Source organism: Pseudoalteromonas sp. T1lg122, from assembly GCF_002964825.1.
Lineage (GTDB): Bacteria > Pseudomonadota > Gammaproteobacteria > Enterobacterales > Alteromonadaceae > Pseudoalteromonas > Pseudoalteromonas gelatinilytica.
In genome coordinates, this window is record NZ_PQCG01000007.1 from 359,986 (window position 1) to 417,656 (window position 57,671).

A 57,671-nucleotide genomic window follows, 5' to 3' on the forward strand; every position below is an offset into this window, starting at 1 on the left:
GCTTTTTTGTAGTTTGCTTTACTGGTTGAGAAAGTCTTTTTAATTGCTTCTGGGTCTGATTTATCACCTAAGTGAAGTACGCCGCCTTCGGCTTTTAATTTAGCTAAGATTTTTTCGCCTAAGTCGTTTACTTTGCCCATACCTGGCTTTTCAAGTAGTACGTCGATTTTGCCGTCCTCACGTACTTTTTGAATAAAGCCTTTTAAGCGCTGACCAACAAATAGCTTTTTAAATACCGTGTTGTAGTAAACAACACCAATGTGGGCTTCGTTCACGAGTACTTTGTAGCCAAGGTCTGTTTTACCGGCAACGATTAAGTCAACTTCTTCCATCGTTGCGTAAGTTGGTTCTTCTTTCGATAAAACTTATTAAAGTTGCTTGATGCGCAAATACGTTGGCTAGCATTATCTAGGTATAAACGTACAAGATACGAAAAGCCGTCTTTCATTTTTGGCTTTTGTTCGTTGTATGGCGCTAGTACGTCTTTTTCGAGGCCCCAATCCAAAAACGCACCAGTGCTATTGATAGCTTTAACACGTAGTAGGGCAAATTCGCCTACCTCAGCCAATGGTTTTTTCGTGGTACCGGTTGGGTGACCTGCGTGATCTAAGTAAATGAATACTTGAACGCTGTCGCCAGCTTCTAGTTCGTAATCAATTTCTTTGCTTGGTAAGAATACTTCGCCTAAATCACGGCCATCTAAATAAGCACCTTCGTTAGACATTTCGTTAACGAAAAGGGTTTGTGTGGTTCCTAAAATACTCATTGTTATTCCTGTTCTGGCTTTTTCTTACGGCGCATTGGAGCAAAACCATCTACATCAATTGGTGCTTGAATAGGGGCTTTAGGCTTTTTAGGGGCTGCTTTGCGTTTTGGTTTAGCAGGTTTTGCAGCCACTTTTTTCTCTGCTTTATTCCAAACAGTGTTTGGTTTTTTCTCACGCAGACCTTTAAATTTACCAACAAGGCCGTCAACGGTGAAAAAGCTTAATTCATCATTTAAAAATGCTTTAATTGCTTTGTAGCTAGGCCAATCTTTCGGGCCCACTAACGAAATAGCAGTACCTTTAAAGCCTGCGCGACCAGTACGACCAATACGGTGCACATATTCTTCAGCATGTTTTGGTAAGTCAAAGTTAATAACGTGAGTCACGCTTAATAAATCAAGACCACGTGATGCAACATCAGTGGTGATTAAAATTTTAAAGTTTTCACGGCTAAAGGCATCCATAATTTCAAGGCGCTTAGCTTGGGTTAAGTCACCCGCAAGTGCTTGTGCTTTTAGGCCTTTATCAGATAATAATTGGCTTAAACGCTGAGTATCGGCACGTGTTGCAGTGAAAATAATACATTGGCCAACATTGTCTTGTTTTACAAAGTGCTCTAGTAGCGCTTCTTTGTGATCTAGATGATCAGCTAAATAAAGCTGCTGGGTAATGTCACTATGTTGCTCGTTAGAGGCACTTAACAGTATTTGTTTTGGTGAACGTAATAAGTTACGTGATAAAGCATCAACTTGTGCATGGTCAAGGGTTGCTGAAAACAATAACGTTTGGCGTAAACGGTGATCAGCAAGCTCGTTGATCATTTTAACTTGATCGGTAAAACCTAAATCTAAAATACGGTCCGCTTCGTCAAAAATTAACAGCTCTAAGCCTGAAAGTTGTAACGAGCGTTGACTTAAGTGATCAGCAATACGGCCCGGTGTGCCCACTACAAAGTGCGGGTCTTTACGAAGTGCTTTAATTTGATCGTTAAAGTTTTCACCACCCAGTATTTTTACTGCACTAATGTTTGTGCCTGCAATTAAAAGTCTTAATTGGCTGTATACTTGGGTTGCTAATTCGCGGGTAGGCGCAACGATCAAAACGCGAGGGTCGCGTTTACTGAGTGCTTTTTGTTTCATTACACGCTGTACAGCAGGTAATAAAAACGCCAGCGTTTTGCCCGATCCTGTTTTTGACTGTGCAAAAATATCATGGCCTGCGATAGCTGTTGGTACCGCGTGAGCTTGAATGTCAGTGGGCTGGGTGATGCCTTGATGCGCAAGTTGTTTTTCGAGGCGTGTATCAATCCCAAGTTCAGTAAAATGCAATGCGTAATCTCCGATGAGCAAAATTTGTAAATCCCGTTCATTATAACGCACTTGCCTCACTAGGAGACAGTAAAAACACAGCTATTTCGCATCAGTTTTTGCAATTATCGCTAATTCGCGTAAAATACGCGCCCTCAATGCGCCGGATTTGCGATTCGGTTAACGCCCCTCATGGGCATTTAAAGCAAAAGGTAAAACCATGACTGCTGTTCATAAAGACAATGTAACTAGCGAGCACTTTGTTGTTTGCGCACTTTACAAATTTGTAGCCCTTCCTGATTTTGAAGCGATCCGCCAACCACTACTAAAAGTAATGGAAGACAATGAAGTACGCGGTACTTTGTTACTTGCGGCTGAAGGTATTAACGGTACTGTTTCTGCTAAACGTGAAGGTATCGATAACCTACTTGCATGGTTAGATGCACAACCAAACCTAGATAACATTGTGACTAAAGAGTCATACGATGACGAATGTCCGTTCTACCGTACTAAGGTAAAACTGAAAAAAGAAATCGTAACTATGGGTGTTGAAGGTATCGACCCACGTGAAGTAGTGGGTACATACGTAAAACCAGCTGATTGGAATGCGTTAATTTCAGACCCTGAAGTGATTCTTATCGATACGCGTAACGATTACGAAATAGAGATCGGTACTTTCCAAAATGCGGTTGATCCAAACACGAAGACATTCCGCGAATTCCCTGCATGGGCGAAAGAAAACCTAGACCCAGCAAAGCACAAAAAAGTAGCGATGTTCTGTACTGGTGGTATTCGCTGTGAAAAATCAACTGCTTACATGAAAGAGCAAGGCTTTGACGAAGTATTCCACCTTGAAGGCGGTATTCTTAAGTACTTAGAAGAAGTACCAAAAGAAGAAACTATGTGGGAAGGTGAGTGTTTTGTATTTGATAACCGTGTTGCGGTAAATCACGACTTACAAAAAGGTTCTTACGACCAATGTCATGCGTGTCGTATGCCTATCACTGAAGAAGAAAAGCAAAAACCAGAATACATGGAAGGTGTTTCGTGTCATCACTGTCACGACAGCCTAACAGAAGAGCAACGTGCACGTTTTGCTGAGCGTCAAAAGCAAATCGAATTAGCACAGGCGCGTGGCGAAGGTCACATCGGTAATGAAGCGCAAGAAGTTCTTCGTAAGCGTAAAGAAGCTAAAAAAGCGCAAAAAGAAGCACAGCGCCAACAGTAATTTTTAGTATTGTTAATAGTTAAAAACCTCAGCATTATCTGGGGTTTTTTTATGCCCGTAAATCGCCTACATACAGTTTATTACAGTTCTTAAACAGTATCTAACTCATGCTAGGAATACTATCTATCTAAGCTTTTATACTGACAGGGTGAGAACAATGAAGAAATTACTGATAGGTTTACTCTTTTTAGGCGGCTGCGCATCACAAGGAGTTGATAGAGCCGACCAAAATGTGATGATCAAACGCTTTTATGCAAAGGTAACATCAGTAAAACCCGTTAAATTATCATCGAATGTTAAAACGGGTATAGCAGCAGGCTCTGCGATAGGTTTTGTTGATGAATTAGATGGCAACCACGAAGAGATGATTGCAGGCGCCCTTGCTGGAGCACTGGTCGGCGGGATTTTTACTGCAATTGCAGAGGGAAGCAACGATGCCTTTGAATATTCATTACGTTCAGAGCAAGAAGGGAGTTTTACGCTAATTCAAAAGGAACAAGTTGATATTAACTCAGGGTGTGTAGAGGTTACCATTGCAAGCGAAGCACACTTAAAAGGGGTCGATTCATCACATTGTCGTTCTTAATTTGAAAACAAAGGCGATGTATGCGTTTATTTCACCTTGGCTAATTGTTTATTAAACGAAGTCATCTTTTTATTGATCACAAAGCTGTTACACTTCGTAACAATTAAAACGATTCTTATTTAGGTGAAATTTTGACAATTGGCAAGTTACATACATGGACTTTAATTGCCTGTATTAGTTGTGTTTCCGTCGCTGAGGCGGCTAATGTAGTTGTAGAATCAGTGTCTGTTGAAAAGTCTAAACAACAGATAAAAGCAGTGGGTAACGCTGAAGCGATCCACTCAGTCACACTTTACCCAGCCGTTGGTGACAGAGTCACCGCTGTTTACTTTAAACCAGGCGATAACGTTGCCAAAGGTGACTTACTATTAGAGCTTGATTCACGTAGACAAAAAGCAGCGTTGATCGAAGCCGAAATTACATTAAAAGATGCTGAGCGCACCATGAAAAGGCTTGAAGAAAGTCACGCCCGTGGTGCGGTGCCACAAAGTGATTTAGATGATGCGAAAACGCTTTATGAGCTTGCAAAAGTCCAGTTAATGCAAGCCCAAACAGAGCGTGAAGACCGCGAAGTTCGTGCTCCTTTTAGTGGTGTTATGGGTTTAACTGACGTCGAAGTAGGCGACAGGATCACAACCCAAACAGCCATTGCCACTATCGATGATATTTCTGAACTTTATATCAATTTTAATGCCCCAGAGGCCGCTATCTCAGTGCTTAAACAAAAATCCTCGGTCGAAGTGGTGCCTTGGTTAGGCGATAAAGGTTATACGGCTAAGGTGGCAGAGCTTGATTCGCGTATCAATGCCCAAACCCGTACACTTAGAACAAAAGCCAAACTTGATAATAATGCTCAGCAATTTATGCCGGGTATGAGTTTTCGTGTGCACATAAATATTCTGGGTGAAGAGTTTGCGGTCGTACCCGAAGCTGCCATGATGTGGGGTGCTGCAGGCCCTTACGTATGGAAGAGTGTCGATAAAAAAGCAACTCGTGTTGATGTAAAAATTGAGCAGCGTTTAGCAGGGCGTTTACTAGTCTCTGGTGGCTTAAACGAAGGTGACTTATTGGTGACAGAAGGCGTTCAGCGCCTAAGACCTAATCAAGAGCTTAATTTCATCAATGAAGTGCAGCTAGCCAAGGAGTAATGATGAAACAGCAACCTATGATGGAAGACTTACCATCAATGGCGATACGTCGCCCTGTTTTAATTGTGGTACTTAACTTACTCATTATTATCGCCGGTATTGCTGCAATAGCAGGGGTTGAAGTACGTGAGCTTCCTGATGTTGATAGACCACGTATTACTGTATCAGCGTCTTTTCCGGGTGGTTCACCGGAGACCGTAGATACCGAAGTGACTAGTAAGCTCGAAGGGGCGGTTGCCAGAGTAAGTGGTGTAAAGTCGATTCGTGCGCAAAGTGAAGAAAACAACGCTCGTATCGTGGTTGAGTTTCGCCCCGGCGTTAATTTAGATGATGCTGCGAACGAAACACGCGAATCAGTGGCCCGTGTACAGCGTGAACTACCCGAAGAAGTTGAACGGGTATCAATTATCAAAGCCGATAACGACGCCGAAGCGGTAGTATCGTTAACGGTATCAAGTGATAGCTTATCCCTTGAGTCACTAACAGAGCGTGTTGATGTTGACTTAGCCCCGCAGTTTTTAACTATTCCTGGAGTTGCCGATGTTCGCTTAAATGGTGACCGTGAACGGGTGCTTAGAGTGCGTATCGACCCACTTAAGCTGAGCAGCTTTAACCTTACCGTACCAGATATTGCCAACGTACTTCGTCAGGCTCCCTTTGATGTGCCTGCAGGTAGTTTAAAATCAAGTGATCAACAAGTCATCGTTCGTGCTGATGCAACGTCAATTTCTGCTGAACAAGTAGCCGATATCATCGTACGCGATGATACCCGTATTGGCGATGTTGCAGCTGTTTACTTTGGCCCAGCTGATCCGCGTTCGTTCGTAAGGCTTAATGGCACACCTGTCATTGGCATGGAAATTATTCGTCAGGCGCAATCGAATACCATCGAAATTTCTGATGAAGTGCTCACTTTAATCGAGCGCATGCGAGTCCGTTTTCCTGAAATGGAATTTACTCTCACCTCTGATGATGCGCAGTTTATCAGAAGTTCAGTTGATGAAGTCATTAATTCCTTGTTACTAACCGTGCTGTTAGTGGTGATCACACTATGGGTGTTTATTGGCTCATGGCGCGCAACCCTGGTTCCTGCATTTGCAATACCTGTTGCATTAATTGGCTCTTTAGCACTTATTTGGGCGCTTGGTTTCTCAATTAATATTCTTACTTTGCTTGCATTAGTGTTAGCAACCGGCCTAATTGTTGATGATGCCATTGTGGTTAGTGAAAATATACAACGTCAGCGGGGCTTAGGTCTTGGCCGCCGTGCAGCTGCAGTGGTTGGTACGCGTGAAGTATTCTTTGCTGTTGTGGCAACAACCGCCGTATTGGCTGCGGTGTTTGTGCCTATTGCTTTTTTACCTTCAACAGCAGGACGCCTATTTAGAGAGTTTGGTGGTGTATTAGCTGGCGCTGTGATCATCTCAAGCTTTGTAGCACTGTCTTTGGTACCTGCGTTGACTTCAAAATTGAAATTAAAGCAGGGTGGTTTTCATCCATTTGCGAAAGTTGGCCATGGTTTAGCCGCCGTTTATAAGCGCACAATACATGGTGTGCTTGAGCATGCATGGCTTACCTTTTTTGCATGTTTGTTGGTTGCAGCAGGCTCTGGGGCACTGTATTTCAACCTAGATAACGAGTTATTACCAACAGAAGATCGCGGTAAAATCCGTATTTTTGCCCGAGGTCCTGATGGTGTTGGCCTGAACTTTATGGACAGGCAAGCGGTGCAAATGGAAGATATCTTACTGCCTTATGTTGAAAGTGGAGATATTGAGTCTATTTACACTGTGGTTGGGCAATGGGATCCAAATATTGTATTTATCACTGTGCCACTAAAACATTGGGACGAACGTCATTTTAGTCAGCAAGAAATTATCAATAAAATACGTGAACCTTTAGGGAATATTCCTGGTGCGGCTGGTTACCCAGGTGGCTCAAATAGTTTGAACTTACGTGGTCAAGGCGGTGGTATTGAGCTTGCTTTATTAGGGCAAGATTACCTCGAGATATTTAAAGCCGCGCAAGAGTTCTCTGCTGAAATTGAAAAAGCAGTGCCAGAAGTGGCGCCTGTGCGTATTTCATATCAGCCGTCACAGCCACAATTACGGGTTAATATTGATAGGCGTCGTGCTGAAGAGCTTGGTGTATCGCTCAGTGATATCTCTGTGACACTACGCGCAGCAATCAATGGTGATGATATCGCCGATTTAAACATTGGTGACCAATCAATCCCAATTATGTTGCAAGCACAAAACCAAACAATCACAAACCCAAGTGATTTAGCTAATTTGTATGTTGGTGGCCGAAATGGTCAATTGGTGCCACTGAGTAGTGTTGCAACGATCACTGAAGAAGGTGTTGCCGCTGAGCTTGAGCGTCATGCGCAGCGCCGTGCTATTGAACTGAGTATGGAAATGCCAGAAGGCGTTACCATTGCTGAGCTTGTAACAAAAATCCGTGATATTTCAGAGCAATCTCTGCCTGCTGGCATCAGCTTAGCGTTTAAAGGTGAGGCATTAACTTTTGAAGAAACCGCTAATGAAGTATTAGTAACCTATGTATTGGCCTTTTTAATCGTACTACTGGTTTTGGCAGCGCAATTTGAAAGTGTAAATAGTGCAATTGTTGTGATGATCACAGTACCGTTTGGTATTACATCAGCGATTTTGGCGCTTTATCTAACGGGTACATCATTAAACATTTACTCGCAAATTGGTTTAGTGATGCTGATTGGTCTCATTGCTAAAAATGCCATATTGCTGGTGGAGTTTGCCGACCAATTACGTGATCAAGGCCGATCGGTTAGAGCTGCGGTAGAAGAGGCAGCATTGGTTCGCCTTCGCCCAATCACGATGACACTGGTTTCAACCTTACTAGGTGCATTACCACTTATTTTATCTACCGGCGCGGGGGCTGAGGCTCGTAACGCGATTGGTTGGGTGGTATTTGGCGGTTTAGCACTTGCGGTGTTATTTACCCTGTATCTAACGCCTGTCATATACCTTGGTTTAGCTCGCTTTACTAAACCAAGAGGTGATGAGTCGAAACTTCTGGCCGAAGAGTTAGAAAAGGCTTAATCCTATTGAATTGGCTATTTTTCTTTGAAAAAATAGCCAATTACCCTCACAATTAATACAAATGCTATAAACTAGGTACGCGTATGCAAGCCGAACATGTCGATATTGCCCAATTTCTTTCTGATCATGCACCGTTTGATGATCTTCCTGAAGAGGCCGTCAATAAACTCGCCTCACAAGTCGAAATCGCTTATTTTCGTGCGGGTACACAAATATTAAATTACGGCGAAGATATCGCTGATTTATACGTTATACGCACCGGTGCTGTTGAAATGTATCGCCGTGATGGTGAGTTATACAACCGCTTAACGGTAGGGGGGATATTTGGGCAAATGGGTTTGCTGATGAACCGCAAAGTGCGTTTCCCAGCAAAGGCGCTTGAAGATACCTTAGTTTATTGCATTAATGTTGAGTTGTTTAACCAATATTGTGATGAATACGACGTGTTTGCTGATTTTTTTGAAGCCGATGGTAATGTTAGGCTTCATCAAGCTGTTGTAGAGCAAGCAGACAGCAACGATTTAACAACCGCTAAGGTCAAGTCACTTCTTCATCGCGATGTTGTTACTGTAGCAAAAGATGCGTCTGTGCAAATGGTTGCACAGTTGATGACGCAAGAGTCAGTTTCATCAGTATTAGTCACTGATGCAGATAAACCGATCAGTGATGATCCTGATGATGATGACGGCCAAGTAGTTGGCATCATTACCGACCGTGATTTACGTACCAGTGTGATTGCAAATGGCTTAAGCTATGAAGCCCCAGCAGCGCAAATTATGCAAACCGATTTAGTTTTGCTTGATAGCAATGCCTATGTGTTTGAAGCAGTACTTGCAATGCTCAGAGACAATATTCACCACCTGCCAGTTGTTGTGAAGAAAAAGCCTATCGGTGTTATTTCGCAATCAGATATCTTACGCTACGAATCACAAAGCAGTTTATTGCTAGTGCGGGGTATTTTAGCGCAGCAGTCGGTTGAAGATTTAGCTCACTATGCAAGGCAGTTACCTAATGTGTTTGTACGCATGGTGAACGAGGATGCTAACTCCCACATGATAGGTACGGCCATGGCCGTTATAGGCCGTACATTTAAACAACGCTTACTTGATTTAGCCGAAGAAAAGTTTGGTCCGCCACCGGTGCCATACTGTTTTATTGCTTTAGGCTCTATGGCTCGTGATGAACAGTTAATTGTTACCGACCAAGATAACGCTATTATCCTCGATAATGGTTTTAACGAAGAATTACACGACGAATACTTTCAAAACTTGGCTGACTTTGTTTGCGATGGTTTAGCTGAGTGTGGCTATAAGTACTGTGAAGGTGAAATTATGGCGTCATTCAAAAAATGGCGTTTAACTCGCGAGCAGTGGCAAGAACAATTTGCAGATTGGATGGCCGAACCTAAACCGCAGGCTTTATTACACAGCTCGATCTTTTTTGATTTAGACGGTGTGTACGGTAAAAACAAATGGGCTGATGAACTTAAGCGTTTTATCGCAACAGAAGGGCGTAAGAATAAACGTTTCTTGGCTAACCTTGCTTCGAATGCGCGCAACAGAACACCGCCTCTAGGTTTCTTTAAAGACTTTGTGTTAGAGCATAATGGGCAACACAAGCGTTCTATGAACTTAAAACGCCGTGGCACAGCGCCTTTGTCTGATGTAATACGTGTGCATGCATTAGCTATCGGTAGCCGTAAACAGAATTCATTTGAGCGACTAGAAGATATTATTGATGCCAAATTACTTCCTGAGGGTAAAGCGCAGGATTTACGTGATGCGCTAGAGTACATTGCGATGGTAAGAATTAGGCACCAAGCATGGCAAATTGAAAAACTTGATGAAGCGCCTGATAACGATCTTGAGCCTCATTTACTATCACCCTTTGAGCAGCGCAATCTTAAAGAGGCATTTGCGATTTTAGATAAAGCACAGAATTTCCTTAAATTCAGATACTCAGCTAACTCAGGGATGAAATAATGGCAAAGCAAGGCGCTAAACTTGATTGGCCAAGCCGCTACCAGCAGCAACTAAAGGTAAGTAAACAGCCATTAATCCAAGAGTTTTATTCTTCAGCCATCAATGATTTAAGCATGCCTATCAGCGACGTTCCTATGGTCGCGCTAGATTTTGAGACGACTGGTCTAAATTTTGATGGTGACGATATTGTCAGTGTGGGATTAGTGCCTTTTAATTCAAAGCGAATTTTTTGCAAATACAGCAAGCATTGGATTGTTCAACCACGGCAAAAGCTCGCTGAAGAGTCGATTGTTATTCATGGTATAACTCACTCAGAAGTGAGTGAAGCACCAGATTTTTCTTCTATCATGGAGCCTTTATTAGCTGCATTAAAAGGCAAAGTGATTGTGGTTCATTTTGCACCTATTGAACGGCACTTCTTATATCAAGCGTTGCAAGCACGGTTAGGGGAAGGGCTTGAGTTTGCCGTTATAGACACGCTAGACCTTGAAACGCGAGCGCTTAAGGCAAAGCAAGGGTTACTAGGACGGTTATTTAATTCTAAGCTCGATTCAGTACGATTAGCTGACTCGCGTATTCGGTATTCATTGCCGGCGTATCAAAATCATAATGCGCTTAATGATGCCATAGCCACCGCAGAGCTATTACAAGCACAGCTTGCCTACCATTATCGCTCTGATACACCATTAGGTGAGTTACTTATATAACGTGAGTAGCACTGACTTTAGTCGGGTATTTAAAAATAGTTGGTAAAGCTTAAATAATAAAAAACGCCGCAATGCGGCGTTTTTTGTTATTTAAAGTTTTGTGATTAGTTACTTGGCTCTGTTCTCAAACCAAGAATTAAACTCACGCACATTAATAACAATACAAAGGTAAACGGTAAGCCCGTAGATACGGCGCCTGCTTGTAATGCTTCGATAGCTTGTGTGCCACCAATCCAAACAAGTGCAGCTGCAATAGCACCCTCGATTGTTGCCCAGAAAATACGTTGTGGCACTGGCGCGTCAACTTTACCACCTGCAGTGATTGAGTCGATTACTAATGAACCTGAGTCAGATGACGTGATAAAGAACACGAGTACTAGCACAATTGCAATGAACGAAAGCACTTGCGACATTGGCAGGGCTTCAAACATTTGGAACATTGCAAGAGGTACATCAGTTAAGCCTTTCTCACCCAGCACACCCACTTTATCAATAACTTGCTCAATGGCGATACCACCGTAAATTGACATCCAAAAGATGGTAACGATAGTAGGAATAAGCAATACGGCAATTAAGAACTCGCGAATTGTTCGGCCCTCAGATACGCGCGCAATGAACATACCAACAAATGGTGACCATGAAATCCACCAAGCCCAGTAGAATACGGTCCAGCCGTGCATCCAAGTTTCATCTTCTCGACCATGCGGGTTACTCAATGGAATGATGTTTTCAACATAACCCATTACTGTATTCGGGATATTGCCAAATGCCGCGGCAAAACCGACAACACCAACAAACACTAATAATACGAAGGCAATGACCATATTAACGTTGCTCAGTAATTTTACACCGCCGTCAATACCGCGAACAACTGAGATCACCGCAAGTAACGTTACCCCAGTGATAACACCAATTTGTAAGCCAATTCCTGCATCAGTACCAAATACATGATTAATACCTGCAGCCGCTTGCTGCGCACCTAAGCCAAGTGATGTTGCAAGGCCAAATAACGTAGCAAGTACCGCTAAAATATCGATGATATGACCCGGCCAACCCCAAGCTCTGTCACCTAAAATAGGGTAAAAAATCGAACGAATAGATAACGGCAAGCCTTTGTTATAGCAAAAGAATGCCAATGACAGTGAAACAACAGCGTAAATTGCCCAAGGGTGAAGACCCCAGTGGAACATGGTTGCACCCATTGCAAGTTTGGCGGCTTCAGGGGTGTTAGCTTCAACGCCGAGTGGTGTTTCGTACCAGCCTGTAAAGTAGGCCACAGGTTCTGCGACGCCCCAAAACATTAAGCCAATACCCATGCCCGCAGCAAAGAGCATGGCTAGCCATGAAATTCGAGAATGAGATGGTCTTGCGTCATTGCCACCTAAGCGAATATTACCGTAGGGTGAAACAATCAACGCAAGGCAAAACAATACGAATAAGTTTGCTGACCACATAAAAAAGCCATCAAAGTTATTAATAATGTCATTCTTAATGCCATTTAGGGTTGTTTTTGCTGTTTCAGCATCTGAAATGAGTGTTGCCACTAAAAATAGGGCGATTAAACCCGCGCTGATGCCAAAGACAGGGTTGTGCACATCAAAACCCCATTTTTGTACATTGTCCTGACCGACAGTGTAGTCGGTATTGTCGATACTGTACTTGTCATGATGTTCGCTCATGAATACCTCTTGTTGTGATTATGTTTAGCAGAGAGCTAAACGGCCGGTTGCTACCTATTTATTTCATTGCAAGTTATACGTATGAACACTAAAAATAGTTCGTAGACGAAATAAATTTGTACCAAATATTAGTCTTTAGTGTAGGAGTTCGAAAATAAATGTAAATGGTTTAAGCACTAAATAGGCGAATAAAAGCCATTTTTATGTATTTTTGACGGATTTGTGAACGATTTTACAGGTGGGAATAATTATTTGATTACAGTATTATTTCAAATCAAATTATTTTAATTCAGAGGAAAGTGCTGCAAACACAAGATTTGCAGCACAAAAACATTACTTCTTATAGGCGTCGTTATGAACACCCGCAGCACGACCTGAAGGGTCAGCATTGTTCTGGAATGACTCATCCCAAGCCAGTGCTTCAGGTGTTGAACAAGCAACCGATTTGCCGTGCGGAACACATTTAGCTGCTGCATCGCCAGGGAAGTGTTCTTCGAAAATACTACGATAGAAATACGCTTCTTTAGAATCTGGCGTATTGATCGGGTATTTGTATTTAGCATTAGCAAGGTCTTGATCGCTTACTTGCTCGCTCACGTACTCTTTCAACGTATCAATCCAGTTATAGCCTACTCCATCAGAGAACTGCTCTTTTTGACGCCATAGCACTTCTTCTGGTAGATAGCCGTCGAATGCTTCACGAATAATGTGCTTTTCGATTTTACCGTCTTTACACATTTTCGCTTCAGGGTTGATACGCATTGCTACGTCTACAAATTCTTTATCTAAGAATGGTACACGTGCTTCCACGCCCCAAGCTGCCATTGATTTATTAGCACGTAAACAGTCAAACATATGTAGTTTAGACACTTTACGGTTAAGCTCTTCATGGAACTCTTGTGCATTTGGCGCTTTATGGAAATAAAGGTAACCACCAAACAATTCATCAGCACCTTCACCCGACAACACCATTTTAATACCCATGGCTTTGATCTGACGTGCCATTAAATACATAGGCGTTGAGGCACGAATGGTTGTTACATCGTAGGTTTCGATGTGGTAAATCACTTCACGAAGGGCATCAATGCCTTCTTGAATAGTAAAGTGAATAGGGTGGTGAACTGTGCCAATCATATCAGCCACTTTTTGTGCAGCTGCTAAATCTGGCGACCCTTCAAGCCCCACAGAGAATGAATGCAGTTTTGGCCACCACGCATCTGACTCGTCATTGTCTTCGATACGTTTTGCAGCAAAACGCTGTGTGATAGCTGAAATAACAGATGAATCTAAACCACCAGATAATAGAACACCGTATGGAACGTCACACATTAATTGACGTTTAACTGCTGCCTCTAGGCCTTCTTTTACATCGCTTGCTTTAGCTTCGTTGTCTTTAACCGCATCAAAGCTTTGCCAATCACGGCTGTAGTACTTACGAAGTTGACCATCTTTGCTCCATAAGAAATGACCCGGCGGGAATTCTTCAATATGTTTACAAATTGGCGATAATGCTTTTAATTCTGAGGCAACATAAAAGTTACCGTGTTCATCGTGACCCGTATAAAGCGGAATAATACCGATATGGTCACGACCAATTAAGTAGGCATCTTGCTCTTCGTCGTATAAACAAAAGGCGAAAATACCATTTAAATCATCTAAAAACTCAGGGCCTTTTTGCTTGTATAAAGCTAAGATAACTTCACAGTCAGACTGAGTTTGAAAAGTAAAATCTGTTTCTAAGTTAGCTGCTAACTCTTTGTGGTTATAAATTTCACCGTTAACCGCAAGAATATTTGTACGCTCTGGGTTGTACAAAGGTTGTGCACCACTTGATACGCCAACAATCGCTAGACGTTCGTGCACTAAAATAGCTTTATCTGATGAATATACCCCTGACCAATCTGGCCCGCGGTGTCTTAAAAGTTTTGACATCTCAATTGCTTGACTTCGCAATTGGACGGGATCAGATTTAATATCTAATACCCCAAAAATTGAACACATAGTGACTCCTCATTCCAAATATGTGCGCAGTTAACAGAATTTATATAACTGCGAATGTTTGTTTTAACAGAAATAATTACCTAAGTCACACAGGTTTTTTAATTAATTAAGAATAAAATATGCACCTTAAGCGGCGGCTTTGCACCAGTATGGGGTAATTGTTTAAAGGATGAGCAGTTTAAATGCTTGATTTACACAAATAGGCTGATATAGAACCCGTAACAAAGGCTATTATTACTATCAACGCTGCACAAGTTTAGTGCAAAGGGTTATGTGAATTTTTTATTATTTAAATGTATAGACAAGTGGTGAAGGCAACGCGAGCAAAGGTTTTCTTTGCTCGCTATTTTTAAAAAGTATTTAGGCTTACTTGTTAATATAGTTTAGTGCTATCGCTAGTTGATTTAAGTGCGCAGTGAGCTTTTCTTGTGCTGCATGGGCCTCTTTAAGTGTGACAAACTTAAAGTGCAAGAAGTCTCCGGGTTTTAATTGTGCAAAATGACGAAGATCTGCTTCGATCACTGTGCCTAGTAATGGGTAACCACCTGTCGTTTGCGCATCATTTAATAACACGATGGGTTCACCATTGGGCGGTAATTGAATACAGCCCGGCGCAACGGCCATAGAGGGTAATGAAACAGTGTGACGAATGTCGCATTCATCACTTAATAGCCTTGTGCCCATGCGGTTACTATTTGGCGATACATGCCATGAATGATTAATAAAGTTAACGATAGTGTCTTTTGGTAACAGTGCTGCATGAGGTCCCGCATGAATACGTATTTGCGTACTCTTTGGCGGTAGCATAGCGCCTAAGCCAACTTTAGTATTGTACTTAGGGGTAACCTCAAAACTATCGCCAGCTTGTAAAGCTTGACCAGTCAAGCCACCAAATCCCGCTGAAATATCAGTTGAGTAAGAATTCAATATTGGGTCTGGTAAATGCCAGTCCCCGCCAATAGCAAGGTAACTTCGAAACCCATGGCGCGCAGCATTGAGTTTTAGTACATCGCCTTTTTTTATGTAGAAGCTCCAACCAGGCTCAACAGCATTGCCATTCACGGTGGCTTTCATATCTGTACCGTGCAGTGCGATGTAGTAATCGTTATCGAACTGAATTTCCGCAAGGCCTAATGTAATTTCAATAACGGGGTTGTTATCATCATTGCCGACTAAACGGTTTGTAATAATCTGCGCGTAAGGGTCAATGCAACCAGATTGACCAATGCCTAGATGGCGAGAGCCTGTGCGCCCTTGATCTTGTATAGACATTTGCATGCCAGGTTTGATGATGGTGATCATTTTAACACCTCCTGAATAACAAACTCCAAAGTATCACCGGGTTCTATCGCACAGGGCGAGGCTGCATTAATATCAAATAGGCGAAAATCTGTATGACCAATAATTTGCCAGCCACCAGGAGAGCTTTCTGGGTAAATGCCGGTTTGTTCGCCGCCAATAGCAACAGACCCTTTTGGAACCGAGAGCCTTGGTTCAGCATGACGAGGGGTAAATAATTGTGGGTTTAGTCCGTCTAAATAAGCAAAGCCGGGTTTGAAACCAAGAAACAACACATGGTATTTGGCACTACTGTGCATTTGAGCAACTTCATCGACAGACAGATTATGATGTTTAGCAACATGTGCGATATCTGGTCCATATTCACCACCATAACGTGTCGCGAGTTTATGATGACGCGAATTGAAGTCACTGGCTTTAAGTTCATGCCATTGATCAAGTAATCGTGGCAGCCAGCCAGCAAGTTGGGCGGGCTCATTAAGGTAAAGCGTTAAGTTATTATTGGCGGGAACTATATCAACAAAGTCATCACTGCTTTGACAGTACTGTGCTAAAGCCCATATTTTCTTTTGGGTTGTTAGTGTGTCGCTGCCTGTTTCATAGGCATCAAAAAAGATGCTATGTGTCGTGAGCGCCATAATCTTGGGTGTTCTATCGGTCGTCATTGCGTATCAATCTTATTATTATCCCTTGATGCTTATTAGCATATAGGCTGGATGTTGATGATGTAAATGCGTCTTTAGCGTTAATTAGAAAAAATCAAGATAGCCAAGCGGTTATAACCGCTTGGCCGATGACTAACTTGGTTAATTTGAGTTATTTAATAACCAATTAGACAATAAACGTACGCCGTAACCTGTACCACCTTCAGCAAGTTCATCTTTCGCTTTTGAGTTTAGCGCGTTACCAGCAATATCAATGTGAACCCAACGCGTGTCACCAGCAAAGTTTTGTAGGAAACTTGCAGCTGTGGTTGCACCTGGACCATGTGAACCGATGTTTTTAAGATCAGCAATATCAGACTTTAATGCATCTTCGTAACCGAGCGGTAAACGCCAAAGGTTTTCGTTTACTTGCTTACCCGCAAAAGTTAGTTGCTCAACAAGCGTATCATCAGCTGAGAATACAGCCGCATAGTCATTACCTACAGCACCAATCTTAGAACCCGTTAGTGTTGCAACATCAACCATAATACTTGGTTTGAATTTATCGCGGGCATACCACATTGCATCACTCAGTACTAAGCGGCCTTCGGCATCCGTATTTACAATCTCAACACTTAAACCTTCGGCTGTTCTTACAACATCACCCGGCGCTACAGCAAATTGCGATACCATGTTGGCAGCCATGCCCATGACAGCAACAACGTTTGTGTCGGCTTTAGCCAGTGCCATTGCTTTAACTGTTCCCAGTACTGCAGCTGCACCTGCCATATCTGATTTCATGCGGGCAATTGAAGCACCAGTTTTAAGGCTGTAGCCACCTGAATCAAACGTAATACCTTTACCTACTAATGCGATAGGGGGGGTTTTATTCCCTTGATAGTGTGCAACTACTAAACGTGAACCTTCTTCGCTACCACGGCCAACCGCTTCAAGTGCACCCATGCCTAGCTTTTTAATTTGCTTAGGTTCTAAAACAGTAATTTTAACACCCAGCTTTTTAAGTTCTTTTGCCGCTTTAGCAAAATCAGAAGGCGTCATTTCTGTTGCAACTTCAGAGGTTAAATCACGTGCTAAAAATACACCTTGTTCAATGTGTTGTAGTAATTTATGGGTTTTGACTGCTTGGTCTAAATTTTCAACGTCGACAGTGTAGTTTACAACATGGCTGTCTTGTTCTTTTTTGTACTGCTCAAAACGGTGGTCACGTAAATTCGCACCATGTGCAAATTCAGCTGCGTATTTAGCATTGATTGCGCTGTCTTTTAGCTCTGAAAAATCGAGGCTTACGGTTGCTTGTTTAGCAGACTGTAATTTAGCGTGAACATTACCACCGAGTTTTGCCATTTTTGCTGCATCTAGTTTTGGCTGTTCTCCTAAGCCAACAAGTAAGATGCGCTGGTGGTCGCTGCCATTAGGAGCGATGACTTCTAATGTTTTGCCATAACCTGCTTTAAAATCGCTGAACTCAATGACCTTATTTAGGTGAGTTTGGGTTTCTGGCTTTAAATAATTAAAGTTAGCAACTTGACTATCAGTGTCTAAAAATAAAACTAAGGTGGTGTCGTTTGGCTTAATTGACTTTGCAAAAGTGAACTCTGCGGCATTCACTTGCGTAGCAAGTGTTAACCCTAATGCAATAGCAGACAAGCTGTGTGCAATTTTCATTTTTTAATATCCCAATGTTAAAAAGCTGTGTTTTACCGTAAATAAGGTTAAGAGTTAAATTGTTAGCGGTGAATAGCTGTTTGCATGCGTTTAAGCTGAAATTATTAATGCTTATGCTCGGTCTACTTTAAATACAGGCTTTTAAGAGGAAATTAGTATGACAATTAAGTCGATGTTACTGACACTATTTACTTGCAGTGCCATTTTTACCACCAGCCAAATTAAAGCTGACACAATGCCAGATAACGCAACAGGGCATATTGAATCGATCGTGCTTGGCTCTGGTTGCTTTTGGGGAGCTGAAAAACGATACGAAGCACTGGATGGCGTGTTAGATGCTGTATCAGGTTATGCCGATGGGCATGGATTTAAAGCGACCTACAAGAATATAACACGTAGCTCACGACGCTTTGATGAAAACAATTATGCAGAAGTTGTTAAAGTCACATACAACAGTAACGAGTTAACAACACAATCACTTTTAAAGCATTATTTTGAAAATCATGATCCAACACAGCTAAATCGCCAAGGTAATGATATTGGTACTCAATACCGCTCAACAATTTTGGTTAGTAATAACGAGCAACTCGAGATTGCTAATAAACTTAAAGGTGAATACCAAAGCAAATTAACGGCAGCAGGGTATGGCAAGATTGTAACTGTGATAAAACCACTTGATGCGTTTTATGCTGCAGAGGATTACCATCAAGATTATTTAAAGAAAAACCCTAATGGTTATTGCCCGGATCATTCAACGGGCGTTGTATTCACGCCAGTAAAAAAACAGCAGGTTGATAACACAGCCTTATTGGCCGGCAAGCAAATTGTGGTGATTGATGCTAAAGGCTATTGTCCTTATTGTGAAAAGTTTAAAAAAGACGTCGCGAATGAGTACATGGGAACAATTCCGATGACGTTTCGACATGCTGATCAGCTCGATGGTTTAACAATTAAAACCCCAACATGGGCGACACCCACACTCTTATTTATTGAAAATGGCGAAGAAGTGTATGGGAGACAAGGTTATGTTAGTAGAGATGAATTTTACAAAGCCTTAGGTGCATTTAAACTGGGGGACAGTGAAGCCTTTAGAGTGGCATTTCATGCCAGAACAGATAGTCCATTTTGTAAACAATACGATATCTTTAAAAATACACCTGATGGGATTTTTATTGATAAGTTAAGTGGAGTGCCACTTTTTGATACCCGAGATCGATTTAATTCAGGCACCGGCTGGCTTTCATTTATTCATCCGATAAAAGACAGTGTAACTATGCATGAAGATAATAGTTATGGCATGCAACGTATTGAGCTTAAATCAAAAAGCTCAGGTATTCACTTAGGGCATTTGTTTCCAGGTGAAGGGCCAAGAGGTAAAGACCGATACTGCATTAATGCTACCGTGCTTGATTTTGTGCCAAGAGATAAATCTTAAAAGGTAATTGATGTAAGAAAACCAGCCGACATGGCTGGTTTTCTTTTAGCCTGATGACTTATTACCACAATTTTAATTCCTGTTTAGCGAGATTTAAGTTAAACGACACCAGCTCGTTATTATTGAGCTGCACAGCCTCATAAAAATCAGCAATGGCCGCCGTATCATTTTTTGCCATTAGTCGAGCAATGCCTCTATTACTTAATGCATAAGACGTCAGTTCATTACGCTTATAATGTGGAGCATTGACCTTTTTTAGCATCGCGATTGCTTGTGAGCAATCTTGATCAGCTTTATCAAACTGTTTTAGTTTCACACTCACAACGCAACGATTAAATGGCACGATATAGTTGTTAGCATCGTTCATCGTCTCTAAAGAATTAGCAAAGTTACCTTGCATAATTGCTTTTGAGCTTGCGTTATCGTCAACAACCATGAGTTTAAAGTCGTTGTTGTTGGCGAATACAAAATTTGAACAAACAAATAATATTAACCATAGGCAGGGTTTAAAATTTAATTTAAACATTGTTTTCTCCTTGTTAGCGTAAGCAATATGCTTACTCTATAAAGTTAGAAAACAGGGTATAAAACTGACAAACGAGATATTCGCACTCGTTAGGTGAAGAAAAGTATTTTATAGATAAGAATATGACAGGCAAAAAAAAGCCCGGTCAGAACACACAAGAACCGGGCTTTCGACAACAATTTGGTTGGGGGAACTTTTACAGCGCTAAGTTTTGTTTTGCGCGGCTTAAGTTGTGATTAACAAGTTCATTTTTTGAAATTTGCACTGCTTCATAAAAGTCAGAAAGTGCAGCTGTATCGTTTTCAGACATGATGCGTGCAACACCACGGTTACTAAGTGCAAACGATGTTAATTCGCGACGTTTGTAACCAGGTACTTTACTTGTACTTAGAAGTGAAATTGCTTGTGTACACAGGCTTTCCGCTTCTGAAAAATTCTTTTCTTTAACGCTTAATGCACAGCGGTTGAAGGCAGTTTCGTATTGGCTTGTTGCATTATCGTTAGTTTGAGCTTGCTCAATAACCATCAGTTTATAATCAGCTTGATCGGCTACTGCCATCGCTGAGCAAGTTAATAAAGAGCTAAGTGCAATAGTGGTTACAAGTGTTTTTAACATGATAGTTTTCCTCTGAATAAGTTGGTGTTTCTTGCCAACGAGTGAACTTTAAAATATTCCTATAAGCTAAACAAACGATTAAATTAAAACTGATAGATGAAGAAATTTAATCTATAGAGTAATTACTCAATTCTCAGAAGTTTACTAGGGTGTAGAGCAAGCAAGTGAATTTGATTATTTATTTAAAGGTGAAATTTACTTAGACGAGTGTTTATAAGTTTAATGCTGTCACTAATGCATAGAAATGTTATTTGGGCCTGTAATTTATGGTTTAAAATTGTAGTTAGGTTAAAGGGGCACAGCCTTAATGTTTGAACAGTAGCAATCGGTTAGTAACTTTGTTAAAACTAAACCTCTTTAATAACAGGTGTTAACATCACAAAGGAATTCTGGTGCAAGGATATAAAATCAGCACAGATAAAACTGACCTCGATTTTGAAGTAATTTACGGTTTTATTTCAAAAAGCTATTGGGCGTCAGGAATACCAAGGCAGACGCTAGAAACAGCCATTTCAAACTCATTTTGTTTTGGTGTCTATGATAGCCATGATTATCAAATAGGTTTTGCCCGCCTCATAACAGACAAAGCAACATTTGCCTATCTTGCTGATGTATTCATAGTAGAGAGTCATCGAGGCAAAGGTTTGAGCAAGTGGCTCGTTGAAAGCATAGTTTCTCACCCCGAGCTTCAAGGCTTAAGGCGTATGGTATTGGCAACAAGAGATGCGCATGGTTTGTACACGCAATATGGTTTTCAACCAATTGAAAATCCAGAGATGTTTATGCAAATTTGGAATCCAAGTGTTTACCATGACCTAGAAAAGTAACAACAATTTCAAAATTATATAAAATCAGGTAGTTATAGTTTGTTGCTAACTTTAAGTGTCAGTGTTCTTGCAGTGTAATAATGAATAGACATTAGAGTAGATAAGGGAAGTCATGGATAAATTTTGTTGGGAAATTACTGTTCAAGATCTTAATGAACATGCTGTTTGGCTTTTTAAGTATTGTAAGGATGATTCAGTTGATGAAACGATTGTAACACCAGCAACTGAAGCTGATACCTTAAACCCAAATAATCATTTACTCGTAAAATCCCTGTTTACTGATGCTATTGGCAATAAATTCTTGGGTTACATTAAGGTTGGCTTAGCTGGAGTTGTGTACACACAACCATGTATGTTTTTTGATGATGAACCTGTTAGCTTTTGGTTTGGCATATCAACACCCAATACAATTGATTTACCAAAGCTAAACTTTCCAATTCAAGCTGTTTCAGAGCCTATCTATGGCCTGCCTTCTCAAATCGAGACAATTAGTGGTTATGGCTATTTAGACATGCACTCAAACAAAACCTATCTCGATTAAGCCTGATTAATCGCTTTATTCTGTTTAGGATGTATTTTACTCGAAATTTTTGAAATATAGATTTGCACATAAACATTTATACAAAGGAATTCATCAATGAAAATCCCAGCAGCCAATTCAGCACCATGGAATATAGCAGAAAGTGATAATGGCGGTATGCCAAGATTAATTCGTTATCGAACTGATCTGGCACCTTTTATCGCCAACAGTGATTATCCTCAAAGATTAGTTATCATATGGGAGTATGATGCAGATAACCTTAATGGAATGCCATCAACTGAGCAAAGTGAAACGATGAAATGTTTTGAGAACGCTTTAGATGCGACTCTTGACTCAGATCGTTTAGCTGTCTTATCCCTTGTATTTACTTGTAATGGAAGCCGTGAATGGCATTACTATATTAATCGTGTTGACGAAGTCGGTCTTAGAATCAATACAGCCTTATCTGAGTTTCCAAAATTACCTATACACCTGCAGGTTGAAAACGATCCTGAGTGGGAGCAAATTAGTCTTGTATACCAAATCTGCGGTGTTTAGCTAAAACAATTAAAATGTTGTTCAAAGGTTTGATCCACGATGAATAAATTAATTATTTCAAGTTTAATGCTTGTTAGTATGATTACATTTTCTGCACCTGGTCAAGTTATGCATTGGGGGGATTTAGCATCAATTAAGAGAGAATTAATCGAAGATAAAGCAAGAACATTTTTATTGCGTGAGAAGCCCGAACTCAAAAATGTTGCGGTTAAATTTGTTCAAATCGATGCTCAAATCCATAAAAACGAAGGCCCAACTTTGAATGTGGTGTTTATACATGCAAACTCCTTTAAACCAATCGAGCAAAGTGAACTTTACGATAAATCAAAGAATTCCAGTGAAATCAAATATTGTATGGAATTTATCTTCATCTTTTTTCAAAAAATGGCGAACCAGACAAATTGGTCGTAAAAGATGTTTTGCTTAGTAAAGATATTGAATCTTCGAAGAAAGGTTTTTGGGATACATACAATTCATTTTAATACAGAAAAAATGAGTTAAGATTTTAATCTTATTTTTACTTCTTGGTATGCTTTAAAGTAAATTTTAACTTGGAGCTTATACTTTTTAAGGACAAAATTATGAAAACAGGACTTTTATCAATCGGGTTATTATTTACATCAAATCTTGCTTTTGCTGATTGTAAAGTAGCGCTTGAGGAAAGGTTAAAAGACGATTTGAACCTCACATACCAACAATTTGATCAGACATACGATGCTGGGTTTAGATTGTTAGAAAAATCAGGTTGCCATGCTGAAGCCGCAATTCTGATAAAACGTTTTATCTCTCATAATAACTCTAAAGAAAGCTCGTTAACGTGGCATTTAGCGCAAATGGAAGGGCTAGCTGGTGATTATCAACAAGCAGTTTTTCACGCAAAAAAAGTATTGGATCCCGATGAAGAGCTAAGTGGTTCAAAAATGTATTGGAATGACTTTGTGTTAGGAAATATTGCTTTTTGGAATAAAGACAAAGAAAAGCTAAAAAAACACATAGCAAATATTGAAAAGGGACAAAGCTTTAAACCTAACCAAATAAACCTAAACTACCTGAATCAGTTACTCAAACATTTTGATTTTAGTTACAAACAAGCATTGTCTGAAGCTTAAGGTAAGCTTCGTTAGCTTAATTCCTAGATTGCTACTCGAATTTGCAAGAAGCATAAAATGATCAGTACATATACGACAAAACCCAGCCGAGGCTGGGTTTTGAGACAACACAATTCTGTGAGAACTTATAACGCTAAGTTCTTTTTCGCACGTGTTAAGTTGTGTTCAACTAACTCGTTACCTGAAATTTGTACTGCTTCGTAAAAGTCAGACAATGCAGCTGTGTCGTTTTCAGACATGATGCGAGCTACACCGCGGTTGCTTAACGCAAATGACGTTAATTCACGACGCTTATAAGCAGGTACTTTGCTTGTGCTAAGTAAACTGATTGCTTTTGAACAAAGCGCTTCAGCTTCTGTAAAATTCTTCGCTTGAACACTTAACGCACATTGGTTAAATGCTAATTCGTATTGACGGTTAGTCTCTACTGATGCTTGTGTAGATTGGTCAATAACCATCAATTTGTAGTCACTTTGATCAGCCACTGCCATAGCTGAACAAGTTAATAAAGAGCTAAGTGCAACGCGTTTCATAAGTGTACTAAACATAATCATTTCCTCTATTTAAATCGGTATCAATCGCCGACAACTGAACTTTAATTGAACAGCGCTGATTCAACAAACGATAAAAAATGACCTAATAGATGAAGAAATTTAACCTATAGACTTTAGTCTAATGTAATGAATTAGTTTTAAGCCGTCAGCCGTCAGCCGTCAGCCGTCAGCCGTCTGATCTGACCCCGATGATCTGACCCCGATAAAGCAGATACGGGGTTTAAATAGGTAATGTTTACGATAAAGAACAATAAAGGAGTAGAGTACGCAAAACAAACAAATTGTTGTTAATTAAAAATAAAATCGGTACTTTATGATGGTATGTGTAGTTGATAACTTAATTTATTCTGAATAAGCGTATAACCATGAAACTGATATTTGCGTTGTTATTTTTAGGGCCTGTTATTGCCAATGCAGCTGAAGATAAAGTGGCTGTTTATCTTAATTTAGAGCAGGCTTATTTGAGCAACGATGTATCTTTGTTTACGCCATTATTAAGTAAAAACTATACCATTAGACAAACATTGCATATTCCAGGCATAGGGTCAGATACTGTGCCTGTTACTAAAGCTCAGTTACTTGAAGGCATGAAGCAAAATCCTAAGCCTAGTTCATTACCGCGTTAAAAGCTGAATCAGTCAAAGTAGAAACAATTTCATCAAATCAATTCTGTGCAAATTCACAAACTCTCGATCAAGTCGTCGTGGCAGGTAAAAACTACGAAGAGAAGGAACTACGCAAAGCCTGTTTTAATCATAAAAATAACCGCTATGAAGCTATATCACATACCATTGATGTGTATTATAGAGAGCTTTGATTGTGATAGTTAACATTCTGAAATTTCTTGTATCAAATAAACCTAGTAACTGATATTGATTACGGATAAACCCTATAATTGAGATAAGGAAATTTATATGAACAAACAGTTAGGTTTAATAGCTGGAGCGTTGCTAGTATCAACGAGCTGTTTCGCAGCTGATAGCTTTCAAGTTGAAACATCTGTTTATAAAGCGAATGAGCTATTAGCATCGCCAGTAATGCTGGTGGAAGAAAAAAAACCTGCGACCATCTCTATAGGTGAGGGGTTTAGCTATGAAATTACAGTGATACCACAACAAAATAATACTGCAGCTGTAGAAACATCAATCACACTCGCTGGCAGCAATTTTACACCTTCTTTTATTGTGGCATATGGTAAACAATCATCTTTTGAAATAGGTGAAAATAAAGTGAGTATCTTAGTCAGCAAATCTAAAAGCTAAATTTTCAATAAACGACCCTCAATGAAATTGAGGGTCTTTACGATTTATCATTTAAGATGTTTAAAGGTATCAAGCATCCATTTAATAAATAACTCTAATTGTGCATTGGTTTCACTAGGGTCGTGTTGCACTAAGTAATATTTATCTTTTGTTTTTAATGGCATATCTGTGAAATTAAATAGCCATTGCTCATCAAACCAAGTTTGACTAATTGGCAAGGGGATTAGGGCAATACCCATACCCTGTTGCGCCGCACGTGCCACACCAAACATACTATCAACCTGAATAATTTGCTTTGGTGCAAAGTCATCAATACCAGCATGCTCTGCCCATTGGTGCCAAGCCCAAGGGCGTGCTTTATGAAGAATGAGTGGAACTTCATTTAAAGCCTGAAACGGGTTTTCTTGCCATGCTTGCCAGTTTTCTTTATTGCAAGCTGGTGTATACGATAGCGAAAATAGCTCATGTACAACGCCTTCGTGCGGTTTAGATGAAGACAATACAATCGACAAATCGCTTTGCTTAGTCAGCTCTTTACGCGTTTTTAAGGTATTAAGCTGTAAGTTTGTATTTGGATGATCGCTTGTCCATTCGCTTAGTTTTGGCATTAAAAGCTCACTAGCGAAAAACTCAGGTAGCGTAATACTAATAGTCACATTTTCTTGTAACTGACTAAACTCGTTGATGGTTTTTTCTAGCGCTTTAATAAGCGGCGATACAGAGTCATAAAAATTCTTGCCTGCAGCTGTCAGACGAATTGAACGGGTTTGACGTTCAAACAGTTCAATACCCAATTGTTCTTCTAATTGTTTGATCTGATGGCTTACGGCAGACGGTGTAAGGTAAAGTTGGTTTGCTGCATCTTTAAAGCTAAGGGTGCGTGCAGCAAAACAAAATGAGCGTAGGCCACGAATAGGTGTTTGCATAGTTAATTTCAGTAAGTCTCAAAAGCGCTTGTTAGTTAATTAACTGCTAAGCAATTATTATCCCAAAATGTAAAAAAATAGATATTAAAGAATGAATATAGCTAACTCTTGCCATATTGTATAAAAAACAGTCGCGAATCGCTCGTTTAATCTATGTTTAGGCAAATGTTTAGCAAAAAAGTGATCTTAGCAGTTTTAGCTATTAGGTCATAGTCTCAGTATTAGATACTGCCAATTCACTAAAGCAGGGCATTTTATACTATTTATGTGACAAAATGGTGCGAACAATGCCCCAATCAACCAGTAATTTATAGATAGTTTTAGTTTGAAAGTTATGTGTTGCGCTAAAAATCAAGGTAACTTAATCACTTTATCTAACTGAGACTGGTTAACTACTTGTTTATTTTTAAACGCAATTAACTCGAATTGTTTCCACATTAAAAGTTTTTTTAATGGAAGAGGCTTATAAAAGTAATAGCCTTGCTGTGTATGAACGCCGCGTTTCAGCAAAGCATTAGTCTGCTCTTTGGTCTCAACACCCTCAGCAACGATGTTTAAGCCAAGTTCTTGATACATCTTAATATAGCAATCGATAACTTTTGAATCACCATGGGCAATCCTACTAGTAAATGATTTATCAATTTTAACTCCTGTGATATCAAACTCTTGTAAATAATAATTATCACCAAAGCCACTTCCAACATCATCTAAATAGATATCGATACCTAACTTACGTAACCTATCAATAACACCCTTTGCAGTAGTGAAATCTGTTACTTTAGTTCTTTCTGTTATTTCTAAACATAGCCATTTACAGTTAGAGAATTTGTTTTCGATAAAATCTACAAAACTGTGTGTCAACATCGAGGGTGGTACATTGAATGACACTTTAAAGGTATCATTTTCTAACAATATACAGTTAAGCTGAACCGCTGTTTTTAAGATATGGTCTTTCATGAGTTCTGCCAGAGCATCACTTGCTTCGAGCTCTTCAATAAAAGCATCTGGCAATATTACTTTTCCGTTAGACACTTTTCTTATCAAAGCTTCTGCGCCAATCATTTTATAGCCTTCAGCAGTAACTTGAACTATTGGCTTGAAATGGAAAATATACTCAGAGCAATCCATTTTCCTAGAGGTGTATTCGAGGCTTGAATTTGTTTCACTGATTTCTATTAGGTTGTGTTGTATTGCACTTTTCATTTTAACTTCACAGCTGATTTAAGTTGTTTGTACTTTATCTGTGACAGCTAAAAAAGTGTCTTTATTAAATTTTATAATTATTAAAATGTTATAAATCAACCTGTTAAATTATATCGAGAGTTCACTTTGAGGCCTCAAGCATTTTATAAAATTATTGTTTAAATCTTTGTAGCAAAAAATTCTGCTATTTATAAACCACGTTTCGTAAATACGTTTTTCTTTAACATTTACGCCAAGCATAGATTTTTGAATCTTCCTTACAATTGGTGACGACGATGCAACGTAGACAAAATATGGTTCTGTATCACTTATCTCTTTGATATTCTCAGTAATAGCTATCAGGCGATCTTTATCTTTGTAGATATCGCCATTAATAAAAAAACCACCATGATTTAACTGATTTTCTAGATCTGATATGTTTGTTATTGATGTGTACTTGTCTGCGGCTTGTAAAAAATTGACCTTAGTCTCAATTTGTAGCGGTTGCTCATTTTTTATAAATACTTTTTCGCTTCTTAAGTAAAACCCTGAAATAGGAAGCTTGCTGTGTTGCTGAAAACAAATGAAAAATACAAGCAGTACGAAAAAAATAATGTTGAATATTTTCATAATTTACAGCCTATAGCTTTTAATTCAGATAAAATTTTATCTACATGATCCCCATAAAGTGAATCTAGTTGATTGCCTCTAATACAATCGATGATTATTTTTTGTCTATATTTACTAACAAACAAAATGCTTTTCCCAGATGTACTTACATCTGTTAGATACTTGCTCATTTCATCGATGTTTAGCGTTGATCTTGAAGTGATAGAGTCAAAAAGGTTTTTAATGTGAGTGCCTTTAGGACTAATGATGACAGCACTTTGTGTGTGGCTTATGTCATAAATTTGGTCTTTCTTTGTGTATAAAGAAGTTTTTGCAATCAATATGTAAGCTAAAAACACTATGTTAATGATTAGCAAAGGGAACTTTAGAGATATATCCAGCGCTTGATTAACTCTATTGATTGGTAGTCGAATTTTTTCTTTTACAGCAACATCAGTTAACAAGCTTGAATTTGCTATTTGAACATCAGAATCAGCACCTATTATGTATCCTAGATTTTGAGTATTTAAGATCACTTTTTGGGCTGTGTGATGTTTAAATATTTTTCGAAGGTTGGTAATAGCAACAGGTACCGAATTTACAGAAACAACACGATCCGGCCAACCAATCAACATCAAATCTTCAATTGTAAAATAATGATTTTTCTCATTAAGTAATTTTTTTAAAATAGCGTATTCAGAATACGGTGATTTGTATTTTTCATTTTCTATTACAATGAAGTAATTACCACCAGACTCGAAAAACTCAACAACAATTTTTAAATTCACTTCACTCACCACACTACGACGCTCATTGAATCAATTTTCGTAGACTCAATGTTTAACTATGAATAAGCAAACTGAAACTGATAGATGTTTTTACCTCAAAGTCCATTTTTAAATTGGTATTTAAATCTCAAAACCTATGTGCGAAGGCCTTTGCATTAACTGTTTAGAATTATCCAAATAAATATGGTCGTATTATATGTTTTAGCTAAGACTAAAATTTGATTTAGATCAAAGTATCTACGAACCATTAGCTAGTCACTTAAAAGCTTGTTAAATCTAGTGATTAAGCATTATTTTGGATTGGTAATAGATAAAAAAAATCCCTCTTGCGAGGGATTTTGGGTAACTCAGCGCCATTGGCACTGGGAATGAGGTCGGTACATGGGATGTGAGTGGTTTAAAAAACCATCTCTGGAACATCACCTTCAACAAGCAATTTGCCTGCCGTTTTGCTAATTATTTCATCTACTGACACGCCCGGAGCGCGTTCGATTAGATGAAATGCGCCGTCTTTAACTTCTAGTACGGCTAAATCAGTTACGATTTTCTTTACACAGTTAACCCCAGTTAGCGGTAAAGTGCAACTTTCTAATAACTTAGAGTCGCCATGCTTGCTTGCATGAGTCATCGTAACAATAATATTCTTCGCGCCAGCAACGAGGTCCATCGCGCCACCCATGCCTTTAATTAGCTTCTTTGGGATCATCCACGATGCGATGTTACCGTTCTGGTCAACTTCAAATGCACCTAAGACCGTTAAGTCTACATGACCACCCCGTATCATGGCAAAACTATCTGCACTATTAAATATTGCTGCACCTGTGGCTGCTGTCACGGTTTCTTTACCCGCGTTGATCATATCTGCATCAACTTGGTCTTTTGATGGGTACGCACCCATGCCTAATAAACCATTTTCAGACTGCAGCATAACTTCGATACCCTCAGGTACATAGTTAGCAACGAGAGTAGGGATACCAATACCTAGGTTTACGTAATAGCCATCTTGTAGCTCTTGTGCAACACGCATTGCAACTTGTTCACGTGATAATGCCATTTTATTGCTCCTTAATCGCGAGTTGTTACACGTTCAATGCGTTTTTCAAAGTCACCTTTGATCACGCGATTAACATAAATACCTGGGGTATGAATTTGGCTTGGCTCAAGTTCACCTGGCTCAACAATTTCTTCAACTTCAGCAACAGTAATTTTACCTGCTGTCGCGGCCATCGGGTTGAAATTCATAGCTGTGTGGCGAAATACAAGATTACCGTAGCGGTCGGCTTTCCATGCTTTAACAATGGCAAACTCACCCGTAATTGACTCTTCTAAGATATACGGGCGACCATCAAATTCTTTAACTTCTTTACCTTCTGCAACCGGAGTGCCGTATCCTGTTGCAGTATAAAACGCAGGAATACCCGCACCACCGGCACGCATCTTCTCAGCGAGTGTACCTTGTGGTGTTAAAACCACATCAATTTCGCCATCGAGTAGTTGTTTTTCGAAAAGCGCATTTTCACCTACATAAGACGCGATGATTTTTTTAATTTGCTTATCGTGAAGTAAAATACCTAAGCCGAAATCATCAACACCGCAGTTGTTTGAAACAACGGTTAGATTTTTAGTCTGTTTACGCTTAATTTCACTGATAAGTCCCTCAGGAATACCACACAAGCCAAAGCCACCAGCGATAATAGTATCGCCATCTTTTAAACCTTCCATTGCAGCTTCATAACTTGAAACCACTTTATCGAAACCGGCCATGAGCCTACTCCTTAATTATTCTGAGTGTTCTTTAGAGCAAGTGATACCTTGCTGACAGGTTGTTTATTTAATGCACTGCAAATAGCCCAACCAGCTTTCGCCAGTCTTTCTAAATCAATTCCATGCTCTATGCCAAGCCCTTGCAGTAAGTAAACTACATCTTCAGTGGCAACATTTCCTGACGCGCCTTTGGCATAAGGGCAACCACCAAGGCCTGCAACAGCACTGTCAACCGTTGCTATACCGCGGCTTAGGGCGGTGTAAATATTTGTGAGCGCTTGCCCGTAGGTGTCGTGAAAATGTACAGCGAGTTTAGATTTATCAATATGTTGCAAGAGTAAATCTAATAACTCATCGACTTTTCTCGCCGTACCCACACCAATGGTGTCACCTAGGCTAATTTCGTAACAGCCAAGCTCAAGTAATCTTTGTGATACTTTTAATACATCATTGTAGTCGACATCACCTTGATATGGGCAACCCATAACGCAGCTCACATAACCTCTAACACGAATGTTATTCGCTTTGGCAAAAGCCATCACATCTTTAAAGCGATCAATACTTTCATCAATAGAGCAGTTAATGTTCTTTTGACAAAACGCTTCACTTGCTGCTGTAAAGATAGCAAATTCTTGAATGTCGACTTGTTTTGCTGCTTCTGCACCCCGTAAATTTGGGGTGAGGGCACTTAAGTTAACACTAGGCAAATTTAACGCGCTAATTACATCGCTAGAGTCAGCCATTTGTGGCACCCATTTAGGTGACACAAATGCGCCTGCTTCAATATCTTTAAGCCCTGCATCAGCAAGAGCGTTGATAAGAGCGACTTTATCTTGAGTACTAACGGCTGCTTCATTTTGCAAACCGTCTCTGGCGCCAACTTCTACAATGCGAACAAAATCAGGAAACTGTGCCATTACGCCTCCGGCTCTTCAACGATCGCGAGCATATCACCGTGACTCACCAGTTCACCTTCAGCAAAGCAATAGCTCGTTAATACACCATCATGCGGGGCATTGAGTGTGTATTCCATTTTCATAGCTTCAATAATGACGACCGCATCACCTTTAGCAACCGTACTACCCACCTCAACCAAATGCTTAACAACAGTACCATTGAGTGGCGCAGCGAGTGGTAGTGCATCACTTTCGTGTTCACTAATATAGTGTTTATCAATCAGTTCTAGCACCGTTTGCTGTGCTTTGTACATCACTGTGATGTGAGAGTCTGCTTGATTAATATGAGCCACAACTTTTTCGCCATTAACGACTAAGTCCGCAAGGCCATTTTCCATGCTACCTGAAGTTGTATAGTCAACTCCATCTAGGTTGATTTTAAAGCCTTCTGAGGCCTTAACAGCATGAACATTTAAATCAACAAACGGAATTGTTGTTTTAGCGTCACTGTTTAGCATAAAGCCTGTTAATTGTTGCCATGGGCTGCTGCTTTCACCCTTGAGTTGATGTGCATACGCATAGGCTGCCACAACAGTTGCAATAACAGATTGTTGCTCGCTTTTAGCAACAAGGCGTTCACCTTGGTCTTCAATAAAGTGCGTATCGGGTGCACCTGCTTGAAAAGTAGGGTGGTTAGCAAGATTATGTAAGAAATTAACGTTACAGCTAAAACCTGCTAGGTGGAATTGCTCTAGTGCTTTTGATAAACGCCCAAGCGCAGCCTCACGGTTATCATCATGAACAATTAACTTAGCAATCATAGGGTCGTAGAACGGGCTAATTTCATCACCCGCTGCAATCCCTGTATCTATACGTACAAATTCAGATTCGTTCGGTGTAAATAGAGCATCAATGTGACCAGAACACGGAATAAAGTCATTACTTGGATCTTCTGCATAAATACGCGCTTCAAAGCTGTGACCTTGCAGTTGAATATCTGCTTGGCTAAGTGGTAATGCTTCACCTGCCGCAATGTTGATTTGCCAATTCACCAAATCAACACCAGTAACCATTTCTGTTACTGGGTGCTCTACTTGTAAACGGGTGTTCATTTCCATGAAGAAGAATTCATCACCGCAAAGTAAAAACTCAATCGTACCTGCACCGCGATAGTTAATCGCTTGGGCACAACGTACCGCAGCTTCACCCATTTCTTTACGAAGTGCATCAGATAAACCCGGAGCAGGGGCTTCTTCAATAACTTTTTGGTGACGACGCTGTAAAGAGCAGTCACGGTCGCCTAAGTACACACAGTTACCATGGCTATCTGCAAAAACTTGTACTTCAACATGGCGAGGTTTAGTGACATAGCGCTCTAACAGCACTAAATCGTTACCAAAGCCGGCTTTTGCTTCACGTTTTGCGCCTTCAAGAGCACGATAAAGTCTTTTGCGTGTTCTACAACTCGCATACCTTTACCACCGCCACCAAAGGCCGCTTTAATCAGTACCGGGTAACCAATTTTTTCAGCTTCGGCTTGTAAGAACTCAGTATTTTGATTATCACCATAGTAACCAGGCACTAAAGGTACATTCGCTTGGTGCATAATTTCTTTAGCGCGGGTTTTTGAGCCCATGGCTTCAATGCTAGATGCTGGTGGGCCAATAAAGGCAATATCATTTTTCTCACACGCAAGCGCAAAGTCAGAGTTCTCTGATAAAAAACCATAGCCCGGGTGAATACAATCAACACCTGCTTGTTTTGCCACATCGATGATTTTGTCTGCCACTAAGTATGAGTCTTTACTTGGCGCAGGACCAATATGGTACGCCTCATCAGCAAGCTTTACGTGCTGAGCATGTTTATCTGCATCTGAGTAAACAGCAACCGTTGTTAAGCCCATTTGCTTTGCTGTACGCATAACTCGGCAGGCAATTTCACCACGGTTGGCAACGAGAATTTTTTTCAATGATTTTGTTGTCATAATGGTTCCTATTTCTGCCAGTTAGGGGCACGTTTTTCAAAAAATGCAGTTAGGCCTTCTTGGCCTTCTTCAGATACACGAATCCGCGCAATGCGCTCAGCGGTTAACTCAATCAGCGCATCATCTATTACGTTGCCAGCGACATCATTGATTAGCTGCTTCGCTGCTTTAACAGCAATAGGGCCATTGTTCACAAGGTTTTGTAAGTGTTTATCGAGCGCTGTTTGTAAATCGCCGGTGATCTGGTGAATTAAACCCAGTTGCTTAGCTGTATGCGCGTCAAAAATCTCTGCCGTTAAAAAATAACGACGTGCAGCGCGCTCACCAATAGCTTTAATGACATAAGGGCTGATAACTGCAGGAATAAGACCAAGCTTTACTTCACTTAGGCAAAACTGTGCATCGTCTTGGCAAATCGCGATATCACAACACGCAATCAAGCCTAACGCACCGCCAAATGCAGCACCTTGTACGGCACAAATTGTAGGGTGAGGGCTTGTAGCAAGGACTTTCATAAGCTTTGCTAGCTGCATAGAGTCCGCTAAGTTTTCTGCAAAGTCATTGCCAGCCATTGACTTCATCCAGTTTAAATCAGCGCCAGCAGAGAAGTGCTTACCTTCGGTTTTTAAAACCAGTGCGCGCACATCACAGCTATTTGCGTGTTCAATTAAACGGATCAGCTCACTGATGACTTCTTCGTTAAATGCATTGTGTTTTTCTGGGCGACTTAGTACCAGTACAGCCACATTTGATTTTGTTATTTCGAGTGTTACTGACATAAGGCCTCCATTACATTCTAAATACGCCGAACTGCGAATCGCGCTCTGGTGCATTTTTAGCTGCACTTAAGGCAAGCCCCAATACATTGCGGGTATCAGCAGGATCGATAATGCCATCATCCCAAAGGCGGGCACTGGCGTAATATGGATGACCTTGTTTTTCGTATTGCTCGATAATTGGCTTTTTAAACTCACTGACTTGCTCATCAGTCATGCTTTCGCCTTTACGGGCTAAACCGTCTTGTTTAACTTGTGCAAGAACGCCAGCTGCTTGTTCACCACCCATTACAGATATACGGGCATTTGGCCACATCCACATCATGGTTGGTTCGAATGCACGGCCACACATACCGTAGTTACCTGCACCATACGAGCCACCAATTAATACGGTGAATTTTGGTACATCAGCACATGACACAGCGGTTACCATTTTCGCACCATGCTTGGCGATGCCTTCGGCTTCGTATTTTTTACCAACCATAAAGCCCGTAATATTTTGTAAAAACACCAAAGGAATTTTGCGTTGCGCACATAGTTGAATAAAGTGCGCGCCTTTTTGCGCCGATTCACTAAATAAAATGCCGTTGTTGGCAACAATACCTACAGGGTGACCAAATATTTTTGCAAAGCCGGTTACTAATGTTTCGCCAAAGTAGCGTTTAAATTCATCAAATGATGAATCATCAACAACACGAGCAATTACTTCGCGTACATCAAATGGCTTTTTAAGGTCGGTACCCACAATGCCGTAAATTTCGTTAATGTCGTAACGCGGCGGTTTAACATCATCAAGTAACGGTGCTGTTGGGCGCTGATAGTTGATTCGTTCAATACATTGGCGCGCGATAGAAAGTGCATGGGCATCGTTTTCAGCATAGTGATCGGCAACACCTGATGTTTTACAGTGAACATCAGCACCACCTAGCTCTTCAGCACTTACTTCTTCACCCGTAGCCGCTTTAACTAGTGGCGGACCAGCTAAGAAAATTGTACCTTGCTCTTTTACGATAATACTTTCATCAGCCATTGCAGGTACATAAGCACCACCTGCAGTACATAAACCCATAACAACCGCAATTTGTGGGATGCCTTTACCAGACATACGTGCCTGATTATAGAAAATACGGCCAAAGTGTAATTTATCTGGGAATACATCATCTTGTTCAGGCAGGTTTGCACCGCCTGAATCAACTAAATAAATACACGGTAAATGACAACGCTCTGCGATATCTTGGGCACGTAGATGTTTTTTCACTGTTAGTGGAAAGTATGTACCGCCTTTTACGGTTGCATCATTGGCGATGATCATACATTCAACGCCTTTCACACGACCAATACCGGCAACAACACCGGCACAAGGAATGGCTTGTTCATACACGCCAAAGGCTGCAAATTGTGAAATCTCTAAAAATGGCGAGCCTTCATCAAGTAGCGTTTCAATACGGTCACGAACAAACAACTTACCACGGCCTTGGTGGCGCTCAATCAGGGCAGGGCCACCACCTAAACGGATATCAGCGACTTTTTCACGTAAATCACTTACGAGCGCTGCCATGTTGTCGTGATTTTGCAAAAATTGCGGATCGTGTGGATTTACACTCGATTTTAAAATCGTCATAACAAGGTCCTATCTGCTTTCAGTGAATAATTCGCGACCAATTAACATGCGGCGGATTTCAGAAGTACCTGCGCCAATTTCATACAGTTTTGCATCACGTAATAAACGACCTGTTGCGTACTCGTTGATATAACCATTACCACCTAAGATTTGAATAGCATCAAGGGCCATTTTAGTCGCAAGCTCTGCGGCATATAAAATTGCGCCAGCCGCATCTTTACGCGTTGTTTCGCCGCGGTCACATGCACGAGCTACCGTGTAAACGTATGAACGAGCAGCATTCATTTGCGTGTACATATCAGCAATTTTGCCTTGAATAAGCTGGAATTGACCAATTGGACTATCAAATTGTTTACGTTCATGAATATAAGGAACCACAATGTCCATACATGCTTGCATAATGCCAAGCGGGCCAGCGGCTAAAACAACACGCTCATAATCAAGGCCACTCATAAGTACTTTTACACCTTCGTTTAAGTTACCTAGAATGTTTTCTGCTGGTACTTCGCAGTTCTCGAACACTAATTCACATGTGTTAGAACCACGCATACCAAGTTTGTCTAGTTTCTGCGCAGTAGAAAATCCTGGTGTGTTACGTTCAACGATGAACGCTGTAATGCCCTTAGGGCCAGCATTTAAATCTGTTTTTGCATAGATAACAAAGGTATCGGCATCTGGACCATTAGTGATCCACATCTTGTTACCGTTAAGTACAAACACATCGCCTTTTTTCTCGGCTTTTAATTTCATTGATACAACATCAGAACCCGCATTTGGCTCACTCATCGCAAGGGCACCAATGTGCTCACCGCTGATAAGCTTAGGCAGGTATTTTTCTTTTTGAGCCTGTGACCCATTACGGTTGATTTGGTTAACACATAGGTTTGAATGAGCACCATAACTTAAACCAATCGATGCGCTTGCACGGCTAATTTCTTCCATTGCGATTACATGCTCAAGGTAACCAAGGCCCGCACCGCCAAATTCTTCAGGTACTGTCATACCTAATAATCCCATTTCGCCAAGCTGTGGCCAAAGTTGATTAGGGAAGGCATTGTCTATATCGGTTTGTTCTGCAAGTGGGGCAATTTCTTGGCTCGCAAAGCTATTAACGTGATCGCGGATCATGTCTGCTGTTTCGCCAAGTCCGAAGTTCATTTCTTTGTATAGTGAAATAGTGCTCATAATGTGTGTTCCTGTGAGAGTCTGTTGACGAGATTGTTGTCAGGTTATTCGTCTAAATTATTAAGGGTTTCACGACAGCGGCGTTCTGCTGTAACCAATTCCATCAGTACAACTTTAATGTCGTCCATTTGTTGGCTCAGGTCCGCTTTTTTCTCTGCGATAAGGTCAAGCATAGTCACTAGCTGTTTAGCACTTGATTTATCTGCATCGTAAAGTTCAAACAAACGGCCCGTTTCAGCCAAGGTAAAACCTAAGCGTTTACCACGTAGAATAAGTTTTAGTCTTACTTTGTCGCGTTTTGAATAAATACGGGTTTGACCATTGCGATCAGGTGAGATCAGGCCTTGGTCTTCATAAAAGCGGATAGAGCGGGTTGTAATATCAAATTCTTTTGCTAGTTCGCTGATACTAAACGTTTGCTCATTGCTTGCAGGTTCAACTGCTGCGCTTTCAAAGTTTGTTTGATTGTCTTGTTTCATGATTTATTTACCTCATTCGAATAACACCAATATAAGTGAAGTTTACGTAAAGGTAAAGGGTGATTTAGGAGTTATACTTTAGACTTATAAAGATAACTGGTTGGATTTGTTGAAAAGCTTTATTTATCTAGCCTTGTAAGCAGATGTTCGATTTTTCATACAACAAAATACAGATAAGTTTACAGTTTTGCCGGCCGCAAAAATGTTGATTTTAGATTTACGTTGGCGTAAACGTAAATATTATGTATGCTGAATTAAATCGAAATTAAACTATAACAAATTAACTGTTTGGTTACACATGATTTGAACACATGATGATAACCACTTACATGGAGCCAATTATGACTACTGAAGCCGTTGTTATTGTTGCCGCAAAACGTACCCCTATGGGTGGTTTTATGGGCGCACTAAGTGGTGCACACGCAACTGATTTAGGTGCTACAGCTATTAAAAGTAGCTTAGAGCAAGCCGGTTTATCTGCCGATAAGATTGACGAAGTGATCATGGGCTGTGTATTACCAGCTGGTCTTGGTCAAGCACCTGCTCGCCAAGCAATGTTAAAAGCGGGCCTTAATCAAGGTACTGGCGCAACAACAATCAACAAAGTTTGTGGCTCAGGCTTAAAAGCTGCAATGTTTGCTCATGACTTAATTAAATCAGGCTCTATAAACACCGCTGTTGCGGGTGGTATGGAAAGCATGAGTAATGCGCCTTATATGTTACCGAATGCACGTTCAGGTATGCGTATGGGTCATGGCGAAGTAAAAGATCACATGATGTGTGATGGCCTTGAAGATGCTTACGACAACAAAGCAATGGGTTGTTTTGCACAAGACACTGCCGATCAATATTCAATTGGTCGTGAACAAATGGATAACTTTGCACTTAGCTCACTGACTAAAGCAAACAGCGCGATTGAGACAGGCGCATTTGATAATGAAATTGCAGCGCACACTATTTCTACACGTAAAGGTGATGTGACCGTTGAGATTGATGAGCAACCAGGCAATGCACGCCCTGATAAAATCCCAGGTTTACGTCCTGCATTCAAAAAAGATGGCACGATTACAGCTGCAAACTCGTCATCAATTTCTGATGGTGCAGCAGCGCTAGTGTTAATGCGTGAATCAGATGCTAAAGCACAAGGTTTAACGCCACTTTGCCGTATCGTTGCTCACAGCACACATTCTCAGGCTCCAAGCGAATTTACTTTAGCACCGGTTGGCGCGATGCAATCGCTTTTAGAAAAAGCAGGTTGGTCTGTGAATGATGTTGATTTATGGGAAATCAACGAAGCGTTTGCCATGGTGACTATGCTTGCAATTAACGAGTTAAAACTTGATGAAAGCAAAGTAAACGTAAACGGCGGTGCTTGTGCACTTGGTCACCCAATTGGTGCAAGCGGCGCGCGTATCTTAGTTACCTTAATTCATGCATTAAAGAATCGTGGTCTTAGCAAAGGTGTTGCCTCACTGTGTATCGGTGGTGGTGAAGCTGTTGCTATGGCAATCGAAGCTATTTAATCGCTTTAGAATTTTAATCTCTCACAGCCGCAACGTATTTTAAAAACTATCATGTTGCGGCCTCTTTATACCCACTGGGGAGGAGTGCCTCATGCACCAAGTACCTTTATTTATCAACGGCGAATTTACCCAATCAAGTTCAACGCAGTTGATTGATGTTATCAATCCTGCAAACCAAGAAGTGTTAGCGCAAGTTCCGTGTGCAACGGATGCTGAAATGGATGCAGCCATTGCCTCTGCAAAAGAAACATTTAAAACATGGAAAGAAGTGCCAATTTCTGAGCGTGCGCGCATTATGATGAAATACGCTGCACTACTAAAAGAAAACCATGACGAGCTTGCGACGATTATTTGTCATGAGCTGGGTAAAACTTTTGAAGACGCCAAAGGCGATGTTTGGCGTGGTATTGAAGTTGTTGAGCAAGCAGCCAATGCACCATCACTAATGATGGGCGAAACAATGGAAAACGTAGCGCGTAAAATCGATACTTACTCTTACATGCAGCCACTAGGTGTATGTGCGGGTATTACGCCATTTAATTTCCCTGCGATGATCCCATTATGGATGTTCCCACTGGCTATTGTGTGTGGTAACACCTTTATTCTTAAACCATCAGAGCAAGATCCACTAACACCAATGCGTTTAGCTGAACTATTTGTTGAAGCGGGCGCGCCAAAAGGGGTGTTACAAGTTGTTCACGGCACAAAACCACAAGTTGACCGTTTATTAGAAGACCCAGCAGTACGTGCTATTTCATTTGTTGGTTCGTGTGGTGTGGGTGAATACATCTATTCAAAAGGCACAGCAAACCTTAAACGCGTACAAGCTTGTGTTGGTGCAAAAAACCACATGGTTATTATGCCAGATGCAAGTAAATCGCATGTTGTAAATAACCTAGTCGGTGCGTCTGTAGGTGCTGCGGGTCAGCGCTGTATGGGTATTTCCGTTGCTGTATTTGTTGGTCAAGCTAAAGACTGGGTTGATGAAATTAAAGCAGGCTTTGAAAACGTACGCCCAGGTGTATGGGATGATGCCAACGCGGCTTACGGCCCACAAACATCAAAAGCAGCTAAAGACCGTATTTTATCACTGATCGCAAGTGGTAAATCACAAGGTGCAACGTGCTTAATTGATGGCTCTGACTTTACTGTTGAAGGTTACGAGCAAGGTAACTGGGTTGGTCCAACGTTATTTACTGATGTAACAACAGAGATGGATTTATACAAAGAAGAGATCTTTGGTCCTGTATTGGCTTGTATGTTTGTAGATACTCTTGAAGAGGCGATTGAGCTTATCAATAACTCGCCTTACGGTAACGGTACATCGTTATTCACATCAAGCGGCGCTGCTGCACGTAAATTCCAACATGAAATCGAAGTAGGTCAAGTTGGTATCAACGTGCCAATTCCTGTGCCACTCCCGTTTTTCTCTTTCACAGGTTGGAAAGGTTCATTCTACGGTGACCAACACACCTACGGTAAGCAAGGTATTCGTTTTTACACAGAAACGAAAACAATTACTTCACGTTGGTTCGAGGATGATATCGCCTCAGGTCCTAACATGAGTATCAACCTTAAATAAGCCGTAATTAATTTACTGCTGAGCGAGCACACGCTCGCTCAAAGAGCACACATTTAAACGACAACAATCGTTATTCACACAAGAATAAGACAACAAAATAGAGGTCTACTATGGACTTTAATTTAACCGAAGATCAGCAAGCGTTTGCTGAAACAGCCCGTCAGTTTGCAGAGTCAGAACTTGCTCCAAATGCAGCTAAATGGGACCAAGAACACATTTTCCCGAAAGACACCATTAAAGCAGCCGGTGAGCTAGGCTTTTGTGGTTTATATACCCCTGAAGAAGCGGGTGGCTTAGGTTTATCTCGCCTAGATTCAAGCATTATTTTCGAACAGCTTGCAATGGGTTGTACCGCAACAACCGCTATGTTGACCATTCATAATATGGCAACCTGGATGATTGCAAGCTTTGGTACTGAGGACGTTAAAGCTCAGTACTGTGAGCAATTAGTAATGGGTGAGTTACTTGCTTCTTACTGTTTAACAGAGCCTGGCTCTGGCTCTGATGCCGCATCACTAAAAACCAAAGCGGTAAAAGAGGGCGATGAGTATGTGATCTCAGGTTCTAAGATGTTTATCTCAGGTGCTGGTGAAACTGATTTACTTGTAGTTATGGCTCGCACAGGTGGTGAAGGCGCAGCCGGTATTTCGGCATTTGTTGTGCCAGCTGACGCAGCAGGTATCGAATACGGTAAAGCAGAAGAAAAAATGGGCTGGAATGCACAGCCGACACGTTTAATTAGTTTTGAAGGCGTCAGAATTCCTGCGGCTAACTTACTAGGCCAAGAAGGCGAAGGCTTTAAGTTTGCAATGCAAGGCTTAGATGGCGGTCGTATTAATATTGCAACCTGTTCATTAGGTACAGCACAAGCAGCTCTTAATACTGCGCGCGAATACCTAAAAGAACGAGAGCAATTTGGTAAGCCTTTAGCTGCTTTCCAAGCACTGCAATTTAAGATTGCTGATATGAACACCGAGCTTGTTGCTGCTCGTCAAATGGTGCGCTTAGCCGCATTTAAACTAGATACCGGTGACAGCGAAAAAACCACTTACTGTGCGATGGCTAAACGTTTTGCTACAGATGTTGGTTTTAAAGTCTGTGACGACGCACTACAAATTCACGGTGGTTACGGTTACATCAAAGAATATCCATTAGAGCGTCATTTTAGAGACGTCCGTGTGCATCAAATTCTCGAAGGCACAAACGAAATTATGCGTGTGATTATCGCACGTCGTATCTTAGCTGAGTCAGCTGGCGACATTCTATAAGGAGCAACCTATGTCTAATCCATCGATTGATTTAAATATTGAAGGTAACGTAGCGGTTTTAACCATGAATAACCCGCCAGCGAATACCTGGACACAAGATACATTAACCGCGCTTAAAGACACTGTAACTGAGCTAAATGCCAACAAAAATGTGTATGCATTAGTGATTACAGGCCAAGGTGAAAAGTTCTTTAGCGCAGGTGCTGATTTAAACGTGTTTGCCAGCGGCGACAAAGGCGTTGCTGCCACTATGTCAAAAGTGTTTGGTGATGCATTTGAAGCGTTAACCAATTTCCGTGGTGTATCAATCGCAGCTATTAATGGTTATGCCATGGGCGGTGGTCTTGAAGTGGCTCTTGCGTGTGATATTCGTATTGCTGAAGAGCAAGCTCAAATGGCACTACCTGAAGCGAAAGTTGGCTTACTGCCTTGTGCTGGCGGTACGCAAAACCTTGCATGGCTTGTTGGTGAAGGCTGGGCAAAACGCATGATTTTATGTGGTGAGCGCTTAAAAGCAGACAAAGCACGTGAAATTGGCCTTGTTGAAGAAGTGGTTGGCACTGGCGAAAGTTTAGCTGCGGCAATGAAACTTGCTAACAAAGTTGGCGAACAAAGCCCGGTTGCTGTGACTGCATGTAAAGAGCTTATTCAAAAAGGTCGCACACAACCTATGGCTCATGCATTGCCATTAGAGCGTGAGTTATTTGTACAATTATTTGATACGCAAGACCAAAAAGAAGGCGTGAATGCGTTCTTAGAAAAGCGTAAAGCTAATTGGGTAAATGGCTAATGACTAACGTAACACTACTAAATCATCAAGATGCGCCTGTGGTGTTTGAAACTGCAGAGGCCGAAAGCGGCCTCATTGCAATTGCGACACTCAATGCGCCTAAGTCGTTAAATGCCTTAAATTACGACATGATCCAATTGCTTGAGCCGCAGCTTAGAAAATGGGCTGACGATGACGCAGTTGCCATGGTTATTCTAAAAGGGGCTGGCGAAAAAGCATTTTGTGCTGGTGGCGATGTAGTAAGCCTACATAAAGCAATGAGCACAGGTGAGCCTGCTAACTACATTGAAGACTTTTTTACCCATGAGTACAAATTAGACTACCTAATTCACTGCTATGAAAAGCCAATATTACTTTGGGGAAATGGCATAGTCATGGGTGGCGGCCTTGGCTTAATGGCTGGGGCAAGTCACCGTGTGGTAACCGAAACATCGCGTATCGCAATGCCTGAGCTAACCATTGGTTTATACCCAGATGTTGGCGGTAGTTATTTCTTACATAAAATGCCTGAGCAAGTGGGCCTATTCTTAGGTTTAACTGCTGCGTCTATCAATGCTGAAGATGCATTGTTTGTTAATCTTGCTGATCACTATGCAACAGCAGATAAATATGACGCTATTTTAACGGCTATCACAGCTGAAAAGTGGGGAAAAACAGCCTCATTAAATCACGAAAAGCTGACTAACATTCTAATCTCTATTGATAATATTTCAGGTCGTGTCCCTAAAGGTAATGTAAAAGATAACTTAGCGGTTATTCAAAAGCTGGCTGAATTTGACTCACTGCAGGGCAAAGTTGACTACATCCAAGCTTTAGAAACAGAAGATAAATGGCTTACCCGTGCGCAAAAGTCATTAGCGCATGGTTGTCCGCTTAGTTGTGCGCTGGTTGAACGTCAATTAGCTAATTCAAAAGAGATGACATTAGCACAGTGCTTTAAAATGGAGCTGGGTATGTCAGTACGCTGTGGCGAACTAGGTGAGTTCCAAGAGGGCGTTCGTGCGCTACTAATCGACAAAGACGGTGCACCTAACTGGCAGTTTAAATCGCTTAGCGATATCGACGAAGCAGTTGTAGATAGCTTCTTTACAGCACGCTGGGATGAGCAATCTCACCCACTTAACTCATTAACGTCATCTTAAGTCCAAGGGGTAAACAAATGGCTAAATTAACAATAGGATTTATTGGTTTAGGCAACATGGGTGGCCCAATGGCGGCAAACCTTGTCAATGCAGGTCATACAGTTCGCGTGTTTGACTTAAATAAAGCAGCGGTTAATGAGCTTGCCGATAAAGGTGCAATTGCTGCAAACGATGCGGCTGAATGTGCCATTGGTGCTGATATTTTTATCAGTATGCTACCGGCAAGCAAACACGTTAAATCGCTTTACTTAGGTGAAACGGGTCTTATTAACTTACTTGATAGCAAAACCTTAGTGATTGACTGCTCAACCATTGATGCAGAATCAGCACGTCAAGTGGGTAGCGAGCTTGCTCAAAAAGGTATTGATTTTGTTGATGCGCCGGTATCAGGTGGTGTTGCAGGTGCAACAGCGGGCACTTTAACCTTTATCGTCGGTGGTGAGCAAAGCCACTTTGAAAAAGCTAAGCTTGCTTTAGTTGATATGGGTAAAAACATCTTCCATGCTGGTGATATTGGTGCAGGCCAAGTCGCAAAAATCTGTAACAACATGCTGCTCAGCATTTTAATGGCTGGTACCAGCGAAGCGCTACAAATGGGCATCAACAACGGGCTCGATCCAAAAGTGTTAAGTGACATCATGACAGCAAGCTCTGGTCGTAACTGGACACTTGAGCTTTACAACCCATGCCCTGGTGTAATGGAAACAGCACCAGCAAGTAATGATTATAAACCGGGCTTTATGGTTGATTTAATGGCTAAAGACTTAGGTCTTGCTATGGAAGCGGCTCAGCAAAGTAATTCATCTACCCCAATGGGGTCAATGGCGAAGAATCTATACACTATGCTTCAGCATCAAGGTGCGGGTAGTGATGATTTTAGCGCTATTTTTAAATTATTCTCGAAGTAGGAGATTGTTGTGGAAATTAAAAACAACAACATCGTAATTACCGGTGGTGCGCAAGGTTTAGGCTTTGCGATGGCCGAGAAATTTGCATCGCTTGGCGCGAACATCGCCCTTATCGATATGCAACAAGACGTACTTGATACTGCAGTATCAGCGCTTGCCAAGCATGGCACAAAAGTGATGGCGTATGCTGCTAATGTGACCGACGAAAACGCAGTGGTAGCAACGTTTAACACGATTAACAAAGACTTTGGCCATATCGGCGTGTTAATTAACAACGCGGGTATCTTACGCGATGGTATGTTTATCAAAGCAAAAGAAGGCAAAGTGGTAGATAAAATGTCGTTGGCTCAATTTCAATCTGTGATTGATGTGAACCTAACCGGTGTATTCTTAGCTGGGCGTGAAGCTGCGAGCCACATGATTGAGTCTGGCAAAGGTGGGGTTATCATTAATATGTCGAGTGTTGCTCGTGCTGGTAACATTGGCCAAACAAACTATGCAGCGTCTAAAGCTGGTGTTGTTGCGATGACAACGGGTTGGGCGAAAGAATTAGGTCGCTTTGGTATCCGTGTTGGTGCAATTGCACCGGGTGTTATTCGCACAGCAATGACAGATGCAATGAAACCAGAAGCAAAACAACGCATGATGGCGGTAACGCCAGTGGGTCGTTTTGGTGAAGCAGAAGAAATTGCCCAAACAGCACAATACATTGTAGAGAATGACTTCTTTACAGGTCGTGTTGTTGAAATTGATGGCGGTATTCGCCTTTAGTTTGAAATGGTAACCCTTTACCCATTGAAAGTACCAAAACGGTAAGCCTAGCTTGCCGTTTTTTTATTTTTAAAGTATTTTAAATTCATAATGATAAGGAGATTTTTTATGAACACTGATGGCATTACAGTATCAATGAGCAAAGGAATTAAAGCCAACTTCAAACTGGGTGAACATTTAATTGAATACTGGGGTTCTGCTTACTCAGGTAAAGAAGTACTGAAAGTAGACGGTGAATTAATAGCAGAATCACGTAACTTTAAAACGAAATCTGTTCATGAGTTTAATGTTGATGGTAAAGCCTGCCAATTAACAATTTCAGTGACTTTATTCAGGAAGTTTTCTTCTACCATCACATTAGAGTGTGAGGGTGAACTAGTTCACAGTTATCAACTCACATATGGTAAAACCCGACAAATTGCTTGGTATTTAAAAGCAATCCCCTTTTTATTTGCAGGGGTTTTAGGCTGGTGTTTTGCCGCTGATATTCTTACCTTATTAGAGTTAGCCATCTTTGGCTGCTTAACCTTTGCAGTATCAGAGCTTCTTATGAAAGATCAAGGCTGGATCATCGAAGAGCAAAAGCCTTGTAATTAAATGCCTAGCATTCAATAATTAAGCGGTTAAATGCCGCTTAACTTTGAGAGATGCAGTGAATCCCAAACAAATCCGCAATTTTTATATCAATGAAGAACAGTCTGTTTATTTGCTGTCTCACCATGATGCTAAAAAGCACCGCCAGTGGCTTAACATTTGTATTAAACAGCTTACTTTGCTTGGTTACAGTGACGTTGAATTAATTGGTTCTGGTGCGTTTGGATTTGTTTTTGCCGGTGTTGATGATGAAGACTTACCTTGGGTATTTAAGTTTTCACGTATAACCCTTGCACAAAGTGTACGTGACCGTTTAGAAGACGAAGCGTACATGCTCTCGCAAGTTAAAAACCCACTCGTACCAAAATTTTATGCCTTTGAGCGCATTAAAAAGCAAGGCATTTTAATGATGGAGCGCGCTCTAGGTGAAGACTTAGAAAAAATCTCTATCAAACAGGGGCGTTTTAGCGCAGCAAAAGTTATGGCGCTGGCTCTTAGGCTACGTAATGTGCTTGTAGATTTACGTGAACATAAAAATGGCTTAAGCCCGCAACCAATTGTGCATGGCGATATTAAGCCCTCTAACATTGTTTATGATGAACAAACCAATAAGTTGTCATTGGTGGATTGGGGCAGCTCTGTTTATGCACAAATAGATGCTGATGGTAATCAGGTTGCCAGCAACTTTATGGATCTAATGTCTGCTGATATCAGTAGTACCAATGCACGTATGGGGGATGTGTATTTTATTGGTGATGAACAAATGTCGGGCGGGCAGTCATCGCCACGATTCGATGAGCAAGGTGTTGCTTCAACTCTTTATGCACTGGCCTCTGCACAATCTTGCCGATTTGGTGCTGCGGTTATTCCGGCTACAAGTCTTAATTTACCTATGGAGCTTGCCCGAGTTATTGACGGTATGCTTTCTAAAGATAAAGCCACTCGCGATGGGGCGGGTGATTATTTTATGCGAAATATGCCTACAATGGCTAAAGCTTACTTACCTGAGCTGCCCCGTAAAGTTATTCGCCCTTATATTCCTTATTGGTTTAGTGAGTTTGATGAGCACCCAGACACGGTTGTTTATAGCTCACGTAAGCAATTTTTAAGACAAGCCGACCATAATCAACAATTACTTGATGTAAACGATGCCCAACTAGACAGATACTACAAAGAGTTTTTATTTGATACCGGCGACACCGAAAAAGCATTTTTGGCCTCAATAAGTCGATTAGCAAAATACCCAGTAGTTGGTGGCCTTAGTTTTCATTGGAAAGAAAACTCACTGTTTGTTGAATCTTCCCTTATTTTGCATGATGAAACGCTTGGCACTGCGTTTACCGATGCGATTAACAACACGGTGATGTTAGCACAGGGGATTGAACAAAAAGGTCTCTTTAAATGTTGCTTGTTTGATGCGCGTAAAACCATTCAGCTCGAACGGGATGGCACAGGTGCGTTTAAATTTGAACATTTACCTGAGCTTGATTATGAAGTGATGGATGTACAAGCCTCAGACGTAACCAGACCGCATTCTTACTTTGAAGATGGTAAAGACCCAGATGAGCAATTACAGCTCCCGAAAAAGGTTATAAAGTGCGTATTTGAACTTAACCAAATACATCATACGGGCTGTATTATTTTCGAAGCCTTACCTGATAGGATGAAAATACATCATTACTATCGACTGCTTGATGCCAGTAAAGAGCCTGAATTTAAACGCTTATTAAGTAAGCTTATGCAATACGCGGTTAGTATCACAGATGTAGGTGTGGCAGGCTTTATGAAGCTACCTTACAAAAATACCCGTGAATTTGATTTGTGCACTAAACAGCCCGATGAGTTTTATCCGCGAGATCCAAAAAGAGTGGAATGCTAAAAGCTGACCTGATTCAAACAGTTAAGGAGAATAATAAACATGGACTACAGCCCAAATTATAAAAATTATTCATTGGATGAGCTTTTAGATGCTCAAAAGTATATTGATAAAGAAAGCTTCCCAGAAAGAGCACAAGAGTTAGAATTAGAGATTGCAAATAAATTAAAAGACCCAGAAATAAAAGCAGAGTTTGAAGAGCTAGAAACGAGTAAAAGGTATGCTACTTTTTGGCCTCGTTTTTGGGCTGCTATTATTGATGGTTTAATTTTTACAGCATTACTTTATATCGAATGCTTACTCTTTGACGTTGAATATTCTTACGAAAACTCGATTTTACAAGCTGTTAATGGCTTTCAGTACATTGGCTATGTTGTTTTCATGCATGGGTTTTATGGTCAAACACTTGGCAAGATGGTGATGGATGTTAAAGTTCTCGATCATGACACCGAAACGAGCATTACGCTTAAGCAATCGGTTCGCAGAGAATCTGTTAATATTGCTATTAACTCGTCTTGGATACTCCTAGTTTTTTCTATTTCAATATCGTTACAACAACTTGGTAGCGTACCTGCGGTTTTAACTTATTTAATTATGGGTCTGAATTCATTAGCTACAGTTTGGGCATTGTCAGAATTTATAACCATGCTGTTTAATGAAAAGCGTCGTGCAGTACATGACTTCATCGGTAGAACGGTTGTTGTTAGGTTGTAATAAGGCGTTCTACTATGACAACCGTAAAAAACACCTTAATTACCTAATGATGTAGTCGTTAGTTCTTTTTGTAGTGGCTAATAATAGGTATTGTTTATTCATCCTTTCAATTTATCTAAAGGCTTTCAGTGAATGCTAATGTCTAAAGTCCTTGTCGAAAATTTATATTATGATGGGCCAAGAGAGGGTATCACATCTATTGAGGGGAGACATTACAGGTTTGTTTCAGACTTCAATGATGACAGTGGTTTTACTGATGAGTTTTCTCTTTATTTAATATCAGAATCTGAACTTCAATTAGAGATTGAGCAATGGCAAATTTTTGTTAAATGGAATAAAAAATATCAGTCAGGTGAATTAAAAGCCGATAGTCATCCTGGGCATGGTGGTATATCTCAAAGATGGGATGAAATAGAGCAAGCTTTGGCAATTAACAGAAAAGATACGTCAAACTTTAAATTTAAAGCTACAGCGACCTTTACCCAGAATGATCAAGAACTGCAATATGATTTAAATGGCCCTTGTTATGATGTTTCTTGGCACTTTCTTTAATTATAAGAGTATTTAAAAAACGATGGCTATTTGGCAAACAACAATAGTTCTAATACCTGCACAATGGGTAGAAGATAAAAATAATTCAGTTGAGGAACTCTACAATGCCGATGGTTATTTCGATACTGCCTGCGTGTGGAAACACCACCAACCAAATGTGCAAATAGACAAGCTGTTGGATAATGTTTTAGTAAGAACTGAAAGTAATATTTCCGATTTTAAAATGTGGGGTAATAGTCAATCAAATGAAATTACTATTTCTGTTAGTGATGAATCGATTGATGAAATTGTAATTAGAGTTGATTTAAGGAAAGACATAAGTAATTTTTGCTTTTCAATTTGCCAACTCGCTAAAAAATTACAGTGTTTTTTATTTATTCCAAATAAAAAGCTTCTTATTGAGCCTGACATTCACTTACTAATGCAAAACATACAAACACTGACTACTACAAATCAAAAGCGTAAATTAAAATAACCTGCTAAATAGCAGGTTATTAGATGGTGAAATCTTACTTATGCTCTTCAATTATTTCAGTGATCCCTTCAGCTGAGAGTATCTCTATCCAATAGCCATCTGGGTCTTTTATAAAGGCTAGGCCTTTCATCGAGCCATCGTCTGGTTTTTTTACAAACTCAACATCGTATTTTGCAAAACGCTCGCATGCTGCGTACACGTCTGGCACACTAATACCGATATGACCAAAGCCTTTTGGTTCATCATTACCACTATGGTAACCAGCAAAACTGTCGTCGTGTTCTGTACCCCAATTATGTGTAAGCTCAATAAGAGCAGGGCGGCGAAATACCCACTGTGCTTTTTCTTTATCGCTGCCTTTTGGCATTTCTTGCTCATAACCTAAAAAGTACAGCGTAAACTCCATTTTTGGGAAGTCATATTTACCAAGTAACTTCATACCTAAAACATTTTGATAGAAATCTAAAGAAGGCTTTGGATCTTTAATGCGCAACATTGTTTGTTGCATTACATAACCTTGCGTTGCATTTGCGATTTGTTCAGGTGATTCGTTGTAGTTAGACATACACATCCTTTTTTAATGACATTAATGATGATGAAAGCAGTCTAACATAATCACGTTACCCTTAAATTAATAACAAAAATATTGACGTCTTTAAATAGCCCTTCAAGTCTTAACTCGCTAACTCGCTAACTCGCTAACTCGCTAACTCGCTAACTCGCTAACTCGCTAACTCGCTAACTCGCTAACTCGCTAACTCGCTAACTCACATAAAAAAGCCGCCCTAACAGGCGGCTCATTTCAACTTACAGCTAAAAACTTAAAGATCAATTACCCCAAGGGTTACTAGCACTTGAACGTTGTTTACGAGCTCGAGCAAGTTGTTTTGCTTCTTTTTTAGCGTGGATGCGTTTAGCGTCAGTAAAACTTAACTCACATGGTTCACCTGGTTTTTGATCTGCAGGGATCACACGATCGCGCGGAGGTAATTCGTAGTTTACATTGTCTGGGCGTGGTAAGTTTTTAAGACGATACAAATAAAAGTTCTCGACTTTTTCTTGTGCCCATTGGGTTTTACGTAAAAACTTAACCGCAGATTTTACATCTGGGTTATTCTTAAAGCAGTTCAAACGCATATAGGCGTGGAGTAATTCCCAGCCATATTGCTCGACAAGTTCTGTCACGACTTGCTCGATACCAACACCTTGCAGTGGGTTATTGCTGAAAATTTCTTTATTACTCATTAGACTTTCCGGGATTACAAAACTAGGGTAAGTATAATTGCCTTTACCCTAGTTTTATAGCTAACTTGCTAAGAATGTTTATATTCGAGCTTATTCTTTACAATTAACTACTACACGGCCGCGAATTTCACCTTTTAATAGGGCTTCTGCATTTGCAACGGCTTCAGAAAGTGGAATTTCTTGCGAAATAGCATCTAGGTACTGCGCCTCAACTAACTCACTTAAACGTTGCCATGCTTCAATTCGGTCAGCTTTAGGGCGCATTACACTATCTATACCCATTAGACTAATGCCACGAAGGATAAACGGCGCTACCGTTGCCGGAAAGTCCATACCTTGTGCTAAACCACAGGCAGTTACAACACCACCGTATTTAATCGATGCGCACACATTTGCAAGGGTGTGGCTACCCACAGAATCAATTGCGCCAGCGAATTGCTCTTTAGCGAGTGGTTTCCCAGGTGCTGAGAATTCTTCGCGAGATAAAACACGTTTCGCACCTAATTTTTCAAGGTGCGCTTCTTCGTTCATGCGGCCTGTTGTGGCAACAACATCAAAGCCAAGTTTATTTAGTAAATAGATAGCAAAACTACCCACGCCACCATTGGCTCCGGTGACGAGAATTTCGCCGCTTTGTGGTGTGATACCTTGCTTTTCTAAGGCAATAATACTGAGCATTGCCGTATACCCAGCAGTACCAATTTGCATTGCCTGTTTTGGTGTTAAATTAGCGGGGAGGGGAATAAGCCAATCAGCGTTCATAGATGCTTTTTCACTTAGACCACCTAAGTATTTCTCCCCAACACCAAAGCCATTTAGCAGAACTTTATCACCTACTTTAAATTCATCGCTTTTAGAGTCTGTTACTGTGCCTGCAAGGTCAATTCCGGGGATCATAGGAAATGTTCTTACCACAGGGCCTTTACCTGTAATGGCTAGGGCATCTTTGTAATTCAATGAACTGTAGTCAACATCAATATTTACCTCGTGCTGGTGGATGTTCTCTACAGGGAAATCTGTGTATTCGGCACGATAACCTTGATCATCTTTGTTGATAACTACCGATTTTACTGATGTTGTCATGGTGACTCCTTTTAGACCGATCGTCTTTTAATGGTTAAAATAAAACCGCATCTAAACGGCTTTATAAAATTAAACGTAAAAATTGCGCTGTATAGAGTGTGAGTGGTTCACTTGATTTATCAAGTTTTGAACGCATCACCGCACCTTCCCAGCCAATCCAAAAAAATTCAGCAAGCATTTTACAATCTGATGCCTGAGGAATTTGCTTTTGCTGCTTAGCATCAAATAAGCACTGCTCAATTAAAGTTTGCCAGCTGGCGTAAGCCTGCTTAATACGATCAATCATCGGCTCATCAAGGTGACTGAGTTCTTGATTTAAATTCCCTATTAAGCAACCACGCGAAAATTCAAACTTTGCCATACCTTGTTTAGCATCATTGGCAAACAACACAATTCTTTCAAGGGGACTTATCTCATCGCTAAGTAAATGGCGCTTTAACTTGGCCTGAAAATAACTGTCATACGCATCAATGAGTGCTAAGCCAAAGTCATTTTTACTTTTGAAGTAATGATAAAAAGAACCTTTAGGTACTTGAGCAGATTTTAAGATTAAATCAATGCCGGTCGCACTAAAGCCTTTTTCGGTTAACACAGCTAAACCTGTATTAATTAACAGGGCGCGCGTATCGGCATTTGATCGTGCTATTTTTGGTGGCCTGCCGCGACGGCTTGGCGTGGTCTTATTTGTTTCCATACATCATATTAGACCGATTGGTTTTTAATATGCAAGAACTAAATTGCTTAAATTGTAATCATCATAAATTTGTCATGATTACAATTTAATTGGGAACTTTGCTCAATTGATGTTGGTCACAAATTATGACGCTAAAAAGAGCTGTAAGCTTTTTAGCTGAATTTAAGTGTATTAATAGATGGTTTTAGTTGAAGAGGTACGACCACTTAGTCATTTAAAATGTTAATTCATTTGATCATCAGCACGTTAGTTTTTGTCAATTTATTTAATTGCTTTTTGTTATTTGAATTTAACAGTTTTATTAACTATTCATTAAATGTAGATGTCAATTTCGCTACATATCTATAAATATAAAAGGTGAGGATATTACCTATGAAGAGACAGAAAAGAGATCGTTTAGAAAGAGCTCATTCTCAAGGTTATAAAGCAGGCTTGGCAGGCCGTTCTAAAGAACAATGCCCTTATCAACAAATCGACCCTAAATCAGAATGGTTAGGCGGATGGCGAGAAGCTATTGAAAACCGCAATATGTTCAAAACTTAAAATAGGCACCTTATTTACGCAAAAAAGCCCCAGTTAGGGGCTTTTTTGTATCTGCACATCAATATTAGAATGCAGTTGTATCTTGGAAAAGACCTACTTTAAGATCTTTTGCTTCATAGATAACGCGGCCATCAACTTCTACAGTGCCATCAGCCATACCCATGAATAATTTACGTTTAATAACACGCTTCATGTCTAAACGATAAGTTACTTTTTTAGCTGTTGGTAAGATTTGACCTGTGAATTTAACTTCACCTACACCTAGTGCACGGCCAAGACCTGGGCCGCCAGACCAGCCAAGGAAGAAACCAACTAATTGCCACATTGCATCAAGGCCAAGACAACCAGGCATTACCGGGTCACCTTTAAAGTGACAATCAAAGAACCAAAGATCAGGGTTGATATCTAGTTCAGCAACAATTTGACCTTTACCGTGCTCACCGCCGTCAGCAGTGATAGAGATAATGCGGTCCATCATTAACATGTTGTCACTTGGTAAACGACAGTTGCCTTCACCAAACATTTCACCTTGACCACAAAGGACCAATTCTTCTTTTGTATAGCTGTTTTTAGGTTCCATAACTCTTATTCATCGCTTAGAAATTGCCCCGTACTTTAGCGTACACTTGTACGCTAAACAACTCGGAGCAGTTAATTAATTGCTATTTTTCGCTTGTTTTATGACCATTTAATTAAACTGTCGCCGATAAAGGGAGATAAAACCGCGCATTGTGAAGTAAAAATCATTATAATTGCTGTGATTCTTTAACCAGTCTAAAGGAAATTTATGATCCTTTTTGTAAACTCACTGACAGTGATTGATTTTTCTTACTTGTGTAATAAACGCGGCGCAGTTGGCGAGAGCTGGATTGTGGATTTAACTCTGCATGGCCAATTAAATGATGAGTCGATGGTGCTTGATTTTGGCTTAGTTAAAAAGCAAATCAAGGGCATTATTGATAACTGTATCGACCATAAACTTGCAGTGCCTGCCAAATTAAATGGTTCACTTAAACAGCATGCTGAGCACAGCGTGCTAGATTGCCATTTTGGTGATAATTACCACCTAGCTATGAGCGCTCCAAACCAAGCATTTTGTTTAATAGATGCAGATGTTGTTGATGAAAAGTCGGTAACCGAGTTTTTAATCAAAACCATTATGCCAGAGCTGCCTAGTAACATCGAAAAGATCGAAATTAAATTATACCCAGAGCATAGCCAAAGTTTTTATTATCACTATAGCCATGGTCTTAAAAAGCACGACGGTAATTGTCAGCGTATTATTCATGGCCATCGCTCTCAAATAGGTATCAGTCTTGATGGAATGGCAATGCCGCGCTTACAAAAAGAGTGGGCAGATAAATGGGAAGACATTTATCTAGCAACAGCTGAAGATGAAATCAATAAATCAGATCTTAAGCATGTAACTGCACAAGATAACGATGTGTGCTTTGCTTACACATCACAGCAGGGTTATTTTGAAATGGCGATAGACAAATCACGCTGCGACATTTTACCTTGCGATACCACGGTTGAGTGCATTGCAGACTACTTAAGCTCTCAAGTAAAAATCCAATACCCAGAATCAGAAGTAAAAATTACGGCTTATGAAGGTGTTGGCAAAGGGTCTATCAGTTATGCGTAAAGGACTACTGTTAGCAGTATTAGCTGGGGTGTTTTCACTTTCAGCTACTGCTGTCGAATTAAAAGGACATTTAACTCAAGGTGGCTTAGTAACTGGGCAAATCGAAGGTGCTAAAAGTGTCAGTTTCAATGGCGAGCCACTTAAACTATCTTCTCAAGGTGAGTTTGTATTTGGTTTTGGCCGTGATGCAGATACAAATCACAGCTTAAGTTGGACTGACAGCAAAGGTGTTAGCCACGAACAAGCAATTGTCATCACTAAGCGTGATTATAAAATTGACAAAATTACTGGTGTTGCACAAAAGTATGTTTCGCCACCAAAAGAAGTGTCTGAGCGTATTAGCCGTGAAGCTGTTGCTGTACGTAAAGCCCGCGAAGTTAATTCGGATTTACGATACTTTTTAGACCCTGTTTATAAGCCGGCAACTGGGCGTATCTCAGGTGTTTATGGTAGCCAGCGTTACTTTAATGGTGAGCCTCGCCGCCCGCACTTTGGTTTAGACATTGCCAATAAAACGGGTAGCCCAGTGTATGCACCAGTAAGCGGTACTGTGGTGTTTGCTGATTCAGACTTATATTACTCTGGTGGTACCTTAATTCTTGATCATGGCCATGGCGTTACTTCAACTTATATTCATTTAAGCAAATTAGATGTCAAAGTAGGGGATGAAATTAAGCGTGGCGATAAAATTGCGGAGATCGGCGCGACCGGACGCGTAACCGGCCCTCATTTAGACTGGCGTTTTAATTGGAAGAATGAACGCCTTGACCCTGCGCTAATGATGCAAGACACATTAGCTAATGAAAAGTAGAGACTATGACACAACAAATCGATCGTGACGCTATTATTGCAAAGCGTATTGCTGATTCAACAACATCAGTTACAAAAACAGTTTTTCCTGGCCGTACTAATCACCACAATACTTTATTTGGTGGTGACGCATTAGCTTGGATGGATGAAGTAGCATTTATTGCAGCTACACGTTTTTGTCGTAAGCCACTTGTAACGATTTCGTCTGACCGTGTAGATTTTAAAGAAGCCATTCCAGCCGGTACATTTGCAGAACTTATCTCGAAAGTTGTGCATGTAGGTAATACCAGCCTTAAAGTTGATGTTGAAATCTTTTTAGAAAGAATGCACAAAGATGACAAACACTTAGCTATTTCTGGCAGCTTTACGTTTGTAGCGGTTGATGATAATCACAGACCAACGCCAGTTGTATGCGATAAAATGATCAACGGTTTTGAATAAAACTGTCTGAAAGTGTTAACTTAATTAAGTACCTTAGGGTACTTAATTTTATATCTATAAAGAACACATCATACTATAATTTGTTATATGAATCTCTCAGCAAGAAACAATATATGAAGCTATAAATAATCAAAGGGGGAGAGTGATGCGTTTACTATTTTTATTCAGTTATATAGTTATATTAGTGTTAGCCTTTAATCAATTCGATAATTACCTGTTTGATTTAGCGGCTGCTTTACGGGGCGTGCTGATTGTATGTAGTTTTGTCCCCGCCGTTTTTTTATTGTGGTGGAGTAAAAAGCTCTCTTTGAGTTTACTTGCTTTAAGTATTGGCTTAGTTCTATTTCATTTTAAACCTTACTCAGCTGATACAGAGGCTAACAATACTGATATCAAAATCGCGCAAATAAATTTGCAATATAGTAATCCGAATTTATCACAGATCATCAAAACCCATTTTGTAGAAGAACGAAACGATATCTTAGTGCTGTTTGAGTTTAATGATACTCAGCGCCATGTTCTTGATACGCTAAACACTCAATATCATGTGTTTGGTTATGCCGAAGTAGAAGGGGCGCCATTTGGTATTATTGTTATTTCTAAACTGCCTATTGTGCAAAAGCAAATTAAACGCTTTGACAACCCAAAGCTTGGCTACGTAAAACTCAGCTTTTTAAACAATAACGTTATGTTAAATAGTGTGTTTTTGCATCCTCCATCACCTAGGACTCACACTTTGTGGACTCAGCGTAATAGGGTTTTGGCAGAAGTTAATGCAGAAATTAAAAATTTGAAAGGCAGTTGGCTAGTTGCTGGCGATTTTAATACAGTTCCATGGTCTCGCTACTTCATTAACACAAACAACACCTGCTTTAATAGCATGGGTTACTATGGCAGTTGGTCAGCCACTTCGGTATTAGCGAGTTTACCTTTTACAGATTTGCCAATTGATCATTGCCTTGCAAGTGACGACATAAGCTTATCGCGTGTGCAAACTTTACAAGTAAAGGGTAGTGACCATAAATTACTTCAATACGAATTAACGTTTGATAATCCCTGAGTAATTTTAAGGTGGCTATTTTCAATTAATATTTCAACTAGCATGGTTAGTTCAAAATTATCCCATGGTTTAGCTGTGATCATGTTAGCAATATTATTCGTTAATGCATTTTTCGAAGATTCAAGTTCTGCGTAACCGGTTATTAATAGTCGAGAACAGTGTGGTTGTAGCAGTTTAATATCTTCTAAAACAGCAAAACCACTAATTGCAGGCATCAGCAGGTCA

57 protein-coding genes and 2 pseudogenes (1 of these 59 running past the window's edge) are annotated in these 57,671 nt (G+C 40.5%); 31 read left to right on the forward strand and 28 right to left on the reverse strand.

Annotation, left to right across the window (positions count from 1 at the left end; genetic code table 11):
- Together C2M33_RS07025 and C2M33_RS07030 are read right to left on the reverse strand one after the other, a co-directional pair.
- A pseudogene (locus C2M33_RS07025) lies at positions 1–766 on the reverse strand (CvfB family protein); the annotation flags it as partial.
- Between the two features lie 2 nt (positions 767–768).
- Complete coding sequence (locus C2M33_RS07030) at positions 769–2,094, reverse strand: DEAD/DEAH box helicase (protein ID WP_063706172.1); 1,326 nt, start codon at positions 2,092–2,094, stop codon at positions 769–771.
- Positions 2,095–2,293: 199 nt separating this feature from the next.
- On the opposite strand from C2M33_RS07030, the gene trhO reads away from it, so the two are divergent.
- The 6 genes from trhO to C2M33_RS07060 all read left to right on the forward strand — a co-directional run bounded on the left by trhO (position 2,294) and on the right by C2M33_RS07060 (position 10,804).
- Entirely contained in the window at positions 2,294–3,301 is a 1,008-nt protein-coding gene (gene trhO, locus C2M33_RS07035; protein ID WP_105174083.1) for an oxygen-dependent tRNA uridine(34) hydroxylase TrhO, read from the forward strand.
- 157 nt (positions 3,302–3,458) lie between these two features.
- Positions 3,459–3,887 carry a hypothetical protein gene (locus tag C2M33_RS07040; protein ID WP_105174084.1) on the forward strand — a complete coding sequence of 143 codons (429 nt, stop codon included), beginning with the start codon at positions 3,459–3,461 and terminating at the stop codon, positions 3,885–3,887.
- 131 nt (positions 3,888–4,018) lie between these two features.
- Positions 4,019–5,035, forward strand: a complete 1,017-nt coding sequence (locus C2M33_RS07045) for an efflux RND transporter periplasmic adaptor subunit (RefSeq protein WP_105174085.1) — start codon at positions 4,019–4,021, stop codon at positions 5,033–5,035.
- A 2-nt stretch (positions 5,036–5,037) separates the two neighbouring features.
- Positions 5,038–8,115, forward strand: coding sequence for an efflux RND transporter permease subunit (locus C2M33_RS07050; protein WP_105174086.1), 3,078 nt, complete (start codon positions 5,038–5,040; stop codon positions 8,113–8,115).
- Positions 8,116–8,198: 83 nt separating this feature from the next.
- Positions 8,199–10,097, forward strand: a complete 1,899-nt coding sequence (locus tag C2M33_RS07055; RefSeq protein WP_105174087.1) for a DUF294 nucleotidyltransferase-like domain-containing protein — start codon at positions 8,199–8,201, stop codon at positions 10,095–10,097.
- Entirely contained in the window at positions 10,097–10,804 is a 708-nt protein-coding gene (locus C2M33_RS07060) for a 3'-5' exonuclease (protein ID WP_105174088.1), read from the forward strand. Before C2M33_RS07055 ends, C2M33_RS07060 begins: the two co-directional genes overlap by 1 nt.
- 104 nt (positions 10,805–10,908) lie before the next feature.
- On the opposite strand, the gene C2M33_RS07065 is transcribed toward C2M33_RS07060, so the two are convergent.
- The 5 genes from C2M33_RS07065 to C2M33_RS07085 all read right to left on the reverse strand — a co-directional run bounded on the left by C2M33_RS07065 (position 10,909) and on the right by C2M33_RS07085 (position 18,113).
- Positions 10,909–12,483, reverse strand: a complete 1,575-nt coding sequence (locus tag C2M33_RS07065) for a BCCT family transporter (RefSeq protein ID WP_105174089.1) — start codon at positions 12,481–12,483, stop codon at positions 10,909–10,911.
- Positions 12,484–12,816: 333 nt separating this feature from the next.
- Positions 12,817–14,484 carry an asparagine synthase B gene (gene asnB / locus C2M33_RS07070; RefSeq protein ID WP_063705432.1) on the reverse strand — a complete coding sequence of 556 codons (1,668 nt, stop codon included), beginning with the start codon at positions 14,482–14,484 and terminating at the stop codon, positions 12,817–12,819.
- Between the two features lie 366 nt (positions 14,485–14,850).
- Positions 14,851–15,786 carry a biotin-dependent carboxyltransferase family protein gene (locus C2M33_RS07075; RefSeq protein ID WP_105174090.1) on the reverse strand — a complete coding sequence of 312 codons (936 nt, stop codon included), beginning with the start codon at positions 15,784–15,786 and terminating at the stop codon, positions 14,851–14,853.
- The gene (gene pxpB / locus C2M33_RS07080) at positions 15,783–16,448 is read right to left on the reverse strand and encodes a 5-oxoprolinase subunit PxpB (protein WP_105174091.1); all 666 of its coding nucleotides are present in this window, start codon (positions 16,446–16,448) and stop codon (positions 15,783–15,785) included. Before pxpB ends, C2M33_RS07075 begins: the two co-directional genes overlap by 4 nt.
- 141 nt (positions 16,449–16,589) lie before the next feature.
- Complete coding sequence (locus C2M33_RS07085) at positions 16,590–18,113, reverse strand: leucyl aminopeptidase (RefSeq protein ID WP_105174092.1); 1,524 nt, start codon at positions 18,111–18,113, stop codon at positions 16,590–16,592.
- Positions 18,114–18,270: 157 nt separating this feature from the next.
- Here C2M33_RS07085 and msrA point away from each other — a divergent pair, with 157 nt between their 5' ends.
- Positions 18,271–19,548 (forward strand): peptide-methionine (S)-S-oxide reductase MsrA, encoded by a 1,278-nt coding sequence (gene msrA / locus C2M33_RS07090; protein WP_105174093.1) that lies wholly within the window; start codon positions 18,271–18,273, stop codon positions 19,546–19,548.
- 61 nt (positions 19,549–19,609) lie between these two features.
- Here msrA and C2M33_RS07095 read toward each other — a convergent pair whose 3' ends face one another.
- Positions 19,610–20,074, reverse strand: a complete 465-nt coding sequence (locus C2M33_RS07095; RefSeq protein ID WP_063705416.1) for a hypothetical protein — start codon at positions 20,072–20,074, stop codon at positions 19,610–19,612.
- Between the two features lie 196 nt (positions 20,075–20,270).
- Positions 20,271–20,690, reverse strand: a complete 420-nt coding sequence (locus C2M33_RS07100) for a hypothetical protein (protein ID WP_063705413.1) — start codon at positions 20,688–20,690, stop codon at positions 20,271–20,273.
- Between the two features lie 392 nt (positions 20,691–21,082).
- Between C2M33_RS07100 and C2M33_RS07105 the strand changes: the two genes are divergently transcribed.
- The 5 genes from C2M33_RS07105 to C2M33_RS07125 all read left to right on the forward strand — a co-directional run bounded on the left by C2M33_RS07105 (position 21,083) and on the right by C2M33_RS07125 (position 23,704).
- Complete coding sequence (locus tag C2M33_RS07105) at positions 21,083–21,517, forward strand: GNAT family N-acetyltransferase (RefSeq protein ID WP_063705410.1); 435 nt, start codon at positions 21,083–21,085, stop codon at positions 21,515–21,517.
- 112 nt (positions 21,518–21,629) lie between these two features.
- Positions 21,630–22,058, forward strand: a complete 429-nt coding sequence (locus C2M33_RS07110; RefSeq protein ID WP_063705407.1) for a hypothetical protein — start codon at positions 21,630–21,632, stop codon at positions 22,056–22,058.
- Positions 22,059–22,154: 96 nt separating this feature from the next.
- Positions 22,155–22,595 carry a DUF695 domain-containing protein gene (locus C2M33_RS07115; RefSeq protein ID WP_063705404.1) on the forward strand — a complete coding sequence of 147 codons (441 nt, stop codon included), beginning with the start codon at positions 22,155–22,157 and terminating at the stop codon, positions 22,593–22,595.
- 39 nt (positions 22,596–22,634) lie between these two features.
- On the forward strand, positions 22,635–23,006 hold the full coding sequence (locus tag C2M33_RS07120; RefSeq protein ID WP_063705401.1) for a hypothetical protein: 372 nt from the start codon (positions 22,635–22,637) through the stop codon (positions 23,004–23,006).
- 140 nt (positions 23,007–23,146) lie between these two features.
- The gene (locus C2M33_RS07125; RefSeq protein ID WP_158685569.1) at positions 23,147–23,704 is read left to right on the forward strand and encodes a hypothetical protein; all 558 of its coding nucleotides are present in this window, start codon (positions 23,147–23,149) and stop codon (positions 23,702–23,704) included.
- Positions 23,705–23,829: 125 nt separating this feature from the next.
- On the opposite strand, the gene C2M33_RS07130 is transcribed toward C2M33_RS07125, so the two are convergent.
- Positions 23,830–24,252, reverse strand: a complete 423-nt coding sequence (locus C2M33_RS07130) for a hypothetical protein (RefSeq protein ID WP_063705394.1) — start codon at positions 24,250–24,252, stop codon at positions 23,830–23,832.
- 371 nt (positions 24,253–24,623) lie between these two features.
- Between C2M33_RS07130 and C2M33_RS07135 the strand changes: the two genes are divergently transcribed.
- Positions 24,624–24,884 carry a hypothetical protein gene (locus C2M33_RS07135; protein ID WP_105174095.1) on the forward strand — a complete coding sequence of 87 codons (261 nt, stop codon included), beginning with the start codon at positions 24,624–24,626 and terminating at the stop codon, positions 24,882–24,884.
- Between the two features lie 288 nt (positions 24,885–25,172).
- Positions 25,173–25,520: a hypothetical protein gene (locus tag C2M33_RS07140; RefSeq protein WP_105174096.1), complete on the forward strand. Its 348-nt coding sequence runs from the start codon at positions 25,173–25,175 to the stop codon at positions 25,518–25,520.
- A gap of 47 nt (positions 25,521–25,567) precedes the next feature.
- On the opposite strand, the gene C2M33_RS07145 is transcribed toward C2M33_RS07140, so the two are convergent.
- The 12 genes and pseudogenes from C2M33_RS07145 to C2M33_RS07200 form a co-directional block, all read right to left on the reverse strand.
- Positions 25,568–26,446: a LysR family transcriptional regulator gene (locus C2M33_RS07145; protein ID WP_105174097.1), complete on the reverse strand. Its 879-nt coding sequence runs from the start codon at positions 26,444–26,446 to the stop codon at positions 25,568–25,570.
- A gap of 351 nt (positions 26,447–26,797) precedes the next feature.
- On the reverse strand, positions 26,798–27,649 hold the full coding sequence (locus C2M33_RS07150; RefSeq protein ID WP_105174098.1) for an EAL domain-containing protein: 852 nt from the start codon (positions 27,647–27,649) through the stop codon (positions 26,798–26,800).
- 108 nt (positions 27,650–27,757) lie between these two features.
- Positions 27,758–28,258, reverse strand: a complete 501-nt coding sequence (locus tag C2M33_RS07155; RefSeq protein WP_105174099.1) for a hypothetical protein — start codon at positions 28,256–28,258, stop codon at positions 27,758–27,760.
- Positions 28,255–29,025, reverse strand: coding sequence for a helix-turn-helix domain-containing protein (locus C2M33_RS07160; protein WP_158685570.1), 771 nt, complete (start codon positions 29,023–29,025; stop codon positions 28,255–28,257). The genes C2M33_RS07155 and C2M33_RS07160 overlap by 4 nt, the downstream gene beginning before the upstream one ends.
- A gap of 397 nt (positions 29,026–29,422) precedes the next feature.
- Positions 29,423–30,079, reverse strand: a complete 657-nt coding sequence (locus tag C2M33_RS07165; protein ID WP_063705387.1) for a 3-oxoacid CoA-transferase subunit B — start codon at positions 30,077–30,079, stop codon at positions 29,423–29,425.
- 11 nt (positions 30,080–30,090) lie between these two features.
- On the reverse strand, positions 30,091–30,789 hold the full coding sequence (locus tag C2M33_RS07170) for a CoA transferase subunit A (RefSeq protein WP_055197201.1): 699 nt from the start codon (positions 30,787–30,789) through the stop codon (positions 30,091–30,093).
- 11 nt (positions 30,790–30,800) lie between these two features.
- A complete protein-coding gene (locus C2M33_RS07175; RefSeq protein WP_105174101.1) occupies positions 30,801–31,706 on the reverse strand; it encodes a hydroxymethylglutaryl-CoA lyase in 906 nt (301 codons plus the stop codon).
- A pseudogene (locus tag C2M33_RS07180) lies at positions 31,706–33,669 on the reverse strand (acetyl/propionyl/methylcrotonyl-CoA carboxylase subunit alpha). The gene C2M33_RS07175 and the pseudogene C2M33_RS07180 overlap by 1 nt, the downstream one beginning before the upstream one ends.
- A gap of 8 nt (positions 33,670–33,677) precedes the next feature.
- Complete coding sequence (locus tag C2M33_RS07185; protein WP_054553800.1) at positions 33,678–34,448, reverse strand: enoyl-CoA hydratase/isomerase family protein; 771 nt, start codon at positions 34,446–34,448, stop codon at positions 33,678–33,680.
- 10 nt (positions 34,449–34,458) lie between these two features.
- Entirely contained in the window at positions 34,459–36,066 is a 1,608-nt protein-coding gene (locus C2M33_RS07190) for a carboxyl transferase domain-containing protein (RefSeq protein WP_054561520.1), read from the reverse strand.
- Positions 36,067–36,075: 9 nt separating this feature from the next.
- On the reverse strand, positions 36,076–37,251 hold the full coding sequence (locus tag C2M33_RS07195) for an isovaleryl-CoA dehydrogenase (protein ID WP_063705375.1): 1,176 nt from the start codon (positions 37,249–37,251) through the stop codon (positions 36,076–36,078).
- A 44-nt stretch (positions 37,252–37,295) separates the two neighbouring features.
- On the reverse strand, positions 37,296–37,730 hold the full coding sequence (locus C2M33_RS07200) for a MerR family transcriptional regulator (RefSeq protein ID WP_054553803.1): 435 nt from the start codon (positions 37,728–37,730) through the stop codon (positions 37,296–37,298).
- A gap of 341 nt (positions 37,731–38,071) precedes the next feature.
- Here C2M33_RS07200 and C2M33_RS07205 point away from each other — a divergent pair, with 341 nt between their 5' ends.
- The 12 genes from C2M33_RS07205 (at position 38,072) to C2M33_RS07260 (ending at position 49,925) form a co-directional block, all read left to right on the forward strand.
- Complete coding sequence (locus tag C2M33_RS07205) at positions 38,072–39,253, forward strand: thiolase family protein (protein ID WP_105174102.1); 1,182 nt, start codon at positions 38,072–38,074, stop codon at positions 39,251–39,253.
- 91 nt (positions 39,254–39,344) lie between these two features.
- Positions 39,345–40,835 carry a CoA-acylating methylmalonate-semialdehyde dehydrogenase gene (locus C2M33_RS07210; protein WP_063705367.1) on the forward strand — a complete coding sequence of 497 codons (1,491 nt, stop codon included), beginning with the start codon at positions 39,345–39,347 and terminating at the stop codon, positions 40,833–40,835.
- 110 nt (positions 40,836–40,945) lie between these two features.
- Positions 40,946–42,103: an acyl-CoA dehydrogenase family protein gene (locus tag C2M33_RS07215; protein ID WP_105174103.1), complete on the forward strand. Its 1,158-nt coding sequence runs from the start codon at positions 40,946–40,948 to the stop codon at positions 42,101–42,103.
- Positions 42,104–42,113: 10 nt separating this feature from the next.
- Positions 42,114–42,893, forward strand: coding sequence for an enoyl-CoA hydratase (locus tag C2M33_RS07220; protein ID WP_105174104.1), 780 nt, complete (start codon positions 42,114–42,116; stop codon positions 42,891–42,893).
- Complete coding sequence (locus tag C2M33_RS07225; RefSeq protein WP_105174105.1) at positions 42,893–44,035, forward strand: enoyl-CoA hydratase/isomerase family protein; 1,143 nt, start codon at positions 42,893–42,895, stop codon at positions 44,033–44,035. The genes C2M33_RS07220 and C2M33_RS07225 overlap by 1 nt, the downstream gene beginning before the upstream one ends.
- A 17-nt stretch (positions 44,036–44,052) precedes the next feature.
- The gene (gene mmsB, locus C2M33_RS07230; RefSeq protein WP_063705355.1) at positions 44,053–44,943 is read left to right on the forward strand and encodes a 3-hydroxyisobutyrate dehydrogenase; all 891 of its coding nucleotides are present in this window, start codon (positions 44,053–44,055) and stop codon (positions 44,941–44,943) included.
- Positions 44,944–44,952: 9 nt separating this feature from the next.
- On the forward strand, positions 44,953–45,714 hold the full coding sequence (locus C2M33_RS07235) for an SDR family oxidoreductase (RefSeq protein ID WP_105174106.1): 762 nt from the start codon (positions 44,953–44,955) through the stop codon (positions 45,712–45,714).
- Between the two features lie 108 nt (positions 45,715–45,822).
- Entirely contained in the window at positions 45,823–46,311 is a 489-nt protein-coding gene (locus C2M33_RS07240) for a hypothetical protein (RefSeq protein ID WP_063705347.1), read from the forward strand.
- Positions 46,312–46,366: 55 nt separating this feature from the next.
- Positions 46,367–48,187, forward strand: a complete 1,821-nt coding sequence (locus tag C2M33_RS07245; protein WP_105174107.1) for a protein kinase domain-containing protein — start codon at positions 46,367–46,369, stop codon at positions 48,185–48,187.
- 39 nt (positions 48,188–48,226) lie between these two features.
- Positions 48,227–48,898 (forward strand): RDD family protein, encoded by a 672-nt coding sequence (locus C2M33_RS07250; RefSeq protein ID WP_063705340.1) that lies wholly within the window; start codon positions 48,227–48,229, stop codon positions 48,896–48,898.
- Positions 48,899–49,036: 138 nt separating this feature from the next.
- Positions 49,037–49,450, forward strand: coding sequence for a hypothetical protein (locus tag C2M33_RS07255; protein WP_158685571.1), 414 nt, complete (start codon positions 49,037–49,039; stop codon positions 49,448–49,450).
- Between the two features lie 22 nt (positions 49,451–49,472).
- Positions 49,473–49,925 carry a hypothetical protein gene (locus C2M33_RS07260; RefSeq protein WP_063705334.1) on the forward strand — a complete coding sequence of 151 codons (453 nt, stop codon included), beginning with the start codon at positions 49,473–49,475 and terminating at the stop codon, positions 49,923–49,925.
- A 34-nt stretch (positions 49,926–49,959) separates the two neighbouring features.
- Here the strand turns inward: C2M33_RS07260 and gloA are convergent, their stop codons facing one another.
- The 4 genes from gloA to acuR all read right to left on the reverse strand — a co-directional run bounded on the left by gloA (position 49,960) and on the right by acuR (position 52,947).
- Positions 49,960–50,490: a lactoylglutathione lyase gene (gene gloA, locus C2M33_RS07265; protein WP_063705331.1), complete on the reverse strand. Its 531-nt coding sequence runs from the start codon at positions 50,488–50,490 to the stop codon at positions 49,960–49,962.
- 263 nt (positions 50,491–50,753) lie between these two features.
- On the reverse strand, positions 50,754–51,170 hold the full coding sequence (locus C2M33_RS07270; RefSeq protein ID WP_063705328.1) for a VF530 family DNA-binding protein: 417 nt from the start codon (positions 51,168–51,170) through the stop codon (positions 50,754–50,756).
- A gap of 90 nt (positions 51,171–51,260) precedes the next feature.
- Positions 51,261–52,253, reverse strand: a complete 993-nt coding sequence (gene acuI / locus C2M33_RS07275) for an acrylyl-CoA reductase (NADPH) (RefSeq protein WP_105174109.1) — start codon at positions 52,251–52,253, stop codon at positions 51,261–51,263.
- Positions 52,254–52,314: 61 nt separating this feature from the next.
- Entirely contained in the window at positions 52,315–52,947 is a 633-nt protein-coding gene (acuR, locus tag C2M33_RS07280; RefSeq protein WP_063705322.1) for an acrylate utilization transcriptional regulator AcuR, read from the reverse strand.
- 372 nt (positions 52,948–53,319) lie between these two features.
- Between acuR and rmf the strand changes: the two genes are divergently transcribed.
- Entirely contained in the window at positions 53,320–53,490 is a 171-nt protein-coding gene (gene rmf, locus C2M33_RS07285; RefSeq protein WP_036968408.1) for a ribosome modulation factor, read from the forward strand.
- Positions 53,491–53,554: 64 nt separating this feature from the next.
- Here the strand turns inward: rmf and fabA are convergent, their stop codons facing one another.
- A complete protein-coding gene (gene fabA, locus C2M33_RS07290) occupies positions 53,555–54,070 on the reverse strand; it encodes a bifunctional 3-hydroxydecanoyl-ACP dehydratase/trans-2-decenoyl-ACP isomerase (RefSeq protein ID WP_063705319.1) in 516 nt (171 codons plus the stop codon).
- 207 nt (positions 54,071–54,277) lie between these two features.
- Between fabA and C2M33_RS07295 the strand changes: the two genes are divergently transcribed.
- The 4 genes from C2M33_RS07295 (at position 54,278) to C2M33_RS07310 (ending at position 57,446) form a co-directional block, all read left to right on the forward strand.
- On the forward strand, positions 54,278–55,135 hold the full coding sequence (locus C2M33_RS07295; RefSeq protein WP_105174110.1) for a 6-carboxytetrahydropterin synthase: 858 nt from the start codon (positions 54,278–54,280) through the stop codon (positions 55,133–55,135).
- On the forward strand, positions 55,128–55,946 hold the full coding sequence (locus tag C2M33_RS07300) for a M23 family metallopeptidase (protein WP_105174111.1): 819 nt from the start codon (positions 55,128–55,130) through the stop codon (positions 55,944–55,946). Before C2M33_RS07295 ends, C2M33_RS07300 begins: the two co-directional genes overlap by 8 nt.
- Positions 55,947–55,951: 5 nt before the next feature.
- Entirely contained in the window at positions 55,952–56,386 is a 435-nt protein-coding gene (locus C2M33_RS07305) for an acyl-CoA thioesterase (protein WP_063705312.1), read from the forward strand.
- A gap of 145 nt (positions 56,387–56,531) precedes the next feature.
- Positions 56,532–57,446 (forward strand): endonuclease/exonuclease/phosphatase family protein, encoded by a 915-nt coding sequence (locus C2M33_RS07310; protein WP_105174112.1) that lies wholly within the window; start codon positions 56,532–56,534, stop codon positions 57,444–57,446.
- Here the strand turns inward: C2M33_RS07310 and C2M33_RS07315 are convergent.
- A protein-coding gene (locus C2M33_RS07315; RefSeq protein ID WP_105174113.1) for a response regulator crosses the window boundary here: on the reverse strand, positions 57,416–57,671 show its 3' portion. Its footprint extends 152 nt past the window's final position; 256 of the gene's 408 nt are visible here — the last part of the coding sequence; the start codon falls outside the window, past its right edge; its stop codon occupies positions 57,416–57,418. The two genes, C2M33_RS07310 and C2M33_RS07315, sit on opposite strands and share 31 nt — an antisense overlap.

Excerpts from the sequence above, each read along its gene's own strand:
- C2M33_RS07185 (WP_054553800.1), bottom strand. The coding sequence starts at position 34,448 with ATGTCAGTAACACTCGAAATAACAAAATCAAATGTGGCTGTACTGGTA.
- C2M33_RS07115 (WP_063705404.1), top strand. The coding sequence starts at position 22,155 with ATGAAAATCCCAGCAGCCAATTCAGCACCATGGAATATAGCAGAAAGT.
- C2M33_RS07120 (WP_063705401.1), top strand. The coding sequence starts at position 22,635 with ATGAATAAATTAATTATTTCAAGTTTAATGCTTGTTAGTATGATTACA.
- C2M33_RS07100 (WP_063705413.1), bottom strand. The coding sequence starts at position 20,690 with ATGTTAAAAACACTTGTAACCACTATTGCACTTAGCTCTTTATTAACT.
- acuR (WP_063705322.1), bottom strand. The coding sequence starts at position 52,947 with ATGGAAACAAATAAGACCACGCCAAGCCGTCGCGGCAGGCCACCAAAA.
- C2M33_RS07050 (WP_105174086.1), top strand. The coding sequence starts at position 5,038 with ATGAAACAGCAACCTATGATGGAAGACTTACCATCAATGGCGATACGT.
- C2M33_RS07075 (WP_105174090.1), bottom strand. The coding sequence starts at position 15,786 with ATGATCACCATCATCAAACCTGGCATGCAAATGTCTATACAAGATCAA.
- C2M33_RS07140 (WP_105174096.1), top strand. The coding sequence starts at position 25,173 with ATGAACAAACAGTTAGGTTTAATAGCTGGAGCGTTGCTAGTATCAACG.
- fabA (WP_063705319.1), bottom strand. The coding sequence starts at position 54,070 with ATGGAACCTAAAAACAGCTATACAAAAGAAGAATTGGTCCTTTGTGGT.
- C2M33_RS07040 (WP_105174084.1), top strand. The coding sequence starts at position 3,459 with ATGAAGAAATTACTGATAGGTTTACTCTTTTTAGGCGGCTGCGCATCA.
- gloA (WP_063705331.1), bottom strand. The coding sequence starts at position 50,490 with ATGTCTAACTACAACGAATCACCTGAACAAATCGCAAATGCAACGCAA.
- C2M33_RS07295 (WP_105174110.1), top strand. The coding sequence starts at position 54,278 with ATGATCCTTTTTGTAAACTCACTGACAGTGATTGATTTTTCTTACTTG.
- C2M33_RS07135 (WP_105174095.1), top strand. The coding sequence starts at position 24,624 with ATGAAACTGATATTTGCGTTGTTATTTTTAGGGCCTGTTATTGCCAAT.
- C2M33_RS07200 (WP_054553803.1), bottom strand. The coding sequence starts at position 37,730 with ATGAAACAAGACAATCAAACAAACTTTGAAAGCGCAGCAGTTGAACCT.
- C2M33_RS07195 (WP_063705375.1), bottom strand. The coding sequence starts at position 37,251 with ATGAGCACTATTTCACTATACAAAGAAATGAACTTCGGACTTGGCGAA.
- C2M33_RS07060 (WP_105174088.1), top strand. The coding sequence starts at position 10,097 with ATGGCAAAGCAAGGCGCTAAACTTGATTGGCCAAGCCGCTACCAGCAG.
- C2M33_RS07260 (WP_063705334.1), top strand. The coding sequence starts at position 49,473 with ATGGCTATTTGGCAAACAACAATAGTTCTAATACCTGCACAATGGGTA.
- C2M33_RS07145 (WP_105174097.1), bottom strand. The coding sequence starts at position 26,446 with ATGCAAACACCTATTCGTGGCCTACGCTCATTTTGTTTTGCTGCACGC.
- C2M33_RS07255 (WP_158685571.1), top strand. The coding sequence starts at position 49,037 with ATGTCTAAAGTCCTTGTCGAAAATTTATATTATGATGGGCCAAGAGAG.
- C2M33_RS07065 (WP_105174089.1), bottom strand. The coding sequence starts at position 12,483 with ATGAGCGAACATCATGACAAGTACAGTATCGACAATACCGACTACACT.
- C2M33_RS07300 (WP_105174111.1), top strand. The coding sequence starts at position 55,128 with ATGCGTAAAGGACTACTGTTAGCAGTATTAGCTGGGGTGTTTTCACTT.
- asnB (WP_063705432.1), bottom strand. The coding sequence starts at position 14,484 with ATGTGTTCAATTTTTGGGGTATTAGATATTAAATCTGATCCCGTCCAA.
- rmf (WP_036968408.1), top strand. The coding sequence starts at position 53,320 with ATGAAGAGACAGAAAAGAGATCGTTTAGAAAGAGCTCATTCTCAAGGT.
- mmsB (WP_063705355.1), top strand. The coding sequence starts at position 44,053 with ATGGCTAAATTAACAATAGGATTTATTGGTTTAGGCAACATGGGTGGC.
- C2M33_RS07150 (WP_105174098.1), bottom strand. The coding sequence starts at position 27,649 with ATGAAAAGTGCAATACAACACAACCTAATAGAAATCAGTGAAACAAAT.
- C2M33_RS07170 (WP_055197201.1), bottom strand. The coding sequence starts at position 30,789 with ATGGCCGGTTTCGATAAAGTGGTTTCAAGTTATGAAGCTGCAATGGAA.
- C2M33_RS07240 (WP_063705347.1), top strand. The coding sequence starts at position 45,823 with ATGAACACTGATGGCATTACAGTATCAATGAGCAAAGGAATTAAAGCC.
- C2M33_RS07310 (WP_105174112.1), top strand. The coding sequence starts at position 56,532 with ATGCGTTTACTATTTTTATTCAGTTATATAGTTATATTAGTGTTAGCC.
- msrA (WP_105174093.1), top strand. The coding sequence starts at position 18,271 with ATGACAATTAAGTCGATGTTACTGACACTATTTACTTGCAGTGCCATT.
- C2M33_RS07130 (WP_063705394.1), bottom strand. The coding sequence starts at position 24,252 with ATGTTTAGTACACTTATGAAACGCGTTGCACTTAGCTCTTTATTAACT.
- pxpB (WP_105174091.1), bottom strand. The coding sequence starts at position 16,448 with ATGACGACCGATAGAACACCCAAGATTATGGCGCTCACGACACATAGC.
- C2M33_RS07055 (WP_105174087.1), top strand. The coding sequence starts at position 8,199 with ATGCAAGCCGAACATGTCGATATTGCCCAATTTCTTTCTGATCATGCA.
- C2M33_RS07225 (WP_105174105.1), top strand. The coding sequence starts at position 42,893 with ATGACTAACGTAACACTACTAAATCATCAAGATGCGCCTGTGGTGTTT.
- C2M33_RS07155 (WP_105174099.1), bottom strand. The coding sequence starts at position 28,258 with ATGAAAATATTCAACATTATTTTTTTCGTACTGCTTGTATTTTTCATT.
- C2M33_RS07250 (WP_063705340.1), top strand. The coding sequence starts at position 48,227 with ATGGACTACAGCCCAAATTATAAAAATTATTCATTGGATGAGCTTTTA.
- trhO (WP_105174083.1), top strand. The coding sequence starts at position 2,294 with ATGACTGCTGTTCATAAAGACAATGTAACTAGCGAGCACTTTGTTGTT.
- C2M33_RS07210 (WP_063705367.1), top strand. The coding sequence starts at position 39,345 with ATGCACCAAGTACCTTTATTTATCAACGGCGAATTTACCCAATCAAGT.
- C2M33_RS07190 (WP_054561520.1), bottom strand. The coding sequence starts at position 36,066 with ATGACGATTTTAAAATCGAGTGTAAATCCACACGATCCGCAATTTTTG.
- C2M33_RS07175 (WP_105174101.1), bottom strand. The coding sequence starts at position 31,706 with ATGGCACAGTTTCCTGATTTTGTTCGCATTGTAGAAGTTGGCGCCAGA.
- C2M33_RS07215 (WP_105174103.1), top strand. The coding sequence starts at position 40,946 with ATGGACTTTAATTTAACCGAAGATCAGCAAGCGTTTGCTGAAACAGCC.
- C2M33_RS07305 (WP_063705312.1), top strand. The coding sequence starts at position 55,952 with ATGACACAACAAATCGATCGTGACGCTATTATTGCAAAGCGTATTGCT.
- C2M33_RS07085 (WP_105174092.1), bottom strand. The coding sequence starts at position 18,113 with ATGAAAATTGCACACAGCTTGTCTGCTATTGCATTAGGGTTAACACTT.
- C2M33_RS07165 (WP_063705387.1), bottom strand. The coding sequence starts at position 30,079 with ATGGCATTATCACGTGAACAAGTTGCAATGCGTGTTGCACAAGAGCTA.
- C2M33_RS07270 (WP_063705328.1), bottom strand. The coding sequence starts at position 51,170 with ATGAGTAATAAAGAAATTTTCAGCAATAACCCACTGCAAGGTGTTGGT.
- C2M33_RS07110 (WP_063705407.1), top strand. The coding sequence starts at position 21,630 with ATGGATAAATTTTGTTGGGAAATTACTGTTCAAGATCTTAATGAACAT.
- C2M33_RS07220 (WP_105174104.1), top strand. The coding sequence starts at position 42,114 with ATGTCTAATCCATCGATTGATTTAAATATTGAAGGTAACGTAGCGGTT.
- C2M33_RS07205 (WP_105174102.1), top strand. The coding sequence starts at position 38,072 with ATGACTACTGAAGCCGTTGTTATTGTTGCCGCAAAACGTACCCCTATG.
- C2M33_RS07095 (WP_063705416.1), bottom strand. The coding sequence starts at position 20,074 with ATGTTTAAATTAAATTTTAAACCCTGCCTATGGTTAATATTATTTGTT.
- acuI (WP_105174109.1), bottom strand. The coding sequence starts at position 52,253 with ATGACAACATCAGTAAAATCGGTAGTTATCAACAAAGATGATCAAGGT.